48 protein-coding genes (1 of these 48 running past the window's edge) are annotated in these 56,777 nt (G+C 65.4%); 25 read left to right on the top strand and 23 right to left on the bottom strand.

Translation table 11 applies throughout. The annotated features are described in order from the left end of the window. Positions 1-112: 112 nt before the first annotated feature. The 3 genes from AAFF19_RS13550 to AAFF19_RS13560 form a co-directional block, all read right to left on the bottom strand. Positions 113-964, bottom strand: coding sequence for an endonuclease/exonuclease/phosphatase family protein (locus tag AAFF19_RS13550; protein ID WP_342720351.1), 852 nt, complete (start codon positions 962-964; stop codon positions 113-115). Between the two features lie 311 nt (positions 965-1,275). Then, complete coding sequence (locus AAFF19_RS13555) at positions 1,276-1,866, bottom strand: lysophospholipid acyltransferase family protein (protein ID WP_342720352.1); 591 nt, start codon at positions 1,864-1,866, stop codon at positions 1,276-1,278. Positions 1,867-2,017: 151 nt separating this feature from the next. After that, entirely contained in the window at positions 2,018-3,931 is a 1,914-nt protein-coding gene (locus tag AAFF19_RS13560) for a propionate--CoA ligase (protein WP_182120076.1), read from the bottom strand. A gap of 155 nt (positions 3,932-4,086) precedes the next feature. Here AAFF19_RS13560 and AAFF19_RS13565 point away from each other — a divergent pair, with 155 nt between their 5' ends. From AAFF19_RS13565 to AAFF19_RS13575, 3 genes are read left to right on the top strand one after another with little or no spacing between them, the layout of a single operon-like run. Continuing rightward, positions 4,087-5,037, top strand: coding sequence for a chromate resistance protein ChrB domain-containing protein (locus AAFF19_RS13565; protein WP_008906891.1), 951 nt, complete (start codon positions 4,087-4,089; stop codon positions 5,035-5,037). Further along, entirely contained in the window at positions 5,034-6,398 is a 1,365-nt protein-coding gene (gene chrA / locus AAFF19_RS13570; protein WP_008906892.1) for a chromate efflux transporter, read from the top strand. The genes AAFF19_RS13565 and chrA overlap by 4 nt, the downstream gene beginning before the upstream one ends. 31 nt (positions 6,399-6,429) lie before the next feature. Beyond that, positions 6,430-7,068, top strand: a complete 639-nt coding sequence (locus AAFF19_RS13575) for a rhodanese-like domain-containing protein (protein WP_160165358.1) — start codon at positions 6,430-6,432, stop codon at positions 7,066-7,068. Positions 7,069-7,138: 70 nt separating this feature from the next. On the opposite strand, the gene AAFF19_RS13580 is transcribed toward AAFF19_RS13575, so the two are convergent. The 4 genes from AAFF19_RS13580 to AAFF19_RS13595 all read right to left on the bottom strand — a co-directional run bounded on the left by AAFF19_RS13580 (position 7,139) and on the right by AAFF19_RS13595 (position 11,712). After that, the gene (locus tag AAFF19_RS13580) at positions 7,139-7,744 is read right to left on the bottom strand and encodes an isochorismatase family protein (RefSeq protein WP_008906894.1); all 606 of its coding nucleotides are present in this window, start codon (positions 7,742-7,744) and stop codon (positions 7,139-7,141) included. Between the two features lie 472 nt (positions 7,745-8,216). Further along, a complete protein-coding gene (locus AAFF19_RS13585) occupies positions 8,217-9,143 on the bottom strand; it encodes a glutaminase (protein WP_008906895.1) in 927 nt (308 codons plus the stop codon). Between the two features lie 3 nt (positions 9,144-9,146). Then, positions 9,147-10,334: a M20 aminoacylase family protein gene (locus tag AAFF19_RS13590; protein WP_342720354.1), complete on the bottom strand. Its 1,188-nt coding sequence runs from the start codon at positions 10,332-10,334 to the stop codon at positions 9,147-9,149. 37 nt (positions 10,335-10,371) lie between these two features. Further along, positions 10,372-11,712, bottom strand: coding sequence for an MFS transporter (locus AAFF19_RS13595; RefSeq protein ID WP_342720355.1), 1,341 nt, complete (start codon positions 11,710-11,712; stop codon positions 10,372-10,374). Between the two features lie 126 nt (positions 11,713-11,838). On the opposite strand from AAFF19_RS13595, the gene AAFF19_RS13600 reads away from it, so the two are divergent. Beyond that, complete coding sequence (locus tag AAFF19_RS13600) at positions 11,839-12,741, top strand: LysR family transcriptional regulator (RefSeq protein WP_342720356.1); 903 nt, start codon at positions 11,839-11,841, stop codon at positions 12,739-12,741. 368 nt (positions 12,742-13,109) lie between these two features. Here the strand turns inward: AAFF19_RS13600 and AAFF19_RS13605 are convergent, their stop codons facing one another. The 3 genes from AAFF19_RS13605 to AAFF19_RS13615 form a co-directional block, all read right to left on the bottom strand. Beyond that, positions 13,110-14,045 carry a ribose-phosphate diphosphokinase gene (locus AAFF19_RS13605; RefSeq protein ID WP_342720357.1) on the bottom strand — a complete coding sequence of 312 codons (936 nt, stop codon included), beginning with the start codon at positions 14,043-14,045 and terminating at the stop codon, positions 13,110-13,112. A gap of 2 nt (positions 14,046-14,047) precedes the next feature. After that, a complete protein-coding gene (locus AAFF19_RS13610; RefSeq protein WP_342720358.1) occupies positions 14,048-15,664 on the bottom strand; it encodes a thymidine phosphorylase family protein in 1,617 nt (538 codons plus the stop codon). Positions 15,665-15,799: 135 nt separating this feature from the next. Continuing rightward, positions 15,800-16,966 carry a PQQ-dependent sugar dehydrogenase gene (locus AAFF19_RS13615; protein ID WP_342720359.1) on the bottom strand — a complete coding sequence of 389 codons (1,167 nt, stop codon included), beginning with the start codon at positions 16,964-16,966 and terminating at the stop codon, positions 15,800-15,802. 193 nt (positions 16,967-17,159) lie between these two features. On the opposite strand from AAFF19_RS13615, the gene AAFF19_RS13620 reads away from it, so the two are divergent. After that, on the top strand, positions 17,160-17,735 hold the full coding sequence (locus AAFF19_RS13620; protein ID WP_182120081.1) for a C40 family peptidase: 576 nt from the start codon (positions 17,160-17,162) through the stop codon (positions 17,733-17,735). A gap of 40 nt (positions 17,736-17,775) precedes the next feature. Here the strand turns inward: AAFF19_RS13620 and AAFF19_RS13625 are convergent, their stop codons facing one another. After that, entirely contained in the window at positions 17,776-18,159 is a 384-nt protein-coding gene (locus AAFF19_RS13625; RefSeq protein ID WP_342720360.1) for a hypothetical protein, read from the bottom strand. A gap of 118 nt (positions 18,160-18,277) precedes the next feature. On the opposite strand from AAFF19_RS13625, the gene AAFF19_RS13630 reads away from it, so the two are divergent. From AAFF19_RS13630 to AAFF19_RS13640, 3 genes are all read left to right on the top strand, one after another. Next, entirely contained in the window at positions 18,278-18,952 is a 675-nt protein-coding gene (locus AAFF19_RS13630; protein ID WP_008906903.1) for an adenylate/guanylate cyclase domain-containing protein, read from the top strand. Between the two features lie 103 nt (positions 18,953-19,055). Next, positions 19,056-19,307, top strand: a complete 252-nt coding sequence (locus AAFF19_RS13635) for a GlsB/YeaQ/YmgE family stress response membrane protein (protein ID WP_008906904.1) — start codon at positions 19,056-19,058, stop codon at positions 19,305-19,307. Positions 19,308-19,318: 11 nt separating this feature from the next. Continuing rightward, on the top strand, positions 19,319-19,819 hold the full coding sequence (locus AAFF19_RS13640; protein WP_182120084.1) for a hypothetical protein: 501 nt from the start codon (positions 19,319-19,321) through the stop codon (positions 19,817-19,819). Positions 19,820-19,864: 45 nt separating this feature from the next. Here the strand turns inward: AAFF19_RS13640 and AAFF19_RS13645 are convergent, their stop codons facing one another. Beyond that, positions 19,865-20,905 (bottom strand): tripartite tricarboxylate transporter substrate binding protein, encoded by a 1,041-nt coding sequence (locus tag AAFF19_RS13645; protein ID WP_246330981.1) that lies wholly within the window; start codon positions 20,903-20,905, stop codon positions 19,865-19,867. Between the two features lie 72 nt (positions 20,906-20,977). Next, positions 20,978-21,454, bottom strand: a complete 477-nt coding sequence (locus AAFF19_RS13650; RefSeq protein WP_008906907.1) for a DUF3237 domain-containing protein — start codon at positions 21,452-21,454, stop codon at positions 20,978-20,980. Between the two features lie 124 nt (positions 21,455-21,578). Here AAFF19_RS13650 and AAFF19_RS13655 point away from each other — a divergent pair, with 124 nt between their 5' ends. Both AAFF19_RS13655 and AAFF19_RS13660 read left to right on the top strand, forming a co-directional pair. Then, the gene (locus AAFF19_RS13655; protein WP_246330983.1) at positions 21,579-22,439 is read left to right on the top strand and encodes a LuxR family transcriptional regulator; all 861 of its coding nucleotides are present in this window, start codon (positions 21,579-21,581) and stop codon (positions 22,437-22,439) included. 35 nt (positions 22,440-22,474) lie between these two features. Then, positions 22,475-25,273 carry a DEAD/DEAH box helicase gene (locus AAFF19_RS13660; protein WP_342720362.1) on the top strand — a complete coding sequence of 933 codons (2,799 nt, stop codon included), beginning with the start codon at positions 22,475-22,477 and terminating at the stop codon, positions 25,271-25,273. A gap of 41 nt (positions 25,274-25,314) precedes the next feature. On the opposite strand, the gene AAFF19_RS13665 is transcribed toward AAFF19_RS13660, so the two are convergent. Continuing rightward, positions 25,315-25,887 (bottom strand): DUF3592 domain-containing protein, encoded by a 573-nt coding sequence (locus AAFF19_RS13665; protein ID WP_182120086.1) that lies wholly within the window; start codon positions 25,885-25,887, stop codon positions 25,315-25,317. Positions 25,888-26,425: 538 nt separating this feature from the next. Here AAFF19_RS13665 and ada point away from each other — a divergent pair. From ada to alkB, 3 genes are read left to right on the top strand one after another with little or no spacing between them, the layout of a single operon-like run. Beyond that, positions 26,426-27,559, top strand: coding sequence for a bifunctional DNA-binding transcriptional regulator/O6-methylguanine-DNA methyltransferase Ada (ada, locus tag AAFF19_RS13670; protein ID WP_342721853.1), 1,134 nt, complete (start codon positions 26,426-26,428; stop codon positions 27,557-27,559). Beyond that, the gene (locus AAFF19_RS13675; RefSeq protein ID WP_342720363.1) at positions 27,556-28,311 is read left to right on the top strand and encodes a 2OG-Fe(II) oxygenase; all 756 of its coding nucleotides are present in this window, start codon (positions 27,556-27,558) and stop codon (positions 28,309-28,311) included. Before ada ends, AAFF19_RS13675 begins: the two co-directional genes overlap by 4 nt. 24 nt (positions 28,312-28,335) lie before the next feature. Next, the gene (gene alkB, locus AAFF19_RS13680; protein ID WP_342720364.1) at positions 28,336-28,989 is read left to right on the top strand and encodes a DNA oxidative demethylase AlkB; all 654 of its coding nucleotides are present in this window, start codon (positions 28,336-28,338) and stop codon (positions 28,987-28,989) included. A 12-nt stretch (positions 28,990-29,001) separates the two neighbouring features. Here alkB and AAFF19_RS13685 read toward each other — a convergent pair whose 3' ends face one another. Next, positions 29,002-30,822: a DUF3592 domain-containing protein gene (locus AAFF19_RS13685; RefSeq protein WP_182120089.1), complete on the bottom strand. Its 1,821-nt coding sequence runs from the start codon at positions 30,820-30,822 to the stop codon at positions 29,002-29,004. 274 nt (positions 30,823-31,096) lie between these two features. On the opposite strand from AAFF19_RS13685, the gene AAFF19_RS13690 reads away from it, so the two are divergent. Continuing rightward, positions 31,097-31,591 carry an EVE domain-containing protein gene (locus AAFF19_RS13690; RefSeq protein WP_182120090.1) on the top strand — a complete coding sequence of 165 codons (495 nt, stop codon included), beginning with the start codon at positions 31,097-31,099 and terminating at the stop codon, positions 31,589-31,591. 123 nt (positions 31,592-31,714) lie between these two features. Then, positions 31,715-32,509, top strand: a complete 795-nt coding sequence (locus AAFF19_RS13695; protein WP_182120091.1) for a hypothetical protein — start codon at positions 31,715-31,717, stop codon at positions 32,507-32,509. 470 nt (positions 32,510-32,979) lie between these two features. Here the strand turns inward: AAFF19_RS13695 and AAFF19_RS13700 are convergent, their stop codons facing one another. Continuing rightward, a complete protein-coding gene (locus tag AAFF19_RS13700; protein WP_182120092.1) occupies positions 32,980-33,660 on the bottom strand; it encodes an FCD domain-containing protein in 681 nt (226 codons plus the stop codon). Between the two features lie 111 nt (positions 33,661-33,771). Here AAFF19_RS13700 and AAFF19_RS13705 point away from each other — a divergent pair, with 111 nt between their 5' ends. The 5 genes from AAFF19_RS13705 to AAFF19_RS13725 all read left to right on the top strand — a co-directional run bounded on the left by AAFF19_RS13705 (position 33,772) and on the right by AAFF19_RS13725 (position 39,072). After that, positions 33,772-34,686, top strand: a complete 915-nt coding sequence (locus tag AAFF19_RS13705; protein WP_342720365.1) for a fumarylacetoacetate hydrolase family protein — start codon at positions 33,772-33,774, stop codon at positions 34,684-34,686. Beyond that, on the top strand, positions 34,683-35,714 hold the full coding sequence (locus AAFF19_RS13710) for a TRAP transporter substrate-binding protein (protein ID WP_342720366.1): 1,032 nt from the start codon (positions 34,683-34,685) through the stop codon (positions 35,712-35,714). The genes AAFF19_RS13705 and AAFF19_RS13710 overlap by 4 nt, the downstream gene beginning before the upstream one ends. A gap of 87 nt (positions 35,715-35,801) precedes the next feature. Continuing rightward, a complete protein-coding gene (locus AAFF19_RS13715) occupies positions 35,802-37,232 on the top strand; it encodes an FAD-linked oxidase C-terminal domain-containing protein (RefSeq protein WP_342720367.1) in 1,431 nt (476 codons plus the stop codon). Between the two features lie 53 nt (positions 37,233-37,285). Beyond that, a complete protein-coding gene (locus AAFF19_RS13720) occupies positions 37,286-37,795 on the top strand; it encodes a TRAP transporter small permease (protein WP_342720368.1) in 510 nt (169 codons plus the stop codon). Then, positions 37,792-39,072 (top strand): TRAP transporter large permease subunit, encoded by a 1,281-nt coding sequence (locus AAFF19_RS13725; RefSeq protein WP_342720369.1) that lies wholly within the window; start codon positions 37,792-37,794, stop codon positions 39,070-39,072. Before AAFF19_RS13720 ends, AAFF19_RS13725 begins: the two co-directional genes overlap by 4 nt. A gap of 3 nt (positions 39,073-39,075) precedes the next feature. On the opposite strand, the gene AAFF19_RS13730 is transcribed toward AAFF19_RS13725, so the two are convergent. The 7 genes from AAFF19_RS13730 to aceE all read right to left on the bottom strand — a co-directional run bounded on the left by AAFF19_RS13730 (position 39,076) and on the right by aceE (position 50,085). Then, the gene (locus AAFF19_RS13730; protein ID WP_342720370.1) at positions 39,076-40,053 is read right to left on the bottom strand and encodes a class I SAM-dependent methyltransferase; all 978 of its coding nucleotides are present in this window, start codon (positions 40,051-40,053) and stop codon (positions 39,076-39,078) included. Positions 40,054-40,178: 125 nt separating this feature from the next. Then, a complete protein-coding gene (locus tag AAFF19_RS13735) occupies positions 40,179-41,597 on the bottom strand; it encodes a GntP family permease (RefSeq protein WP_182120129.1) in 1,419 nt (472 codons plus the stop codon). 227 nt (positions 41,598-41,824) lie between these two features. After that, positions 41,825-43,246 (bottom strand): aspartate kinase, encoded by a 1,422-nt coding sequence (locus AAFF19_RS13740; RefSeq protein ID WP_008906928.1) that lies wholly within the window; start codon positions 43,244-43,246, stop codon positions 41,825-41,827. Positions 43,247-43,513: 267 nt separating this feature from the next. Then, a complete protein-coding gene (locus tag AAFF19_RS13745; RefSeq protein ID WP_342720371.1) occupies positions 43,514-43,744 on the bottom strand; it encodes a DUF3079 domain-containing protein in 231 nt (76 codons plus the stop codon). A gap of 45 nt (positions 43,745-43,789) precedes the next feature. Further along, on the bottom strand, positions 43,790-45,646 hold the full coding sequence (gene lpdA / locus AAFF19_RS13750; protein WP_342720372.1) for a dihydrolipoyl dehydrogenase: 1,857 nt from the start codon (positions 45,644-45,646) through the stop codon (positions 43,790-43,792). A gap of 22 nt (positions 45,647-45,668) precedes the next feature. Continuing rightward, a complete protein-coding gene (gene aceF / locus AAFF19_RS13755; RefSeq protein ID WP_182120101.1) occupies positions 45,669-47,333 on the bottom strand; it encodes a dihydrolipoyllysine-residue acetyltransferase in 1,665 nt (554 codons plus the stop codon). A 19-nt stretch (positions 47,334-47,352) separates the two neighbouring features. Further along, positions 47,353-50,085, bottom strand: a complete 2,733-nt coding sequence (gene aceE, locus AAFF19_RS13760) for a pyruvate dehydrogenase (acetyl-transferring), homodimeric type (RefSeq protein ID WP_008906932.1) — start codon at positions 50,083-50,085, stop codon at positions 47,353-47,355. Between the two features lie 175 nt (positions 50,086-50,260). Here aceE and AAFF19_RS13765 point away from each other — a divergent pair, with 175 nt between their 5' ends. From AAFF19_RS13765 to AAFF19_RS13785, 5 genes are all read left to right on the top strand, one after another. Further along, positions 50,261-52,822 carry a PAS domain S-box protein gene (locus AAFF19_RS13765; RefSeq protein WP_008906933.1) on the top strand — a complete coding sequence of 854 codons (2,562 nt, stop codon included), beginning with the start codon at positions 50,261-50,263 and terminating at the stop codon, positions 52,820-52,822. After that, complete coding sequence (locus AAFF19_RS13770; RefSeq protein WP_007848524.1) at positions 52,819-53,445, top strand: response regulator transcription factor; 627 nt, start codon at positions 52,819-52,821, stop codon at positions 53,443-53,445. Before AAFF19_RS13765 ends, AAFF19_RS13770 begins: the two co-directional genes overlap by 4 nt. A gap of 72 nt (positions 53,446-53,517) precedes the next feature. Then, entirely contained in the window at positions 53,518-54,372 is an 855-nt protein-coding gene (gene folD, locus AAFF19_RS13775; RefSeq protein WP_182120102.1) for a bifunctional methylenetetrahydrofolate dehydrogenase/methenyltetrahydrofolate cyclohydrolase FolD, read from the top strand. Positions 54,373-54,444: 72 nt separating this feature from the next. After that, positions 54,445-56,514, top strand: a complete 2,070-nt coding sequence (locus tag AAFF19_RS13780) for a M3 family metallopeptidase (RefSeq protein WP_182120103.1) — start codon at positions 54,445-54,447, stop codon at positions 56,512-56,514. Between the two features lie 70 nt (positions 56,515-56,584). Then, on the top strand, positions 56,585-56,777 hold the 5' end (the start) of the coding sequence (locus tag AAFF19_RS13785) for a glutaredoxin family protein (RefSeq protein WP_182120104.1). Its footprint extends 467 nt past the window's final position; the window shows 193 of its 660 coding nt (coding positions 1-193); the start codon lies at positions 56,585-56,587; its stop codon lies beyond the right edge, outside the window.

Here is a 56,777-nt window from a genome sequence, read left to right on the forward strand (position 1 = left end):
AGCGTGGGGGCTTGAGCCTCAAGAAACTCCTTTTTTGATAGCTGCCAGCGCTTGCTGCATAAGCGCTAGAGGCCAAAAATCCTTGAAACCGATGGAGTACGTCAAGCGGGCGCTATCGCGCCACCAACCGTACGACCACAGGGCGATGGTCTGAGCCCAAATCTGGCCCATGGCCAGAGTCCACAAGCTGCCACCCCCTGGATGCCAGAACATGGTCGAGCGGCAGAACTGACAACCAGCCAAACGCGTTGGGCCAGCTCCGTGCCAAACCATTGGCGCGCCTGAGCTGCGAATCAATGGCAAACAAGCCTTTGGCCCAGGGCGTAGTGTTGAAATCCCCCGCCATCAAGGCCAGCCCGCCCGATTGCGACAAATGGTGCGTTTCCTCGACGAAGGCCTGGTCCCGGCGTTGCGCGTAGGTTGCATTCAGAGGCGGCATGGGGTGAATCGCACTGAGTCGAACGGGGCCACCTGCCCAAGTCACCGTGGCCCGCAGCCGCAGGGTGTCTTGCATGTCTGCAGGCTCCACCTTCTGCACCTCTGACAACGGGTAGCGCGACAGAATGGCCAGCCCAAACTGGTCGGGTTGCGGTGCCTCCACGCGATGCGGGTACCGTTGGGCAACTTCTGGCGATTGAAGGGCTTGCTGTGCCTGCCCCGTGAACTCCTGCAGAAACACCACATCCGGCGCCTCACCAGACACCAGCCAGCCCACCAAGCCACTGAAATCCGTGGTGTCAAAGTTCAGATTGGCGGTGGCCACCTGCAGCACAGGCCTGGCCCCCACAGGCTCGGTGCTGCGGTCCAGCGTGCCGGATTGCACAAAGAACGTAGCGGCCAGAACAAGGGAAGGTATGAGCGGCCACCAGGCGCGCTTTGCAACCACCAGCACCGCGAGACAAGTGATCCCCGCCACCAGATACACCCACTGCCAATGGGAGATCAGCTCCAGCGCCCATTGCACATCTTCAAATTCATGGAGGGGGATGATTCGGAGAATGGGTGCGCTCAGGCTGAAAATTGTGCACAGCCAAATGATCCACTGTGTTCTGGAAACAATGAAGCGTGCTATAGGAAAGTGAGGCATGAATCGGGTAACCCGCCGGAGGTGGGTCAGCTTGACTGATGATTAGACCGTTGCTAGTCGTTCGCCCGCTTGGGAAGCACTATTACATTGTTGCGTTTCTGCGCCCTGAAGTACTTCACTATTTATAGCTTCCCGTGCTTTCTGGATAAGCGCCAGCGGCCTATTTGATTCAGATTTTCCCAACCCCTTCAGGCCTCGAACTGCCCCGGGTTCTTGCCCTTGATGGGTGCATAGAACGCCTTGATGGCGGCCATGTCGGCCTCCACGTCGCCCGTAAGTTCGAACAGCGGCCCCAGGCCGCCGACCTTGCGCTCGTAGTCCACAAAGGCCAGCACGATGGGTACGCCCGCCTGCTGGGCGATGAAGTAAAAGCCCGTCTTCCAGTGCCGTGTCTTGCCGCGCGTGCCCTCGGGCGGCACGATGAGTTGCATGGGGCCGTCGGCGTCGCGCATGGCCTGGGCCGACAGGGCCACCAGGTTGCTGGCCTGGCCCCGGTTGACCGGAATGCCGCCCAGCCAGCGCATCAGGCCACCGAAGGGCCAGCGGAAGATGCTCTGCTTGCCCATCCAGTACACGCGCAGGCGCAGCACGAAGGCGAGCATCAGGGTGTAGGGCAGGTCCCAGTTGCTGGTGTGGGGTGCGGCAATCAGCACGCTCTTGGCAGCGTGCTGCGGTAGCTGGCCCTCCACCTTCCAGCCCGTGGCCTTGAGGATGGCGACGGACAGCCCGCGCAGCAGGGTGTTGATGACGGGTGTATCGAAAATGGTGTGATGGTGCATGGGAGGCGCGGCAGCCGAGGGCACCAAAGACTTCGGATACTTCTTGCTACAAAAAAACCGGGGCCAGTGTACCAAGCGAGCCACTGGCCCCGCTTTTCGCTGTCGAGGCTCCCAAACCGTCAGTTACCTGGTACACGCGCCGGGGTATTTTTTACCCCACCAACTCCTTGACCTGCTGCAGCGCGGCAGGGTCTTCCATCGTCGTCAAGTCGCCCGGGTCGCGCCGCTCGGCCACGGCCTGCAGGGCGCGTCGCAGCAGCTTGCCGCTGCGGGTCTTGGGCAGCACGGTCACAAAGTACACGCGCGATGGACGCGCTACGGCGCCGAGCTGGTTGTCCACCTGCTTCATCACCTCGCCTTCGAGCTTGAGGCGGGCGGCGTCGTCCGTCAGGCCCGAGGCATCACGTGGCACTGCAAACGCCATGGCCACCTGGCCCTTGAGGCTGTCGGCCACGCCCACCACGGCCACCTCGGCAATGTTGGGGTGCGACGAGATGGATTCCTCGATCTCGCGCGTGCCCAGGCGGTGGCCAGCCACGTTGATCACGTCATCCGTGCGGCCCAGGATGAAGTGGTAGCCGTCGGCATCGCGGATGCCCCAGTCAAACGTGCTGTAGATCAGCCGGCCGGGGATGCTCTTCCAGTAGGTGTTCACAAAGCGCTCATCGTCGCGCCACACGGTCTGCATGCAGCCGGGGGGCAGCGGCCCTTCGATGGCGACCACGCCCTTCTGGTTGGCGCCGGTCAGCTCTTCGCCATTGGTCTCGTCAATGAGCTTGACGTGGTAGCCATACATGGCCTTGCCCGGGCTGCCAAAGCGGGTGGTCTGCTGCTCCACGCCGTTGGCCAGGGTCAGGATGGGCCAGCCGGTTTCGGTCTGCCAGTAGTTGTCGATGATGGGCACGGCCAGTGCGCCGCTGATCCACTGGGCCGTGGGTTCGTCCAGCGGCTCGCCCGCCAGCCACAGGGCCTTGAGACTTTTCACGTTGTACTTGGCCAGATAGGCCGGGTCCTGCTTCTTCAGCACCCGCACCGCCGTGGGGGCCGAGAACATGTGGGTGACCTGGTACTTCTCCACAATGCTCCACCACACACCGGCATCGGGCCGCGTGGGCAGGCCCTCGTACATAATGGTCGTCATGCCCGCGATCAACGGGCCGTAGACGATGTAGCTGTGCCCCACCACCCAGCCGATGTCACTCGTGGCGAAGTACACGTCGCCCGCCTTGGCATCAAAGATGTGCTTCATGCTCGCAGCCAGCGCCACGGTGTAGCCACCCGTGTCGCGCTGCACGCCCTTGGGCTTGCCCGTGGTGCCGCTGGTGTACAGCGTGTAGCTGGGGTGGGTGGATTCCACCCATTCGCAGGGCACCACGGTGTTCAGATGCTGCTCGCGCAGGGCGGCCCAGTCGTGGTCGCGGCCGGCACGCATGGCGGCCGGGGCCAGGCCGCGGTCCACCATCAGCACGGCGGCGGGCTTGTGTCTGGACAGCGCAATGGCTTCGTCCAGCAGCGGCTTGTAGGGCACCACCTTGCCACCGCGCGAGCCTGCATCGGCGCTGACCACGGCCACCGGCTCCGCATCTTCAATGCGTGAAGCGAGCGAGCCCGAAGCGAAGCCGCCAAACACCACCGAATGCAGCGCGCCAATGCGCACGCAGGCCAGCATGGCAAACGCTGCCTCGGCAATCATCGGCATGTAGATGAGCACGCGGTCGCCCTTCTGCACGCCCAGGCTTTTCAGCACGGCTGCCATGCGCTGCACCTCGGCATGCAGCTCGGCAAAGCTGTAGCTGCGCTCGGTGTTGGTTTCGGTGGAGATTGCCACCAGCGCCGCCTGGCTGGCGCGTGTGGCCAGATGCCGGTCTACCGCGTTGTGGCACAGGTTGGTGGTGCCGCCCACAAACCATTTGGCAAACGGCGGCTTGCTGTAGTCACAGACCTGCTGCGGCGGCGTCTGCCAGTCGATGAGGCGGGCCTGCTCGGCCCAGAAGGCGTCAGGCTGCGCCAGGGACTGGCGGTAAAAGTCGGCGTAGGCGGTCATGGCGGCTTGTCTCCTCGGCATCTCTTCGGGTCCGTCGGGGTGGCGGGTTCTGAATTCATAATTATTCATAACGGACTTGCGGCAAGCTGACGAGGGGTGCCTTCACTCAATAGAGTGTTTTGTGGCGTAGATTTAAGAAATATATATTTCTATAATCAACGCATATACTTCACACAATGTGGTCCACCCTCATCATGACCTTGCCCACACAGCCCAATGCGGTGCGGCTGCGCATCTGGCGCCATCTCAAAACGCTGGGCTGCGCGGCCCTGCGCGATGGTGCCTATCTGCTGCCCCGGGAACACGCGGGCCTGCTGGCCCCCGTGGCCGAGCAGGTTCGCGAGCACGGCGGCACGGCCATGGTGTTGAGCATGGCGGCCACCGATGACGCCCAGCGCGCCGCCATTGAAGCGCTGTTTGACCGCACCGAAGCCTTCACCCAGTGGCGCGACACCGCCACCGCCCTGCAGGCCGACCTGGCGCAGCTCAGCGAAACCGATGCCCGCCGCCGCCTGCGCAGCATTGCCGACGCGCTGCAGGCGCTGCACCGCACCGACTACTACCCCGGCAGCGCAGCCACCCAGGCCGATGCCGACCTGGCCACACTGCGCCAGGCGGTGGATGCCTGCTTCTCCAAAGGCGAACCGGCGGCCCAGCCTGCGCATGGCATTGCGCGCCTGGACCGCACGAAGTTCCAGAACCGGCGCTGGACCACGCGCGCCCGGCCCTGGGTGGACCGCCTGGCCTGCGCCTGGCTGATCCGCCGCTTCATCGATCCGGGCGCGGTCTTTGTCTGGCTGCAGGACCCGGCCCAGGCGCCGCGCGGCGCACTGGGCTTTGACTTTGACGGTGCCCGCTTCACCCATGTGGGCGCGCGTGTGAGCTTTGAGGTGCTGGCCGCCAGCTTTGACCTGGATCGTGCCGACGCCCGGCTGCAGCGCCTGGCCCGGGTCGTGCATTACCTGGATGTGGGCGGCATCCCCGTGCCCGAGGCTGCGGGCCTGGAAGCCGTGCTGGCCGGGCTGCGCGAGGTACATGCCGATGACGACCAGCTGACCCAGGCCGCCGCCGCCGTGTTCGACGCGCTGTATGCCGCGCCCCTCCCCTCAAACCCCCTCGCCGCATGACAACATCCGCCAACGCCCCCACCCTGGAGCGCCCCGCCGCCGTCGGCTTTGGCGAGGCCCTGCGCTTCTGGCTCAAGCTCGGCTTCATCAGCTTCGGCGGTCCGGCCGGGCAGATCGCCATCATGCACACCGAGCTGGTCGAGCGGCGCCGCTGGATCAGCGAGACGCGCTTTCTGCACGCCCTCAACTACTGCATGCTGCTGCCCGGCCCCGAGGCGCAGCAACTGGCCACCTACATCGGCTGGCTGCTGCACCGCACCTGGGGCGGCATCGTGGCGGGCGCCTTGTTTGTACTGCCCTCGCTGTTCATCCTGATCGCGCTGTCCTGGGTGTATCTGCGCTTTGGCGATGTGCCGGTGGTGGCGGGCATCTTCTACGGCATCAAGCCCGCCGTCACAGCGCTGGTGTTGCACGCCGCGCACCGCATCGGCACGCGCGCGCTCAAGAACGGCTGGATGTGGGGCATCGCCGCCGCGTCCTTCGTGGCCATCTTTGCATTCCACACGCCCTTCCCGGCCATCGTGCTGGCGGCCGGGCTCATCGGCTACTTCGGTGCAAAGCGCTGGCCCGCCGTATTCGCACTCGGTGGCGGACATGGCAATACCCACAAGGGCTACGGCCCGGCGCTGATCGACGACGACACGCCCACGCCTGCCCACGCCCGCTTCTCGCGCAGCCACTTGGCGAAGGTGCTGGCGGCGGGCCTGCTGCTGTGGCTGGCAGCCATGGGCGTGCTGGTGGCCACGCAGGGCTGGCAAGGCACGCTCACGCAGATGGGCTGGTTCTTCACCAAAGCCGCGCTGCTGACCTTTGGCGGCGCCTACGCCGTGCTGCCTTACGTGTATCAGGGCGCGGTGGAACACTACCAGTGGCTCAGCGGCCCGCAGATGATCGACGGTCTGGCCCTGGGCGAGACCACGCCCGGCCCGTTGATCATGGTGGTGGCCTTTGTGGGCTTTGTCGGCGCCTGGCTGCAGCAGGTGTGGGGGCCGGACGCGCTGTTTGCCGGTGCCGCCACGGGCGCCGTGGTGGTCACCTTCGTCACTTTTCTGCCCTCGTTCATCTTCATTCTGGCCGGCGGTCCGGTGGTGGAGGCCACGCACGGCAAGCTCGGCTTCACCGCGCCGCTGTCGGCCATCACCGCCGCCGTGGTGGGCGTGATCCTGAACCTGGCGCTGTTCTTTGCCTGGCACCTGCTGTGGCCGCAAGGCTTTGGCGCGGCAATGGATGCGGTGTCGGCCGTGATCGCGCTCGCAGCCGGTGTGGCGCTGTTCCGCTTCAAGACCGGCGTGCTGAGCCTGCTGGCGGCGTGCGCGGTGGTCGGGCTGGCGGTGACGTTGTTCAGGCCCTGGCTCGCCTGAATCCAACCCCATGACGCTTCGAGGACATCCCATGCAAGCACTCTCTGGCACCTCCTCCCTTCCACCCGGCATGGCCCTGGCGTTGGCCGCCAGCTTTGGCAGCCTGGAACACTGGCATGCGCAGCTCGTGGCGGCAGCACGCGATGGCGGTACTGGCGCGCTGCAATTGGCGTTTCAGGACGATAGCGGGATGCTGGTGAACGAGCGTGCCTCGGTCAGCGGCACGCCGCTGCTCACGCTGGATGAGTCCGGGCATGACCCACTGGAGGCAGCGGCCGCTGTCGAAACCCTCCTCGCCACCATCGACTGGGCTGCTGTCTATAGCCGCTACCAGCTTGCGGTGACTGCTGCCAGTGACAGGCTGCAGGCGTCGGCGCAGGAGGCGCAGCAGGCCGCGCACCTCATCGACGTGCGCCGGGCGGGCGCCTACGCCGGGGCCGCCACCACCCTTCCCGGCGCCCGTTGGCGCGATCCGGCCGCCATTGGAACCTGGTTGCAGGAAATTCCTGTGGGTGCGCAAGTGGTCGTGTACTGTGTCCATGGCCACGACGTAAGCCGGGCCGCCGCGCTGCGCCTGCGTGCTGCGGGCATCAAGGCGCGCTTTCTGCAGGGCGGACTGGAGGGCTGGGCGGCATCGGGCCACGCCCTGCAGCCCAAAGACGCGGCTTGAAAACTATAGTTTTGATAGCTGCCAGCGCTTACTGGATAAGCGCTGGAGGTCAAAAACACTGAAGATTTAATTACTTCACCAGCGCCAGCACATCCTTGAACGCCGGGTGCTCGCAACTGCCCAGCCATTCAAATGCGACCATTTCAGTGGTCACCAGCTCGGCGCCTGCGCCGGCCAGCCGGTCGAAGGCGGCGTCGCGGTTGCGCTCGGTGCGCGAGCCGCAGGCGTCGGTCACCACCCACACTTCAAACTCGTCGTCGATCAGGTCCAGCGCGGTCTGCAACAGGCAGACATGGGCTTCGCACCCTGCAATGACGATGGTGCCGCGTTCGGGCGCTTGCTGCGCGGGCTTTTGCAGGTGCTTGGGCAGGCTGCGCGCGTTGCCGCCCTGCTGCGGCTTGGCGGGGGGGCGCAGCCATTCGCCCAGGCCTTCCTCGGCGGCGCTGAAATGCATCTTGGCCAGGGTGTTCTGGCACAGGGCGCGCAGAGCGGGGTCGTTAGCGCCCAGGCGCGAGGGGTTTTGCTCGGTGCCCCACACGGGTACGTCCAGCATGCGGGCAATCTCGGCCAGGCGGCGGGCATTGGCCAGCACGGCGGGGCCTTCAAAGATGGCGGGCATCAGGCGTTCCTGGTAATCAACCAGGACGAGTTGGGATTCGGTGGCGTCAAGCAGCATGGGGGGGTCTTTCTCTCGTGTGGGTGCAAGGGCCGGATTGTCGCAGCCGTAGCGCAGCGCCGGGGGCTTTGCACCTGCCGGCGTATCTTGAACTTTGCGGGCAGGCCCCAGCGCGCTTGGCTGGCAGGAGCATGGGAGGTAGCTTCATGCAACCCTTGGCTCTGAACAATGCTTTTACCCGCTGGAATCCGGGCCGGCGGTCGTCATGACCACCCGGGATGACGCAAAGGACAACAACATGGGCCGGTCTTGCCGGGCCTCCCTTGATTCAGGAGTGTCTTGCCAAGCTGGAGTGAAAAGTCATCGCAGAGTCGCTGGGATTGCCTCGCTCAGGCTGGCCGACCATGCCGGCGCTCCAAGCAGTCTGGCGGCAATCGGCCGGCGAGGCAGTCTCACCGACCTCCATTCAAACCAGCCAGCCTGCTCAAAATCCGGGTCTGTTCATGTCGGGGCAAACGATAAAGTCTGCACATCAGAACACCGACCAGCCGGTGAACTCTGACAACTCTTGCAGCGCGCGCGTGCCGAGCAGTGAATTGCCAAACGCATTCAGGCCAGGAGACCAGACCGCGATCGATGCATGTCCCGGAACGACGGCAAGAATGCCGCCTCCGACGCCACTCTTGCCGGGGAAGCCGACCGAATAGGCAAAGTCGCCTGAACCATCATAGTGCCCCGCGACCAGCATCAAGGCGTTGATGCTGCGTGCCTGAGCTGGGTTCAGCAGGTGGGCTGCGGAGTCGAAGCCGGCCAGGAACCGGCCGACGCTGGCCAATTGCTGGCAGTTCATCGCGATCGCGCATTGGCGACAGTAAATCTGCAGCAGCCGTTCGCATTCGGTGTGCAGATTACCGCACGAGCGTAGAAAGTACGCCAGGGAGAAGTTGCGGTAGGCCGTGCGGTATTCCGAGGCGGCAACCTGTTCATCAATCGAGATCCGGTCATCTCCCGCCGCCGTGCGAACGAAATCCATCAGTTCGTCGAGTCCGCCGCCCGCGTCAGGCGCATCAAGCATGGCGTCGGTGGTGACCAGTGCACCCGCATTGACGAAAGGATTGCGCGGTTTGCCGCCTTCCTGCTCAAGCTCAATGACCGAGTTGAAGGTGTAGTTAGATGGTTCCTTGCCCACCCGCTTCCAGAGCCGGTCGCCGTGACGGCCCAATGCGATCGCCAGCGAGAAGACCTTTGAGATGCTCTGGATCGAAAACGGCGTCGCAGCGTCGCCCGCGCTCAGCTGCTCACCACTGGCCAGGCACACACTGATCCCGAACTGATGCACATCAACGCTGGCCAGTTGCGGAATGTAGTGCGCCACCCGGCCGCGTTTGTGTGCGCGCTTCATGCGCGCGTCGAGCCCTACCAGAAAGCTCTGGAGCGTTTCCAAAGCGGCGCGGTCCATCGTTCAAACCAGATAACGCCGCGCCAGCAGCGCCCAGTATGCAGCGCCAATGGCCAGGTTGGCGTCGTTGAAGTCGTAACCCGGGTTGTGCACCATGCAGGCGCCCAGCTTGTCGCCATCCCCGTTTCCAATCAACAGGTAGCTGCCGGGGCACTTCTCCAGCATGAAAGCGAAGTCTTCGCTGCCGGTGAGTGGCGGGGCCTGCGGCACGACGCGCTCGGCACCAACCAATTCGCTGCCAATCTGGCGGGCGAAGTCGGTTTCGTCCTTGCTGTTGACCAGTGCCGCGTAGCCGCGCCGATAGTCGATTTCAGCCTTGACGCCAAAGCTCTGCGCCTGAGCGTGGGCGATTTCGGTAATGCGCTGCTGCAGCAGGCTGCGCACCTCAGAATCGAGCGCGCGCACGCTCAGCTCGAGATATGCGCTGTCGGGGATGACGTTATTGGCGCGGCCGGATTGCAGCACCCCCACAGTTACCACCGCTGTTTGCAGTGGATCGACGTTGCGCGAGACGACGGTCTGCAACGCCATCACCAGGCTGGCTGCCGCCACCACCGGATCGGCTGCCTTGTGCGGCACAGCACCGTGACCACCGTGACCTACCAGCGTGATGTAGACCTTGTCAGAGGAGGCCATCATTGGGCCTTCGCGAAAGATCAAGTGCCCCTGTGGCCAGCCGGGCATGTTGTGCATGCTGAAGATAGCGTCACATGGGTATTTGTCGAACAGGCCGTCGTTGATCATGCGTACGGCGCCACAGTCGCTGGTGCCGTACTCCTCCGCAGGCTGGAAAATCAGGTTGAGTGTCCCTGAGAAGTCACCCTGCTCTGCCAGCACCTTGGCTGCCGCCAGCAGCATGGCCGTATGTCCGTCGTGGCCGCAGGCATGCATGACGCCCTGGTTGCGACTTGCGTACTGCAGCCCCGTGGCTTCCTGGATCGGCAGTGCATCCATGTCCGCGCGCAGGCCCAGCGTGCGCTTGCCGTCGCCACGCTTGAGTTGCCCGACCACACCGGTGCCGCCCAGGCCGCGCTCAACGTGGTAACCCCAGTCCCGCAGGCGCGCAGCCACCAAATCACTGGTGCGCAGCTCTTCGAATGGCAGCTCGGGGTGCTGATGGATATCACGGCGCAAAGCGATGAATTCGTCTTCGTGTGCGCGTACCGCCTGCAAGGTGTCTTGAACAGTCATGCTATGAACTCACAGTCCGGAAAAATTCGCCTGGTGATCATTTCTGTAGTTCCTTGTCACCGCCGGTTTCGCGCATGAGCAGAATGCCGACGATGGCGATCAAGCTGGTGATAAGTACGTAGAGCGCTGGCGCCGCCGGGTTGTTGGTCACCTTGATGAGCCAGGTGATCACCAGTTGCGCGGTGCCGCCAAACAGCGCCACACCAAAGGCATAGGCAATCGACAGCCCGAGCGCGCGTACATGACCAGGGAACAGCTCCGGGATGGCCACCAGCGTTGGCGCGCCACCAATGCCCGTGAGCAATGCCAGCAGCGCAGTCGCCAGTGCCAAAGTGGCAACGCTGGTGTGCTCGATGAGTAGCATGTAAGCCGGATAGACCAGAACAAACAACGCCACGCGAGCCCAGAGCATCACAGGTTTGCGCCCATACAGATCTGACAGCCAGCCCCCAAGCAGCGCACCCGCCCAGGTCGCCACGCCGAATACGATGGTCGCCGACATGGCGATCGTCGCGGAGAGCTTGAGCGTGGTCACGGCATAAGTGGTCATGTAGATCGCCGCATAGGTCGAGATCGTCACACCCAGGATTACCATGAGCGCCAGCATGATCGGTCGCAGATGGTGCCGGATATCGGCCAGCGGGCTCTTGATGGGTCCGCTATGCGTGGGATGCTCGAGGCTCTCAGGCATGTGGCGGCGCAGAAAGAAAGCAATGGGGATCAATGCCAGACCGAGCAAAAAAGGGATACGCCAACCCCACGCCAGCATCTGCTCCTTGCTTAGCGCCAGCGTGAGCACAATGCCGACGACGCCAGCCGCAAGCGAGGCTATGCCCTGGCTGGCAAGCTGCCAGCTGCCATACAGGCCGCGCCGGCCCTGGGGTGCGATCTCGATCAGATACGTCGTAGACGGCCCGACCTCGCCGCCCAGGGCCAGCCCCTGCACCAGCCGACAGGCAATGACGATGATGGGTGCCGCCAACCCGATGCTTGCGTACGAGGGGGTGAGCGCCATGCCGATCGTGCCGATCGTGATGAGCGCAATGGTCAACAGCATGGCCGGCTTGCGTCCGACACGATCAGCAAAAGAGCCGATCAGCAGCCCGCCCAAAGGGCGCGTGATGAAGCCAACGCCAAAGACCGCTACCGACAGCATCACTGTGACCAGCGGCTCGTCAGCAGGAAAGAAGGTCTGGCCGATATACACCGCGAAGAACGCGTAGGTGGTGAAATCAAAGAACTCCAGCGCGTTACCCGCCACTGTTGCAGCCACGACGCGGGGCTGCACCTTGCTCTTCGCGGCAGTTGAATTGTTCGATACGCGCTGGGATGTGGGCGGCAACGCGACGTCGCCCATACTGGAATTTTGAACGCCCATGAATTTGTCTCCGGATGATTGCTGCTGCCCTGGACGACAGCGTGCGAAATCATATGAATCATGATCAAATGCGTCTAATGCATAATTTATTCGGAATGCATTCAAAAATCTCATGCGACAAACGAAATGAACCTGCGCCATCTGGAGTACCTGCTGGCTGTGGCGGACACCGGTTCGTTCAGCCGCGCCGCGGAGCGGTGCCACATCACCCAGTCCGCCCTGAGTCGCAGCATCCAGACCCTCGAAGACGACCTCGGAGCACGTCTGATAGACCGAATGGGCAAGCGCAACGAGTTGACGCCGTTCGGCCAGACCGTTGCAAGCCGGGCGCGCCGCATGGTGCTGGATGCCGTTGAGCTAAAACGCAGCGCACAGCTATTGCAAGAGGGCTACTTGGGGGTCATCCGCATTGGGCTCGGCGCGGGGCCTACTGCACTGCTGATGCAGCCCTTTCTGCGTTACATGGCCTGCATGCATCCAAGAGTGCAGGTCAGCCTCGAATCAGGCCCCCCCGAGTTGCAGACCAACCGCTTGCGCGAACGTGGATTCGACGCACTGGTTGTGGATCTACGCAGCGTCACGCCAGCTGATGACCTGTTGATCGAAGATTTGGGTCAAATGCGCGGTGGTTTCATCTGTCGCGCGGGTCACCCCCTTACCAAGCTCAACACCCCCATTACATTTGCACACCTCCAACGCTATCCGTTAGGGTCGACTTCACTCAATCCGGAGTTGGCACGTCTTCTGATCACCCGCTATGGACCCGCAGCGGATCCCCAGGTCGCGGTGACCCTGCGCTGCAACGATGTCAACAGTTTGCTACACGCGGTACACGGCAGTGACGCGGTGTTCCTCGGCCTAATCAGCCCTGCGCGTGAAGCCATCGCCAACGGTAGCTTGGTGGAGTTGCCCATCACTCCGGCGTTGAACGAGGGCGCACACTTTGCGTTCGTTACCCTGGCCGACCGTACTGAAGCGCCTGCCATGGGAATTTTTCGCCAGTTTGTAGCCGAGCATCTGCATGACTGAGAGCCCCTTGTGGGCCACGCTAAATCTTCCAAGAGCCTTGGTTCAAAGTCTTTTTGGAGTTGCACGAGTCCTTTGCTGGGTTGGGATGCAAGGCACGGGGCGCTTCGTACAGCTCGGCTATCCACAAGCGCCGTAACGCCGCAGACCGCCCGGCAAGGCAATTGCCCAAAGGGTTGGGTGAAATCGGGCCGATGAATTTGGAGTTTTGGCACCCCCCGATGCTTGCCCAAGCGGTCGCTCGCCAAAAATTGACCAGCAGTTGGAACGAGTCGGCTGCTGCAAACCGTCGTGTCACACAAGCCAGCCACCAGAAAACCGGCTGCTGGACCATGGCCGACAGTGCTACATATCCAGTCGGGCAAACACATTCAACCGGGAATATCAGCCCCAAAGCCCCACAACTGCCCCACCCCCCGCGCCAGCTCCACCGCCATCGCCACCGCGTTCGTAGGGTGCGCCACGCAATCCGTGCTCCAGAACTCTCCTACCCCTGCCGCGTGCAGCGCGGCCAGGGCCTCTGCGTCGATCAGCGCGTGCGTCACCGCCACGTCCACCGAGGCAGCGCCCGCCTGCAGCAGCAGCCGCGCCGCCTGGGCCAGGGTGTGGCCGGTGCTGGCCATGTCGTCGAGCAGCACCACCGCCCTGCCCTGCACGGCCACGGGTGGCAGGTGGATGGTGACGCTGCGGTCGCCGTGGCGCTCCTTGGTGCAGACGGCGTGCTCCAGGCCGTGGCGCGCGGCGGCCTGGGCCACCCATTGGGCGGATTCGCCGTCGGGGCCCACCAGAAGCGCGCCGGGGCGCTGCTGCACGATCCAGTCGGCCAGCAGCGGCGCGCCGCTCAGGGCCACGGTGCGCGCGGCGGGCACGGCATCGTCAAGCGTGGCGACCCGGTGCAGGTGCGGGTCCACGGTGACCACGGCGTCGAACAGGCTGGCGAGAAAGGGGCCGACGATTCGCTGGCTCACGGCCTCGCCAGGGTTGAAGGCGATGTCCTGGCGCATATAAGCCAGGTAGGGCGCCACCAGCGTGAGCTGGCGCACGCCCAGGCTGCGCGCACCCCGCGCGGCGAGCAGCAGCTCGATGAGTTTTTCGTTGGGCTGGTCCAGGCTGCGCAGCAGCACGGCGCGTGCGGGCAGTTGGCCCGCGGCGTCCACGGGCAGGGTGAGCTTGAGCTCGCCATCTGGGAAGCGGTGGCGCGCGATCTCCAGAGCGGGAAGGCCGCAGGCGGCGGCCAGGCGGGCGGCGGCGGCGCGTTCGCCGTCGAAGTGCAGCAGGCAGGCCGCGGGGGCGTCGGGCGCGGCCACGCTCAGAACTCCACGAACACGTGGGGCACCTCGTCGGCGCTGCCGATGCGGTAGCCGCTGGCGCGATGGCTGGCCTGGCGGGCAAACTCCAGGTCGGCCGGGAAGCCCGCATGCACGCGGTACATGGGCTGGCCTGGGGTCACGGCGTCGCCGAGCTTGCACAGCAGGTCCACGCCCGCGCCCTGCACCTTGGGTGCGCCGGCCAGGCGGGCGATGCGGGCGATCTGCTGGTTGTCTATGCCCGCCACCACGCCGGCGGCGGGTGCGCAGATCTCGAATTGCAGCGCGCCAAGGTTGGGGCTGTTGTGGTCGAACTCCTTGGCGCCCTGCGCGGCGATGATGTCGCGCATGCGCGCCAGCGCCCGGCCCGAGTCGAGGATGTCACGCGCAATTGCATAGCCGTCGCCGCCCCGCACATCGGGGTCGCATTCAATCAGGCGCCCGGCCAGGCGCAAGGACTTTTGCCGCAGGTCGTCAGGTGCGCGCGGGTCGTTTTGCAGCACCCGCATCACGTCGCGCGCCTCCAGCACCGGGCCCACGCCGTTGCCCACGGGCTGGCGGCCGTCGGTGATGACCACGTCCAGCGACAGGCCCATGCGCCGCGCCACGTATTCAAACAGGCGGCGCAGGCGCTGCGCCTCGGGCATGGAGCGCACCTTGGCCGTGGGGCCGATGGGAATGTCGAGCACCAGGTGCGTGGCACCGGCCGCCACCTTTTTCGACAGGATGGATGCCACCATCTGCCCGGCCGAGTCGATGGACAGCGGCCGCTCCACCGAGATCAGCACATCATCTGCGGGCGACAGGTTGGCCGTGCCGCCCCAGGCCAGGCAGCCCCGGTAGTCGCGCACGATGTCGGCCAGCTGGTCGAACGGCAGCTCCACCTTGGCCAGTACCTCCATGGTGTCGGCCGTGCCGGCGGGCGACGTGATGGCGCGTGACGAAGTCTTGGGGCACAGCATGCCGTGCGCCGCGACGATGGGCACCACGAGCATGGTGGTACGGTTGCCGGGAATGCCGCCGATGCAGTGTTTGTCGACCACCAGCGGTTCGTGCCAGTCCAGGCGCCGGCCGCTGGCCACCATGGCGTCGGTCAGGAAGAACACTTCCTCACGGTCCAGCTCGCTCTGGTGGCAGGCCACCACAAAGGCGGTGAGTTCGATCTTGGAATAGCGGTGGTTGGCAATGTCGCGCACGATGGCGCCAAAGTCCTCGCGCGTGAGGCGCTCGCTGGCGATCTTGCGGAACAGCGCGCCCATGGATTCAGGGGGTTCGGCCTGCGCCACCGATACGGTGTGGCCGTTGTCCACACCCAACTGGGCGAAGGCGTCTTCCGACAGGCCCAGCTCATGGCAGCCCACGATGGCGGCATCGTCCACCACGTTCACCGTGGCCAGGATGCGCCGGCCGTTGGCGCGCACCTCGATCTTGGACAGGGCCTGAAAGCCCTCGGCCCGGTACACCGCACAGTCGCGGTGCAGGTAAGCCACGTTTTCGCGCCAGGTGTCGATGGCCACTCGGCGCAGGGCCAGCTGGGAGCGCGGCAGCGCATCATCGGTCGACGCAGCGGGCAACGCAGCAGCAGGTGTAGAGGAAGAAAAAGAAGTCTCGGAATGCATCACGCCAGCCTAACGCCAAAGTGCCCGGTCAGCCCCCGGGAGCATCCCGCCCTGCCGCGATTGCGCGGGATATCTTCCAGTTCACATGACCTGCATCAAGATTTTTGCCCTGCCCGGCCCCGACAACAGGGCGGCTCACTGGGGCAACAAGCGCAGCAACCGGCCCTGCGGACTGTCGGTCACCATATAGAGAAAGCCGTCGGGGCCCTGCCGCACGTCGCGAATGCGCTCGCCATTGCCTTGCAGCAGCTTTTCCTCGCGCTGCACCTTGCCGCCCGCCACCTCCAGCCGGTGCAGGGTGCCAAATTTGAGCGACCCGACAAACAGGCTGCCCTGCCATGCTGCGCCGTAGCGCGCGCTGGTGAGAAACGCCATGCCGGATGGCGCAATGGAGGGCACCCAGTAGTGCAGCGGCTGCTCTGTGCCCGCCTTGGCCGTGCCCTCGCCCATCTTGCCGCCACCGTAGTTTTCGCCGTAAGTCACCACCGGCCAGCCGTAGTTGCGGCCGGGCTGGGGCAGGTTGATCTCATCGCCCCCCTGCGGGCCATGCTCGTGCATCCACAGCGTGCCATCGGGGGCCAGCGTGGCGCCCTGCGGGTTGCGGTGGCCGTAACTCCAAATCTCTGGCAAGGCGCCGCTCTGGCTGACAAACGGATTGCCGGGCGGCACAGCACCTTCGGGCGTGATGCGGATGATCTTGCCGTGGTGGTTGTCGAGCTTTTGCGCATCGTCCTTGCGCTGGTAGCGCTCGCCCAGCGCCAGGAACAGGTTGCCGTCCGCCGCCTGCACGATGCGGCAGCCATAGTGCAGGCTGCTTTCCACCTTGGGCTGCTGGCTGAAGATCACCTTCACGTCCTGCAGGCTGCGCGCATCCGGCGACAGCGTCGCCCGCCCAAGGGCCGTGCTGTTGCCCCGTGCGCCAGGGGCTGCAGGCTCGGAAAAACAGAAGAAGATGCGGCGGTTGGCCTCAAACGCCGTGTCGGTCACCACATCCAGCAGGCCACCCTGCCCGCCCGTGGCGATGGCCGGAAGCCCCGCAACCGGTGCACTCACCTGCCCGGTGGCGCTCACCACGCGCATCTGCCCCGACCGCTCGGTGACAAGGAACTGCCCCTGGGGCAAAAAGGCCACCGCCCACGGGTTCTTCAGCCCCTGGGCCACCGCCACCAGCGCCACCGCAGGCGACGCAGTTTGTGCAGCCGTGGATGTGGCCGTTGCGATGGAAGCGCCGAACGCTACCAAAACAATAGCTACTCGCGCTTTACCAGTAAGCGCCGGTGGCGTTTTTTGTTTGAATTTCATGGACTTGAACTCCGTTTTTATCCGTGGAACCGGGGCTTGCCAGCAGTGAGGGCGCCCAAGCGCCCGTGCGCGTCCGCCGGCCCCCCGGTGGCATCCGGAAAAACCCGAACCTTCGATTTAGTTGAACAAAATCAAGGACTTGCAAAAGGGCGCCGGTTTGGCATGTAAGGATACCGTGGTACCCTTCGCCCCCATGTTCCGATGGCTTTGCATCTTCCTCCTGGCTTGTACCCCCCTTGCGTATGCGGCCCCTCAGGCCGGCACCCCTGACGAGGTGGAGCGCTTCATCACCGACAAAAGCCTGCTCAACCGCCTGGAAGACGCGGGCCACAAGGTGGCTGACAAGGCCCACACCGTGGCCGACCAAGCGTCTACGCTGGTCGGAAACGCCATGGGCTTCCTGGGGATTCCCTACAAGCGCGGCGGCAACAGCGCCGACACGGGCTTTGACTGCAGTGGTTTTGTGCGCGCCGTGTATGAACAGACCGTGGGCCTGCTGCTGCCCCGCCGGGCCGACCAGCAGGCTGCCGCCACGCAAGTGATCGACAAGAAAGAGCTGCAACCGGGCGATCTGGTGTTCTTCAATACCATGCGCCGCCAGTTCAGCCACGTGGGCATCTATGTGGGCGACAACAAGTTCATCCACTCTCCGCGCAGCGGCGCCCAGATCCGCGTGGAAGACATGGGCGTGGCGTACTGGGCCCGCCGCTTCAACGGCGCCCGCCGTGTGGCCGCGTCCGCCGGCGAAGACATCGCCAAAGCCCCTTGAGCCGTTAAAGAGCGGCTGCCTCGCCCACCGGTAGCAGCGCTTATTTGATTTCGTAGGTGGTTTCGGTGCTCCGGATGGGCCCGCCCACCACATTCGCTGGTCGCACGGACGGATCGCGCAGCATGGCCTTCGCGGTGGCCATATCAGCCTGGTAGCGGCTTCGGGCCTGCGCCTCGCATGCCTTGCGCTCCGGGCTGCCCATGGCGCGGCATTCCTCCAGACTCACTTTCAAGCCGCCTCCCGCCTCGCGGATGGCGGTCTGGTAACGCTGCTGGGGCGTTGTGTCCGGCACCGCGCCGCGCGCCAGCGACGCTTCGTCGTTCGTCTGCGCAGTAGCGCGTCCCGGATACACGGCCAAAATACCCACGGTGAGCGCCGCCGCAAACACCAGAGGAAAAGCGCGCAGGGTAAAAGCTTGTGTCATGGGATCCTTTGCCGGGAATAAGTGGAACGTGTTTGACTGTAGGCCGCGCGGCGCGTTGACACCGCCAGCATCTGGCGCACTACCATGTCGGACATCGCCCACACATCCTTTGAATTTCATGACCGCCTTGGAGCCCACGACCTCCCCGCTGGACGCACCGCATGACAAGGAGAGCCTGCGCCGGCTGCTGTCGCGCCGCATCCAGCAGCCCTCCCAGGCCGCCGCCATTGACGCGGCCATCGAACGGGCGTTTGTGCGGGATGTGGCCATCCTGGTGCTGGACATGTGCGGCTTCTCGCGCATCACTGCGCGCCACGGCATCATTCACTTTCTGGCCATGGTGCACCAGATGGAGCAAGCGGCGCGGCCCGCCATCGTCGGCAACGGCGGCGAAGTCATCAAGCAGGAGGCCGACAACCTCTTTGCGGTGTTCACCACGGCCGAACAGGCGCTGGAGGCCGCGCTGGACACGCTGCGGGCACTGGACGCCATGAACGCCGTGCTCCCGCCGGAGCGGGCGCTGCTGGTCAGCGCTGGCATCGGCTTCGGCCCCACGCTCGTGATTGCCGATGAAGATCTCTTCGGGCCCGAAATGAACGGCGCATGCAAGCTGGGCGAAGACATTGCAGCTGCCGGGCAGATCCTGCTCACCCAGGCGGCGCATGCAGCCCTGCCGCCCGGGCGCTACGCCTGCTCTGCCGAGCTGCATGAAATATCCGGCCTGGTGCTGCCATCGCACCGGTTCGGGCAGTGCCTTTTCGAGCGGCCATTGCGGCAGCCGCCTGAAGGTTGAGCCTTGTACCGCCACAGGGCGCCTTGTCTGACACCCACCACAGCCGCCGTTGCCTACAGTACCGGCATCGCACGCACAACTGACTACCCAACGGGGAAAGAACATGATGTCTTTGATAGGAACACTGCTGATCGGTCTGATCGTGGGCTTTCTGGCCCGTGCACTCAAGCCGGGGAACGACAAGCTCGGATGGATCATGACAGCCTTGCTGGGTGTGGCAGGCTCGTTTCTGGCCACGTATCTGGGCGTGGCCATGGGGTGGTACCAGCAAGGCGAGGCCGCAGGCTGGATCGCCTCGGTGGTCGGCGCCATGGTGCTGCTCGTGATTTACGCCCTGGTCAAGGGCAAGCACTGAAAACGGTGGCCATGCCTACAGCATCACAGATGGCGGCCGGTAACCCGGCCCTGGAGGCCGCAGTACGGCGCGCGCGCAGTTTGCTGCACCGGCGCGCCCTGGTGGCCGCGGCCGCCAGCGCGGTGCCGGTGCCCGGCCTTGACTGGGCGGTGGATGCAGCGCTGCTGTCGCGCCTGCTGCCCCGTATCAACACCGAGTTCGGCTTGTCGCCAGCGCAGATCGACCAGTTGGATCCCACCCAGCGTGAGCAGGTGCAAAAGGCCGTGGCGCTGGTGGGCTCGGTGCTGATTGGCAAGCTGATCACGCGGGAGCTCGTCATACGCGCTACCCAGACGGTGGGCCTGCGCTTGACGACCAAACAGGCCGCCAAATACGTCCCGCTGGCGGGCCAGGCGGTGGCCGCCACCATTGGCTACGCCACCCTGCGGTACTTGGGAGAGCAGCACCTCAGGGACTGTGTTCGCGTGGTCCGGCAGGCCCAGCTGCAGTTGCCTGCACCTCCCGCACGCTAGGCCATCCACACACGCAGTGGCTGTGCGCCCACCGGGCGCGCAGGCTCAGTCAGCCTTGAAGCCTGTGGCCGCCACCGCCTTGCCCCACGTCACCGTGTCGGCCGCAATGGTGCGGGCAAATTCCTGCGGGCTGGTGCCCGTGACCCGAAAACCCGCCTCTTCCATCTTGGCCTTGCCCTCGGGTGACTGCACGGCCTTCACGATATCGGCATGCAGCCTGGCAACGATCTCGGGCGGTGTGCGGGCCGGTGCCACGATGCCGAACCACGACGAGAACTCCAGGTTGGCGTAGCCCTGCTCCTTGATGGTGGGCACATCGGGCAGCATGGGCGAACGGGTGGCTCCGGTGGTGCCCAGCGCGGCCAGCTTGCCGGCCTTGACCTGGGGTGCGCCCAGCCCTACGGTGGCAAACACGCCTTGCACATCGCCGCTGAAGAGGCCGCCCAGTGCGTCCGAGGTGTTCTTGTAGTGCACCGGCTCGGGCTTGAGCTTGACCGCATCGCCAAACATGAACGCGCCAAAGTGCCCGGGCGTCCCCGCGCCAAAGGTGGCCAGAAACAGGCCCTTTTGCTGCTGGGTCCACGTCACAAAATCTTTCACGTTGCGCGATGGCACTTTCTGCGGGTTGACCAGCAACACGAAGTCTGCCGTCACCACCTGGCTCACGGCCACGAAATCCTTGGCCGGGTCGTAGGGCAGCTTGTTGTAGCTGCTGGGCGCAATGCTGAGCTGCCCGGTTTCACCCAGCATCAGGGTGTAGCCATCTGGCGCAGCCCGGGCTGCCTCGCCAGCGGCAATCAGCCCGCCCGCGCCGGGCTTGTTGTCCACAATCACGCCCTGGTTGCCCCAGCCCTCCGAGAGCCTTTGCGCCAGCAGCCGCGCCACGATGTCCGGGCCCGTGCCCGCCGGAAACCCCACGATGATGCGCACGGGCTTGTTGGGGTAGTCCGTCGCCTGCGCGAGGGCGCCGGTGAAAGGCACGAGGCCCGCCACCACCACGGCCGCGGCGGCCGCCGCGCTGCGCAGGGCATGGCGGCGGGAGAACGGGCGGGGCAGGCTGCGGGTGGGCGTGGAAAAAGAGGTCATGACAGAGTCTCCAGGGTGTTGTTGTGTGCAGTCAGTGAACGAAGGGGAACAAACAAAATACGATGGACGCGGCTACATCAGCTCCCAGAACCGCATGACCACTGCGTCAGGAAAACGCGCCCCGGTTCCTGTGAACATGCGCTCGCTGATCCACCGCAGCGCGGGCGAAGCGGTCTCAAAGCGCGGGCTGCAGCGAAAGTAGATTTGCGCGGGGTCCACCTCTTCGCCGCGCAGAATCCGGGCCATGAGTTCGGGCGGGCCGGATCGCACCGCGCGGTTGTGTACGTAGACCAGGTCGCCAGCGTCCGTCTGCAGTGTGTAGCGGGCGTCCAGCTCGGCCAGGGTGCTGCTCACGATCAGCTGAAAATCCGCCCCACCCTGCAGCACCCTCGCCTGCCAGCCGTCGCCCACGGCCCGCCCGCCGGTGATGGGTATCAGCCGGCGCAAACCATGCACGGTGCTGCCGACTTCCTGCGGCGTGCCGACCTCCACGCGCAGATCGGCAAAAAATCGCAGACGGGGTTCCATCAAAGGCACGTTTTCGCTCATGGCTCCAGCTTTCGGGTGACAAGAAAGGTTCAGCGGGCTTAGCGTAAGTCCCGTGGCGCTTGACCCGTGTCATCCCTGAAGATGACAGCATGACAACGCCTGCCTGGCACCCCACCCACCACCCATGAGGCACTGGCTTCCAGCAAGTACAGCCGACAACCGCGTGGCGCCTGCACCCAACCTCACGGGCTCAGCGCTGGGCGCGATGGTGCACCGGCTCGGTGATGACGGGTTTGCCCGCAGCATGCTGCAAGAGCTGGCGCCCGTGCTGCCCGCCGCCTCGTGGTCGGTGTACCGCACGGGGCGCCAGTGCCGGCCCACGCTGTTCATGTCGGCCAGCCACGGCATTCCGGACACCACGCAGGACTGCTGGTGGGCGTATCTGTCGGGCCCCTACCGGACCGACCGTACCTGGGGTGAGGCGTCGGTCACCGCCCCCGGCACCCGGTTGTGCCATCTCACCGCCAGCGAAGTGGGTGGCGAACACCAGGCCCGCGTGTACGAAGCCCATGGCATGGCTGAGCGCGTGTCCATCGTCAAACATGAAGCTGACGGCTCGGTGTTCGCCGTCAACTTCTACCGCCACCAGCACCAAAAGCCCTTTCAGGACCGGGAGATCAGCGACTTCGAGGGCATGGCCCCGGTGCTGCTCGCGCTGACCCGCAAACACATTGCCCTGGCCCAGCGCCCCGGCGCGCTGACGCAAGGTGTTGAAATGACGGCTGCTTCGGCCCCGCCATCGCTGTCCCACAGCCTGCCCGCCCTGCGCGAACGCCTGCTGCGCGCCCACGCCGGGCTGACCGGGCGCGAGCTGGACGTGTGCGCCCGCCTGCTGCAAGGCATGACGCAAGAGGGCATCGCCTGCGACCTGGGCCTGAGCCTGCCCACCGTCAAAACCTACCGCAATCGCGCATTCAGCCGCCTGGGCATCCACTTTCGCAACGAGCTGTTTGCGCTGGCGCTGGGCACCCAACGCGGCGCTTAGCCCCCGCCAACCACGCATGGGCACAATGCCTGCCCATGCCCAGCCTGCCGCCGTCGCCCGCTCCACCCACGCCCCCCGCAGGCCGTGCCCATGTGGTCGCGCAATGGGCCCAGGCCCTGCGCAACCGGGCCAACAGCGCCGCCCTGCAAGCGCTGCCCCCGCTGACCGATGCCGAAGCCGCACAGGTGATGGCGCAATTGCGGGGCGAGGGAAGCCACCGAACTGCGTCAGCCCCACCCGATGGTGTTGCTAAGGGCCACTTCCGCCCGCGCATCACCCTCATGACCCTGGGCCGGGGCGACGGCCTGCTGGGCATGGCGCCCCAGGGCAAGCTGGGGCCGCGCGGCGACAGCGTGACGCTGGTGCAGATTGACTGGACCTACCGCACTGACGATGGCGCCCACTGGCAGACGCCTGCCCCCACGTCCATCCTCAACGCCCGCCCCGCCCCCGTGCAAGACCTGTTCGACACCGGCGGTCCGGTGGTGCGCATGCAGCGCAACCTGGGTGCCGAGGCCGACGCCATGGACCGCGTGTGGGACCTGGGACTGATCCCCGTGGACGCGAGCAAGCTGCAATGGCGCCACCGCGCCACAGCCGCCACGCTGGGCCCCGTGTGGACGCTGGCGCAGGAGGCCCACTTTGGCGACTTCTGGGCCGAACAGATCCCCCAACTGCGCGCCGAGGGCTGGAGCGTGGTGGTGCAGCCCGGCTTTGCACACGAAAGCGTGCCCGTGTTGCGCTGGAAGCTGCTGATCGCCCCCGACACCGGTGAGCTACTGGGCAAGGAAGTGGACGGCCCGCTGGCCCTGCGCGAACGCCCGGTGCAAAAGCTGCAACTGCCCGAGCGCGAAGGCGCCTGGCTGCTGAGCCTGGGCATAGAAATCGACGGCGAAACGCTGGACCTGGCCCCCATGCTGGCCGACCTGCTGCGGCGCGACGCCCGTTGGCTCAACGCCCGGCAGATGGCCGCCATTGACGACATCGACATGATTTCGCTGCGCGCACCGGGCGGCAAACGCATCGACGCGCCGGCCGGGCCGCTCAAGGCCATCGTGGGCGCGATGGTGGACCTGCTGACCGACCCCACACGCAACCAGCGCAAGGACGGCGACCCGCTGCACCTGGGCGCGTGGGAAGCGCGCCGCATCGAAGCCCTGCGTGCCGGCCTGGTGTTGGCCCACCGCGTGGGCACGGTCAATGGCTGGAACAACGACTGGCAGCTGCAGGGCGACGTGGGCCTGGCCCAGCTCGCCCAGCGCCTGCGCGCCATCGGCACCCCGCAGCCGGTGGCCGCGCCGCAGGGACTTCAGGTGCAACTGCGCCCCTATCAACTGGAGGGCCTGGCCTGGCTGCAGTACCTGCGCGCGCAGGGCCTGGGCGGCATATTGGCCGACGACATGGGGCTGGGCAAAACCGCACAGGCCCTGGCCCATGTGCTGGCCGAGAAAGAGGCAGGACGTCTCACCCGCCCCGCCCTCATCGTGCTGCCCACTTCGCTGCTCTTCAACTGGCATGCCGAGGCCGCCCGCATGGCCCCGGGTCTGCGCGTGCTGGCGCTGCACGGTGCGAGCCGTGGCCAGCGCTACCTGCAGATTGCCGACCACGACCTGGTGCTGACCACCTACCCGCTGCTCTGGCGCGATGTGGAGGCGCTGGCCGCACAGCCATTCCACCTGCTGATCCTGGACGAAGCGCAGATGGTGAAGAACGCGGGCAGCCGCAGCGCCCGCGCCCTGCGCAAGCTGCAGGCTCCACACCTGCTGTGCCTGACGGGCACGCCGCTGGAGAACCACCTGGGCGAGCTGTGGGCGCAGTTCGACTTCTTGATGCCCGGCTTTCTGGGCGATGTGCGCAGCTTCAACGCCCGCTGGCGCAAGCCCATCGAGGAGAACGGCGAAACCCTGCGCGCCCAGTTGCTGGCCCAGCGCGTGCGCCCTTTCATCCTGCGCCGCCGCAAGCAGGATGTAGCCACCGAGCTGCCGCCGCGCACCGAGGTCATCCAGCGCGTGCAGCTGCAGGGCAAACAACGCGAGCTGTACGAGGCCGTGCGCACCACAGCCGACAAACAGGTGCGCCGCGCGCTGGAGCGCCAGAGCTTTGATGGTGCGCAGATCACCATCCTCGATGCGCTACTGAAATTGCGCCAGGTCTGCTGCGACCCCAGGTTGGTGAAGGGCACCACGAAGACGGCGCACACCATGGAGCGCGCCAAGCTGGAGCTGCTGGCCGACATGCTGCCCGCCCTGGTCGACGAAGGCCGCCGCGTGCTGGTGTTCTCGCAGTTCACCGAAATGCTGGGCCTGGCGGCCGAGCTGCTCGACACCCTGGCCCTGCCCTACCTCACCCTCACCGGCCAGACGCCACCCCGCCAGCGCGGCGCGGTGGTGCGGCAGTTCCAGGCACAGGACGAGACCAGCGCCCCCATCCTGCTGGTGAGCCTCAAGGCCGGTGGCCTGGGCCTGAACCTCACCGCCGCCGACACCGTGATCCACCTCGACCCCTGGTGGAACCCCGCCGTCGAAGAGCAGGCCACCGCGCGCGCCCACCGCATCGGGCAGAACCAGCCCGTGTTTGTCTACAAGCTGGTGGTGGAAGGCAGCATCGAAGAACGCATGCTGGAGCTGCAAGCCCGCAAGGCCGCGCTGGCCCAGGGCGTGCTGGGCCACGACGCCGAGGGTGCGGTCAAATTCAGCGAGGCCGACCTGCACGCCCTGCTGGCGCCTTTGAGTGAACCCGCCAACAATCCGCTGGGCATACCCGGCGCAGACGCGCTGCGCTGGGGCGGCACGGGCAAGCGCCGGCCCAGGCCGCTGCAGCCGCCAGAAGTTTGAGTGTTTTTGGCCTCTAGCGCTTATCCAGAAAGCGCTAGATGCTATGAATTGTGTAGCAAACCATCTGCCCTGCGCCGCGTTTTTCTGCCCCGCCGCTCCTGCCGAATAGCGCCCACCACCATGACCAACCCCACCAGGCCTGCACCGGCGGTGAAGCAGGCGATCACCAGGTTCCAGACCAGCGGGCCGGCGCGCAGGCTGCGGTCCACCACGGACTCCGCGGGGTTCTGTGGATTGACCCACACCTGCACCGGCACGCCCCTGCGCTGTGCGTTGTGCAGCCGGTCCGCCAGCTCCTGGTGAAAGCTGCGAAAGCTGTCGCCCGAGCCATCCACGGCGGCGCGTGCGCCGGTGTGTTGCGTGCCTTGTGCCACGTAGCGATAGCGCACCACGGCCGCGTAATACATGCCGCCACGTGCCATGGCACCCTGGTGCAGCCGGGCAGACTCCACCTGCGCAGGCACCGGCTGCCAATGGCGCATGCGCGCCCAGTCGGCCACCGTGGGCACCACGCTGAAGGCGAGCAGGGCCAGGCCAGTGGCCAGCAGCACCACAGCCACCAGCCCAAGAAGCCACTGCCACAGGATGCCGGTGCCGACGGAGGCAGCGGCCAAACGCCCTGCCCCCTGCCGCCGCAGCCGCTTGCGTGCGCTGGCCTTGCCCATCAGCGCACAGCCGCCTGAACGGGTTCCAGCGCCAGAACGCCCGCGCGCAGGTCCGCGCCGGGTTGGGCCCGTGCCAATGGCAAAGGCTCGCAGGTCGCTGTGCAGCAAGGCATGGGTGCGATTTCCTCCCGAAAAAAAGTACTGTGGGTTCGCCCACCGGTCCATCCGCAGCGCTTGGGCGCACGAACAAGGCGGTAGAGGGGGTGCAGTCTAGAAGATCGCTTCGGGCCAGGGGGACGGCAAAGTGACTTCATCGAAGGAAGTTTGAGGTACTTTTCGGCTTCAACGCTTATCCATCAAGCGCCATAAGCCATCACATCGATAGCAATCACAAGCCTTTCTACGCCACTAACAGCCAGCGCACACTGGCGCAGAATTCGAAAGCAAGCTTCGGAGTGCACCACGCGGGCTGCCTGCCTAGAGTGGCAGGCATCGCAAACTCCCATTCCGAGCTGCCATGATGTTCACCGACCACCCTTGCGTCACCATGCCCCGCCATACCCCCAGCACGAAGGCCCAGCTTGCCGCCACCGCCACTCAGGCCGACCCGCGCTGGGCGGCAGTGGCGGCGCGCAGCGCGGCGGCGGACGGCAGCTTCTGGTATTCGGTGTTGACCACGGGCGTGTACTGCCGCCCCAGTTGTGCTGCGCGTGCACCCCGGCCGGAGAACGTGCGGTTTCATGACAGCTGCGCGGATGCAGAAGCCGCAGGCTTTCGCCCCTGCCAACGCTGCAAGCCCCGGCAGCCCACGGCGTTGTCGCACCACGCCGCGCTGGTCACCGAGGCCTGCCGCATCATCGAAGGCGCTGCCGCCGGTGAAGCGCCCACGCTGGATGCGTTGGCCGCCCAGATGGGCCTGAGCCCGTCGCACCTGCACCGCATCTTCAAGCAGTCCACGGGCCTCACGCCCAAGGCGTATGCCGCCGCCCAGCGTGCGCAGCGCCTGCGCAGTGCGCTCGACAACGCACACACGGCCTCGGTGACGGACGCGATCTACAGCGCGGGCTACCAGTCCAGCAGCCGCTTTTACGAACAGTCGGTCCAGGTCCTGGGCATGACGCCCAGCCACTACCGTGCAGGCGGTGCGGCGCAGGACATCCGCTTTGCCATCGGCCAGTGCTCGCTGGGTGCCATCTTGGTGGCGCAAAGCGACCGGGGCATCTGCGCCATCTTGCTGGGGGACGATGCCGACACCCTGGCGCGCGACCTGCAGGACCGGTTTGCGCACGCCCACCTGATCGGCGGGGATGCCGCGTTTGAAGCCCTGGTGGCGCAGGTGGTGGCGTTTGTCGAGGCCCCGGGCCTGGGGCTGAACCTGCCGCTGGACGTGCGCGGCACGGCGTTTCAGCAGCGCGTGTGGCAGGCCCTGCAGGCCATCCCCGCCGGGCAGACTGCAAGCTATGCCGAGGTGGCCCAGCGCATAGGCGCCCCCACCGCCGTGCGCGCCGTGGCGCAGGCCTGCGCGGCCAATGCGCTGGCGGTGGCCATACCCTGCCACCGGGTGGTGAAAAGTGATGGCGCGTTGTCGGGCTACCGGTGGGGCGTGGAACGCAAACGTGCGCTGCTGGCGCGTGAAGCCGCGCCAGAGCCCGCACAACCGCTGGCGGAGAAGGTGGCATGAACGCTGTCCCGCTGCCTCACCACCCCGATCCGCAGAACGACGACTGGGCGCAGCGTGCGGCCTCCATCGATTGGTACACAACCACCGAGGCCCTGCACCAGCAAGGCAATGCGGTACTGCCGCAACTGCTCAGTGCCCCCGAATGCGCCGCGCTGGCCCGCCTGTATGGCGACGCAAATGAAAACACCTTCCGCAGCCGCGTGGTGATGCAGCGCCACGGCTTTGGCCAGGGCGAATACCGGTACTTCAGCTACCCGCTGCCCGGTGTGGTGGCCGGGCTGCGCGAGGCGCTGTACCCGCACCTGGCGCCCATTGCCAACCAGTGGAACGCCGCCATGGGCCTAGCCGTGCGCTACCCCGCGCAGCATGCCGACTTCATCGCCCGCTGCCACGCCGCTGGCCAAGTGCGCCCCACCCCGCTGCTGCTGCAATACGGCGCTGGCGACTACAACTGCCTGCACCAGGACCTGTATGGCGAGCATGTGTTTCCGCTGCAGGTCGCGGTGCTGCTGTCAGAGCCCGGGCGCGACTTCACGGGCGGCGAACTCGTGTTGACCGAGCAGCGCCCGCGCATGCAGTCGCGGGCCGAGGTGGTGCCGCTTTTGCGCGGCGACGCCGTGGTGTTTGCCGTGCACCACCGCCCCGTGCAGGGCACGCGCGGGCCGTACCGGGTGCAGATGCGCCACGGGGTGAGCCGTTTGCGCAGCGGGCGGCGGCACACACTGGGCATCATTTTTCATGATGCTGAATGACTGCCCCCAGGGATTGACCGCGTGATGACCCCCAGCCTTTTCGACGACCCGCCCCAGCCTGCCCAGCCGCCCGAGGTGCTGGAGCCCAGCGCCATGGTGCTGCGCGGCTTTGCGCTGGAAAAGGCCGCAGACCTGCTGCAAGCGGTGCAGCAGATCACGGCCCAGGCGCCCTTCAGGCACCTCATCACCCCCGGCGGCCTGCGCATGTCGGTGGCGATGACCAACTGTGGAAAGCTGGGCTGGGTGAGCGACCGCAGCGGCTACCGCTACGACCCCATCGACCCCGACGGCGGCAAACCCTGGCCTGCGATGCCGCCGCTGTTCCGTCAGCTGGCGCTCGAAGCGGCTGCAACTGCCGGCTTCCCCGGCTTTGCGCCCGATGCCTGCCTCATCAACCGCTACGCGCCCGGCACGCGGCTGTCGCTGCACCAGGACAGGGACGAGGGCAACTACGCGCATCCCATCGTGTCGGTGTCACTGGGCATTCCGGCCGTGTTTCTGTGGGGCGGAGCCCAGCGGGCCGGCAACGCGCGGCGAATTGCGCTGATGCATGGCGACGTGGTGGTGTGGGGCGGCCCGGCGCGGCTGCGGTTTCATGGGGTGTTGCCGCTGCCGGAGGGCACGCACCCACTGACGGGCGCCCACCGCATCAACCTCACGTTTCGCAAGGCGGGCTGATCCGCACCCCGTTCACCGGGGATAGCCGGTGGCCTGGGCCACCCTGGCCAGCATCTGCTCTGCCACGGGGCGGCCGCGCAGGCTGTCGGCAATGGTCACGCTCTCGCCATTGCGCAGGCTCACCTGCACGCGGAAAAAGGTAGTGTGCTGGTGGCCGCTTTGCTGGGTGTAGCTTTCCTTGATGTGCAAGCGGGCAATGTCTTTTGCGGGCACGCGCTGCCAGGCCAGCATCAGGCCCAGCAGGCGGCGTTCGGTGCGCAGACCCTGCCGGTCCAACTGCACAGTCAGGCTGTTGCACAGCGCGTAAAAGCCCCACGCCAGCATGGCACCACCCACACCGCCAAACGCCACCGGAAACAACGCGGGTGCACCGCTGTATCCCGCCCACATCCCCATGCCAAAGAAAGCGCCGCCCATCACCAGCCACAGCAGGTTCTGCCGCCACAGGCGGCCATAGGGCTGGTACAGCCGCAAGCCGCCTTCCACCGGCTCGATATCGCTCACTGCGTCCAGCTCGGCATCGCGCCGGGCCTGCGCGTGCGGGTGCTTGGCGGCGTCGTGTGCGAGCCAGGTGGATTCGGTACCCGTGGCATACACGGGCACTTCAAACCGACGCGAGAACTTCAGCGCGGGATCGGTGCTTTCCAGCAGCACCGTCCAGTGGTGTTCGCTGTCGCCCGCGGGCTGCTCGGACTCGGGCAGGCCCTTGGGCACATTCAGCCGGAACGCGACGCGGCTGCCCGGACCCTGCGGCTGCACCTGCGCCGCGCCCTCGCCCTGCCACACCACCTGTTCGCGCGACTCGGTGCTGCGCTCGCTGCCTCCCGTGCGGGTCTGGTAGTGGTAGGCGCAGCGCAGCGTGACCGCAAAGCGCAACTCAGGCCGGTAAGGCACCGTGGGCAAATCCATCGTGGCGCCCACATGCCCGCCAATGGAGCCGGGGAAAGGGTCCATCACCAGGACCACCTCGCCATGGCGCCGCGCATCCAGCGTGGCGCGCACGGCCCACACCAGCAGGCCCAGTCCCACGGCCACCAGCAGGCCCAGAACCCCCAGCACCAGGAAGTTGTCGTTGCGCCACGCCCGGGGCATGGCCGACAGCGCGGCCGGGTACGCAATGGCGCCCCACACCACGGCAAAGCCCCACGCCACCCACACCTCCCAGCGCTTGCCAGAGCGTATGTGGTTGCCGGCCCAGGCCGGGTGGGCGAGCCACGGCGGGTTGCCCACGGTCTGCAGCCGCTGCGCCTTGCGTTCACCACTGCGCCGCAGGTGCAGCGCCCACACCAGCATGCCGAGGCCAAAGCCGCCAAATACCACCACAAAGATCATCCGAAAACCCAGCAAACCCAGGCGCAGACTGCGGTCGGCCACGGACTGCGCGGGCGCCGACGGGTTGAACCACACGGGTACCGGCACTGCGCTGTGCTGCGCAGCCACCAGGCGCCGCCCCAGGTCTTGCTGAAAGCTGCCCACGTTGTCTGCCGAGGTGTTGATGGCCGCTCGGTGGCCGTCGTAGGTCGTACCGCCCACCTGGTAGCGGTAGTGCACCGAAACGCTGTACGTGCTGGCCGACTTGCTCCCCCGGTGCGTGTTCAGCGAAGCCGACACCACGGTGGCAGAAACCGGCTCCCAGAACTGCAAGCGCGACCAGTCATACAGCGTGGGCAGCACGCCCAGCAGCAGCGTGCCAATGCCGACGGCCGTAAACGGCAGTGCGAACAGCATCAGGAACCAGGTGCCGCTTTTGTTGCCTGGGTTCTTGCCTTGGTTCTTGCCCGCAGATGCCTGCGGGGCCGCGCCGCCATTGCGCCGCCGTGCCGGGTTGGCCATTCACCCTCCCTCCCTGTGCGTGCCCCCATGCCGGGGGCTTTGTTCTTCCGGAAACCGGGCGGCGCTGATTCTGCGGCCTGCCGCCGCCGCAGGCCAGCGCGTTTTGCCACCGGGGTGCACCCTGCGGGCGAATTCACACGGAAATATGAATCAAAATAACCTCCGGCGCTTATCCATAAAGCGCGAGCAGCTATAAAAACAGAAGCGAACCCACCATGGCGTGCCCTGGCCTGCCGTGTATGCACACCACCACACCTTTGCCAAAATGGCGCGCATGACTGCCTCCTCCACGCCGCGCCCTGCGCACTACTGGCTCATGAAATCCGAGCCCGACGAGTGCTCCATTGACGACGCCCTGGCCGCCCCCGGCGCCACCGTGCCCTGGACGGGCGTGCGCAACTACCAGGCGCGCAACTTCATGCGCGATGCGATGCAGGTGGGCGACGGCGTGCTGTTCTACCACTCCAGCTGCCCCGAACCCGGCATTGCCGGCCTTGCGCGGGTGGCCAGCACCACCCGGCCCGATCCCACGCAGTTCGACCCCGCCTCGCCTTATTACGACCCCAAATCCCCGCCCGATGCACCCCGCTGGCTGTTGCTGGATGTGCAGGCTGTGCGCAAGACCCGGCTGATGCCCCTGGCCGAGCTGCGCGAGCGCCCGGAGCTGGCCGACATGCGCGTGCTGCAAAAAGGCAGCCGCCTTTCCATCACCCCGGTGGATGCCGCGCACTGGGATCGCATCGTGGCACTGCTGGACGGTGGCGGCTGACCGAGCGCCCCCTGCAGCTGCTGCACCTCTTGCGCACGCGGTGTGCGCCTACCGCCGGGCGCTCTGGCCGCACCTATGATGGCCCGCTGACCCCAACGCCCCGGCTGCACCGCCCTTTCTGCCATGCGCAATCTCTTTGACTTCAGCTCCTGGTCCGCCACGCTCTCCACGCTGTTCGGGCTGCTGCTCGCCACCCTGGTGATGGTGGGTATCCGGCTGGTGTTCATGCAGACCCTGCAGCGCCGGCGCGAGCGCGAGAACCGCCAGATCAACGAGCGCCTCAAGACGCTGATTGCGGCGTACAAAACGCTGGGCGGCTCGTTCACCGGGCAATTGCAGGTGAGCCCCACCCATCTGCGCGACCTGCACCGCCCGCCCGTGGGCATGTCACGTTCATCCCACACCGCCCCGGGCGCGGAGTCCGGAGACTCCGCCACGCTGGTGGACAGCAGCAGCAACAAGGACAACGACGACGCTCCCATTGACGCCCTGCTTTCCGGCAGCACCGAACGCCAGCGCCGCACCCGCGATGCCGTGGAGGCGGCCCTGTCCGACGTCATCCTGCTGGGCACCGAAGAACAGGTGCGGCTGGCCACGCAGGCCGCGCAGGACATGGTGGCCGGGCGCAGCGTGGAGGTGGCGCCACTGGTGGTCTCGCTGCGCCAGTTCATCCGTACCGCACTGGACCTGGAGCCCATCCCCTCCACCCTTGCCATCCCGCAGCAGGGCCCGTTGCGGCCCGGGGGTGCGGGCACGGCAGGCCGTCGCGCCAGCCCCGGCGACCGGAGCGCCGGTGCCGCCGGGGGACGCACAGGTGGAGGCGGCGGTGGTGCGGGCGGTGGCGGCATGGGCGCCATGGCCATGGGTGCGGGCGCGCACCGTGCCGTGGACGACCTCTCCGGCAGCGGCCCGGCCTGACCGCCCACGCTGTCGCTGCAAAAAATCTCAGGTGTTTTTGGCCGCCGGCGCTTTATGGGAAAGCGCAGCGCGCTATCAAATTCATATCACCATGGAGCCGTGCGACAGCTTGCATCGGCCGCACCATCGTTGCTCTATGTGCCGCTGTCCACCATGCGGCTGCGGCCCAGGTGCTTGGCGCTGTACAGGCGCCGGTCCACCTACTGCACAAACCGCACCGGGTCGTCGTGCGCACCCGGGATGATGGTGCCCACCCCCGAGGCCGCGCGCGGAATCTGCGCCTTGAAAACCGCCTTGCGGCACCGCTCTGCCAGGGGATCGCGCGGGTGGATTTCAGCATGGTGCGGTAGAGCGCGCCGTAGGAGTCTGGCGAAGTCATGGCAACGGCGGGGGTGAACGCGATGGGCGGAGCATAGCGCCGACCGCTGGATGTGCACCATGGGGCAGCCCCTGCAGCCGCCGCCTGCTGCTCACTGGGACTGAAGCAAGGGCGATCGCAGAATGATCTGGGCTGTGGCCAGCAGGTGCTGCTCCACGGCCTGAAAGGCTTTTTGCGGGTCGCGGGCGAGGGCCGCTTCCATGATCTGGCGGTGTTCATGGCGCACATCGCGCTGGTCGGTACTCAGCGGCACCGAGAGGCGGCGGTAACGCTCGCTCTGCTCGTACAGCATGTGGCGCATGCGCAGCAGCCACTGGTTGGGACATGCGCTGACCAGCGCTTCGTGGAACTCGCCATGGGCGTCGTTCCAGGGCTTGGTGGACCGTGCTTCGATGTCCGATGTCTGCGACTGCAGCCGCTCCATGCGGTGCGCTGCGGCCACGATCCGGGTTTCCCACTCCACATCGCCGTGCCGCATGGCCTGGCCCAGGCACAGGCATTCCATTTCGACCCGCGCGCGCGTGAGGTCCAGCAGCTCATCCTTGCTGACCGGGCTCACACGGTAGCCCCGCTGCGATTCCGCAATCACCATGCCCTGGGCGGCCAGGCGTGAGAGCGCCTCGCGCACTGCGCCCAGGCTCAGCTCAAACCGTTCTTCCAGCGCCTTGATGTTGAGCTTGGCTCCTGGAGGCAGCCGCCCGTCCAGTATTTCTGAGCGGATGAGCTCGCAGGCGGTTTCGGCCTGTGTGGGCTTGGTCAAGGTGGTCTGCATGGCGGACGGATTGTATGCGGGAATGTACCAACACGCGAATAATAGATTATTTGATTAAATATCTATCAGCGCGATTCAACACCCCCACACGCGCTCCCACCAGGAGAACAAATGAAGTTGGTTCGTTTTCAATCGCGCGGCGTCCCCGGCTGGGCCGTGCAGAGCCCCGCCACTGGCAAGTGGCATGGCGCCACGGAGGGCCAGCCCGGTTACCCCGGAGATGTGGACACCCTGATCCGGCGTGGCCGCACTGCACTCGATGCGGCTGCACTCGTCATGGCGCAGCACCCCGCTGTCGACATGGACACTGTGCAGTACCTGCCCCCCGTTGCGCACCCGCGCAAGATCATCTGCGTGGGGCTGAACTACCGTGACCACACGGCAGAAAGCGGATTTGTGCAACCGCCCTACCCCACGCTGTTCGCGCGCTTCAATTCCAGCGTGACGGCACACAACGCGCCGCTGCTGCACTCTGAGCTGTCAGACACGCTGGACTTCGAGGGCGAACTGGCCGTGGTGATCGGAACCGGCGGCTACCGCATCCAGCGCGCCGACGCGCTCTCGCACGTGCTGGGTTACTCGGTGTTCAACGACGGCAGCGTGCGCGAATACCAGTTCAAGACCCCGCAGTGGACCATGGGCAAGAACTTTGATGGCACCGGCGCCTTTGGCCCCTGCATGGTGACTGCCGACGAGCTGCCGCCCGGCGCCCGCGGCTTGCTGCTCGAAACACGCCTGAACGGCCAGACCGTGCAGTCCGCCAACACCAGCGACATGGTGTTCGACGTTGAATCCCTCATCGTCACCATCAGCGAGGCCATCACGCTCGAAGCCGGCGACCTGATCGTGGCGGGCACCCCCGCAGGCATCGGCCACGCCCGCGAGCCGCGCCTGTACATGAAACCTGGCGACATCTGCGAGGTGGAAATTGAACGCATCGGCCTGCTGCGCAACCGGGTGCAAAGCGCCGCCACAGTCCCCCAAACCCTGGCCCCCGCCCAACCCCTAGAGGAGACAACATCATGAAGATGAAGACCACGCGACTGCACCGCTTTCTTTGCGCCGCCGTACTGGGCGCAGCTGCCACGCTGGCAGCCACCACTGCCCACGCGCAGGACGTCAAGGCGCGCACTGCCCGCTTCGGCCATGGCCTGGCAGACGCCCACCCCGCGGGCCAGGCAGCCAAGCAATTCGCGGCCGACATGGAGCAGGCCACCGGCGGCAAGATGAAGATCGCCGTTATCGCCAACCAGGCCCTGGGCCCCGACCCGCAGATGCTGGGCGCACTGCAAGGCGGTGTACAGGAGTTCTATACCGGCAGCGCGTTGGCCTTGCTGGGCCAGGTCAAAGAGCTGGGGTTTCAGGACGTGCCCTTCCTGTTCAACACCGAGGCCGAGGCGCATGCGGTGTTTGACGGCCCTGTGGGGCAGTACCTCAACAACAAGCTCAACGGCGTGGGCATCCACGTGCTGGGCTGGTGGGAGAACGGGTTTCGCCACATCACAAACTCGCGCCGCCCGGTCAACAAGATCGACGACCTCAAGGGCCTGAAGCTGCGCACGCAGCCCAACCCGCTCACGCTGGATGCCTTCAAGGCCATTGGCGCCAACGCATCGCCCCTGCCGTGGTCCGAGCTGTTTGTGGCGCTGGAGACCAAGGCGTTTGACGGGCAGGAGAACCCGGTGGTGCTGATGTACACCCAGCGCTTTTATGAAGTGCAAAAGTACATGACGCTGTCGGGTCACGTGTATTCGCCGCTGATCTTTGCGGTGTCCAAAAAGTTCTGGGACAGCCTCACGCCCGATGAACAAAAGATGATGAACACCGCCGCCCGCAAGGCCACGGAGTTCCAGCGCAAGTCCACCGCTGCCGAGGCGGGCACCGCCCTGCAGGGCATGAAGGACAAGGGCGTGCAGGTCACCCAGTTCTCTGAAGCCGATCTGCAGGCCATCCGCGACCGCGTGCCCCCAGCGATTGCGCCCCACCTCGAAAAAATCGGGCCCGAGTTCATGACCCTGGTGCGCACCGAAATCGCCAAGGCCCGCGCCAGGTAGGTCAAAGGCGCGCTCTTCGCCAATGGCCCGCGCTCGGGGCGCCCTGATCCCGAGCGCGGTCTGCCTTTTCGACATTCAACGACTGCCATGAACGCCCGCCTGCCCCTGCCTTTGCCCCCCGCCCTTCTGGAATCGCTTGGCCAGCTGCTGGGCGAGCGCCTGTCCACCAGCGCGTCGGTGTGTGCACACCACGGGCGCGACGAGTCCATCTTTGCCGCCATGCCACCCGACGCCGTCGCCTACGCCCGCAGCACCGACGACGTGGTGGCCATCGTGCGGCTGTGCAAACAGCACCGCGTGCCGCTGGTGCCCTACGGGGCAGGCTCGTCACTCGAAGGCCACACCCTGGCCACCCAGGGCGGCCTCACGCTGAACCTGCAGCAGATGGACCAGGTCATTGCCATCCACGCCGACGACCAGTGCGCCACCGTGCAGCCAGGGGTCACCCGCAAGGCGCTCAATGCCGCGCTGCGCGACCAAGGGCTGTTCTTCCCCATCGACCCGGGGGCAGACGCCACCATTGGCGGCATGTGCGCCACCCGCGCCAGCGGCACCAACGCCGTGCGCTACGGCACCATGCGCGAAAACGTGCTGAATCTCACGGTGGTGACAGCCGATGGCGAAGTCATCACCACCGCACGCCGCGCCAAGAAGTCCGCCGCAGGCTACGACCTGACGCGGCTGTTCATCGGCTCCGAAGGCACGCTGGGCGTGATCGTGCAAGCCACCGTGCGCCTGTACCCGCTGCCCGAAAGCGTGATGGCGGCGGTGTGCGCGTTTCCAGACATCCATTCGGCCGTCGAGGTGGTGGCCCAGACCATTCAACTCGGCGTGCCCATTGCCCGTTGCGAGTTTGTAGATACCGTTGCCATCCGCGCACTCAACCTGTACAGCAAGACCGGGCTGCCAGAGCAACCCCACCTGTTTTTTGAATTCCACGGCAGTGAATCGGGCGTGCGCGAACAGGTGGCCGTGGTGCAGGCCCTGGCGCAGGACGGCGGTGGCGCGCAGTTCCAGTGGTCTGGCACGCCCGAAGAGCGCACGCGGCTCTGGGAGGCGCGCCACAACGTCTACTTTGCGGCGCTGCAGCTGCGCCCCGGGTGCCGCTCCGTCGTCACCGATGTGTGTGTGCCCATGTCCCGCCTGGCAGACTGCGTGACCGAGACCGCGCAGGACCTGGCGCAGTCGGGCATCCTCGCGCCCATGGTGGGGCATGTGGGCGACGGCAACTTTCATGTGCAGATGCTGGTGGACGCCAGCGTGCCTGCCGAGGTGGAAGGTGCCGAAGCGCTGAACGCGCGCCTGGTGCAGCGCGCCCTGGCCATGGACGGCACCTGCACCGGCGAACATGGTGTGGGCCTGCACAAGCAAGGCTTCCTGGTCGATGAACTGGGCCCGGCCACCGTGGCGGTGATGCGCCAGATCAAGCAGGCCATGGACCCCCACAACCTGCTGAACCCGGGCAAGATCTTCACGTTTGGCGGCCCCGCCAGCCAGCCCACGGCCGTTGGCCACTGATGAGCACTCAAAAGCAGTCATAAGCACCCATGAAGCACATGCCCCCATCTGGTTTGAAACGACTCTTCCACTGGTACTTCAAGGCGCTGGAGGTCATCCTCGTGCTGTGCCTGGGCGCGATGTGCGTCATGGTGTTTGGCAACGTGGTGCTGCGCCACGTGTTTGATTCGGGCATCAACATCTCTGAAGAGCTGTCGCGCTTCCTGTTCATCTGGCTCACCTTTCTGGGCGCCATCGTTGCCATGCGCGAGGGCGGGCACCTGGGCATGGACATGCTGGTGCACCGCCTGCGCGGCAAGGCCCTGTTTGCCGCCGTGCTGCTGGCCCAGTGCCTGGTGCTGGCCTGCTGCGCCGTATTTTTGTGGGGCATGCTGCGCCAGCATGCGCTGAACGTGGCCAACATCGGCCTCGTCACGGGCATATCGCTGGGGGTGGTGTATTCGGTGGCGTACCTGTGCGCTGCCTCCATCGGGGTGATGGCCGTGGTCAACATCGTGCGGCTGCTCGCGGGCCGCATCACGGCCGCTTCGCTGGTGTCATCACACGAAGAAAGCGCCGCATGATCGTCGCCATATTCGTGGTGTCGCTGCTGGCGGCCATGGCACTGGGCGTGCCGATTGCGTTTGCGCTGCTCACCTGCAGCATGGCCATGATGGCCTACATGGGCATCTTTGATGCGCAGATCATGGCGCAAAACCTGCTATCGGGCGCCGACAGCTTTCCGCTCATGGCCATCCCGTTTTTTGTGCTGGCGGGCGAGCTGATGAACGCAGGCGGCATCTCGCGGCGCATCGTCAACGTGGCGGGCGCCTGGGTGGGCCACTTCAAGGGCGGCCTGGGGTATGTCGCCATCTTTGCGTGCGTGATCATGGCGTCGCTGTCGGGCTCGGCCATTGCCGACACCGCCGCCGTGGCCGCCCTGCTGATCCCCATGATGCGCAAGGCTGGCTACAACATTCCGCGCGCGTCGGGCCTCATCGCGTCGGGCGGCATCATCGCGCCCATCATTCCGCCGTCCATCGGGTTTGTGATGCTGGGCGTGGTGGGCAACATCTCCATCACCAAGCTGTTCATGGCCGGCATCGTGCCCGGGCTGCTGATGGCGCTGGCCCTGGTTGCCACCTGGGCGTATCAGGCCAGGCGCGACCACATGCCCCGCGGCGACAAGACGCCCATGCGCGCGCGCCTGTCGGCCACGGTGGCGGGGTTTTGGGCGCTGATGCTGCCGCTGCTCATCGTGGGCGGGCTCAAGGCCGGGTACTTCACGCCCACCGAGGCAGCCGTGGTGGCCGTGTTCTACGCGCTGTTCATCGGGTTTGTGGTGTACCGCGAGCTGCGCGTGTCCATGCTGTACGGCCTGCTGCTGGCTGCGGCCAAAACGTCGGCGGTGGTCATGTTCCTCGTCGCCGCCGCGCAGGTATCGGCCTGGCTGATTGCCGCTGCCAATATCCCCATGGTGGTGGCCGACATGCTGCAGCCCCTGGCCAGCAACCCGGTGCTGCTGATGGCCGCCATCATGGTCATCGTGTTTGTGGTGGGCACCGCTCTGGACTTTGCGCCCACCATCCTCATCCTGGTGCCCGTGCTGATGCCCGTGGTGCGCATGGCGGGCATCGACCCGGTGTACTTTGGCGTGCTGTTCATCATGAACAACGCCATCGGCCTCATCACCCCGCCCGTGGGGACGGTGCTGAATGTGGTGTGCGGCGTGGCCAAAGAGCGGATGGAGCCGGTGATCCGCGCCGTGCTGCCCTACCTGGCGGCGCAGATGACGGTGCTGCTGCTGCTCATCCTGTTCCCGCAGCTCGTGCTGGCGCCGCTGGCTTTCTTTACCCGCTGATCTTCATCCGATGAGTACCGCGGGCTCGTCCAGCAAAGGCGCGCGGTACACCAGCACCTTCAGTGCCCGCTCTTCGTCCACATCGGCAAACACCGCCGGGTTGGCCACGCGCTCTACAAACTGCAGCTCCGGCGCCAGTTCGCGCATCTGGTCCTGCAAAAACGCCAGGCCCAGCTCGGGCGCGTTCAGGCACAGCAGTGCATGGCCACCGGGGGCCAGCAGGTCGGGCAGGCGGCGCATCAGGCGGGCGTAGTCCTTGGTGGCTACAAAGCTGCCCTTCTGGTAGCTGGGCGGGTCGACGATGACCAGGCCATAGGGGCCGCTGCGGTTGATCTTGCCCCAGCTGCTGAAGATGTCGTGCGGCAAGAAGGTGGCGCCCGCGGTGATGCCGTTGAGCTGGTGGTTTTGCTGCCCCACGCCGATGGCGCCGTGGCTCATGTCCACGTTGACCACCTGCCGGGCCCCCGCCTGCAGCGCCACCACCGAAAACGCGCAGGTGTAGGCAAACAGGTTGAGCACTTTGAGGCCGTAGCGATCACCACGGCGTGCCTCTGCAAAATCCCGCACCCAGCGGCGCCCCTCGGCCATGTCCAGAAACAGGCCGTGGTTCTGGCCGCGCAGCACATGCACGCGGTAGCGCGCACCCGCCTCGGTGACCACGTGCGGGTCGGGCACGGCGCCGGCCATCAGGCGCGTTTCGCTGCGGCCCTCGATGCGCAATGCTTCGCCGCGGTGCTGGAACACCCAGTTCAGCGGCTCGCCCGCCGGAGCAATCTGCGCCCATCGCGCCTCCAGCGCGGCGCCGATGGTGGCCAGTTGCTCGTCGGTGGCCGGGGCAAAGCTGGTGACGACGAAGACGGGCGGGTAGGTATCCAGCACCCACTGTTCATCGCCCGGGTGTTTACCACCCCGGCCGTGAAAGATTCGCGTGGCATCGGTGGGCAGGGGCATGCTGGCAATGGTGTCGAGCAGGGTTTGCATCGATTTGATTTTTTAGTGTTTTTGGCCTCTAGCGCTTATCCATAAAGCGCGAGCAGCTATCAAAATTGAAGTAACGCACGGCACCCGTGCCGTGCACCCGGGCGCTGCCAGCGGGCAGGCTGCCGTCAAAAGCTCCCGAACACCGTGCCCAGTGTGATGACCAGCACCAGGGCGGGCAGCGGGAACAGGATGGTCACGGCGGCAATGTCGGCATACGACTGGCGGTGGTTGAGCTTGCAGATGGCCAGCAGGGTGATGATGGCGCCGCAATGCGGCAGCGTGTCCATGCCGCCAGCGGCCATCACCGCCACGCGGTGCAGCAGCTCGGGGCTGATGGACGCAGCCTCGGCCATGCGCAGGTAGTCTTCGCCCAGCGTCTGCAGCGCAATGCTCAGTCCGCCAGAGGACGAGCCGGTGATGCCGGCTAGCACGTTCATGGCAATGGCCTCCGAAACCAGCGGGTTGTCCGACACACGCAGCACCGCGTCGCGGATCAGCGCAAAACCCGCCAACGAGGCAATCACCGCGCCATAACCCACCTCGGATGCCGTGTTGAACAGCGGCAGCATGAAGCCGAACACGCCCTGGTTGATGGTGTGCTTGAGGTCGTGCCAGTGGCCCAGACGCGTCAGTACCAGCGTGGTGCAGGCCACCACCAGCGCAATCAGCAGGGCCCACAGGCCGGTCAGTCGGGCCGGGTCGAGCGATGGGAAGCGCTCGGCCATGAACGCCAGGTCGAGCGCCGGGAACACCAGGTAGGTGAACAGCGCGTTGACGCCCACCACCAGCACCAGCGGGAGAAATGCGAGTGGTAACGGCACCTCGGCATGGCGCGCGGCCTCGGCGGCGGCCTGGGCTGGCGTGAGCGCCGCGCCCGTGGCGCCTTCGTCTTCTTCGTGCTGGCCGTAGCCTTCACCGCGCGCACGCGCTGCCGCTGCGCGGTGCAGCAGCCAGGTCAGGCCGCCGCCAAGCATGATGGCGGCCGCCAGCACGCCCAGGCCGGGCGCAGCAAAGCCGTTGGTGCCGAAATACGGGATCGGAATGGCGTTTTGAATGGCAGGCGAGCCCGGCAGCGCCGTCATGGTGAAGGTAAAGGCGCCCAGCGCGATGGTGGCGGGCACCAGCCGCTTGGGGATGTTGGCCGCCTCGAACAGGTTGCGCGCAATGGGGTAGATGGCAAACGCCACCACAAACAGCGACACCCCGCCATAGGTCAGCAGCGCGCAGGCCAGCACTACCGTGAGGATGGCACGCCGCTCGCCCAGTGTGCGCACGATCCAGCGGGCCAGCGTGCTCGCCGCGCCCGAATCGGCCATCAGCCGCCCGAACAGCGCCCCCAGCAAAAACAGCGGCAGATACTGCAGCACATAGCCGCCCAGCGCGCTCATGAAAGTGTCGGTGTACAGCGGCAGCAGCCAGCGCCCGTCGCCGGACATCAGCACCGCCAGGGCCCCCATCAGCGGCGCAAGGAGCAGCACCGTGACGCCGCGGTAGGCGAAGAACATCAGAAGGGCCAGAGAGACGACCACAGCGAGGATGCTCAGCATGCTGCGCCTTCCCTACAAACTGCGGCCTGCCGCTGATTCATGCACGCTGGTGGTTTCAAAACGTCAACCTTTCAACAGTTCCGTCCCGAAGTCTGAGCGCGAACTCGCAACCACGGGAAGTAAAAAATGCATGCCCCACCTGTGGGAACCACGCAAGAAAAAGCCCGCACAGGGCGGGCTTGAGAGAAGGCCTCACACCTGCAAAGCGGCCGCCATCCCGGGCATTACACCTTCGGAACCGGCGCGACCGAGTTCACGCACAGCGCCATGTTCAGCGCCTTGACGGCGGTCTTGTAGTCCTCACGTTCGATCACGAACTGCATGTTCACCTGACGCAGCGTTTGCGACACGCAGTTCACGTTGACCTGGGCATCGGCCAGCGCTTGCGCCGCCTTGGCCAGCACGCCAGGGATGCTGATGTTGGATCCGATGGCGCACACGATGGCGCTGGGCTTGATCGTGACCACCTGGTAGGCCTCCTCCAGCTCGGCCACCAGGGCCTGCGTGGCCTGGTTGTCCCACACCAGATGGGCGATGGAGTTGGCGTTGGTGGCCTTGAGGATGTAGCTCACGCCGTGGCGGCAGAACACCTCCATGAGGCCCGCATCGAAGCCCACGGTGCCCACCATGCTCGGGTCGTGGATTTCGATCAGCGTGACCTTGTCGGTTCCGGTGACGATCTCCACACGCGCGCGCTCGCCCACAAAGTCCTTGGTGATCAGCGTGCCGGGGTGGTCGGGCTCGAACGTGTTCTTCAGGCGGATCGGAATGCCCGCCAGCTCCATCGGCTTGGCGGCCTTGGGGTGGATGGCTTCCATGCCCACGTCGGCCAGCTGGTCGGCCACGTCGTAGTTGGTGGCTCCCACCACGATGGCGTTTTCCAGGCCCACCAGGTTGGGGTCGGCAGAAGACAGGTGGAATTCCTTGTGGATCACGGCCTCGGCGGGGCGCACCTCGACGGCGATCTTGCTGAAGGTGACTTCGGAATAACCGCGGTCAAACTCGCGCATGATGCCTTCGGTGCCCTTGGTGTAGCCGGTGGCCACCACCACCTTGTCGGCCAGGTCCAGGCCCTTGAAGCTCTGCGCAATGCGCTCGTCAATGGTCCAGGCCTCGTTGTCATCAAACCCGGCCAGGTCCATCAGCACGGCGTTCACACCATTGGCCTTGAGGATTTCAACCGAGTTGAACGCGCTGTGCGATTCGCCGATCGAGGCCAGCACCTCGCGCGCCGCCAGCAGCACATCTTTGCGGCTCAGGTAGCCGCTGGCCAGCACATGTTGCATGGCGCCCAGGTACTCACGCGCCTGGCCAATGCGGTGGTCGATGAAGGCATCGGCCACGGAAAGCGGCAGGCCCAGGTCGGCGTAACCGGCGTTGATCTTTTTCAGGCTGGTGGCCAGCTGGTTCAGCGCATCCTGGTAACCCTTGCTCTCGGCAAACAAGGCATAGATGCCGCGCTCACCCGTCTTCTTGTGCTCCAGCAACTGGTTCGTCACGCCCGAGTACGCCGACACCACGTAGATGCGGCCATTGATGCGCTGGGGGTCGTGCAGCACGATATGGCGCAGCACATCGCCAAAGGCGGTCATGGAAGTGCCGCCGATTTTCTCGACCGAGATCTTGGAGTTTTGAACGTCTTGCATGGACAGGCTCAAGAGAGCAAACAAATGGGATTTGCGGGGGCGAAATTGCTGCCACAGTTTGCGCAGCAGCCAACCCGGTATTTTCCATCACTTTTGTGTGGGCTCCCTGACCGGGCCTGAAGGCTCCAGTGCGGCGTGCACGAGCTTGACGGGGATCGCATGCAGTGCCGATCCCAACCGTTGAGCAGACGTGGCAATTTCAAAAAACCTTCAGTCTTCCGGCACCGAAGGTTCCGCACGCTCGACGTGCACCCAGCGCATACCTGGTCAGCCCCGTGGTCTGGCGCCGTCTGCGCTCCCAGGCATTGGCGATTTGGCCTGCGTCTCAGCATCCAGCCCCCACTGGTCCCAATCCTCGCCAAACAGCTCCGCGGGATGCTGGGTGCGGTCGGAGCCATTGCCACAGCGCATGTCTTTGGCGGGGCAGTAGAGGTTGCAACCCCAGCACACCCGCTCGGGGTGGGCGGGTGTTTTGGGAAACTTCTTGACGGCTGCCATGGCGCTTCTCCAGACGGTGCGGCCGGGCTCCGGTCGATGGGCGCGTTATTTGCGCTGCGGCGGCACGTCGGTGCAACTGCCGTGCGCAATCTCCGCCGCCATGCCGATGCTTTCGCCCAGCGTGGGGTGCGGGTGGATGGTCTTGCCGATGTCCACCGCGTCGGCGCCCATTTCGATCGCCAGGGCGATCTCGCCGATCATGTCGCCGGCGTGGGTGCCCACGATGCCGCCGCCCAGGATCTTGCCGTGGCCATGGGCCTCGGGCGAATCGTCGAACAGCAGCTTGGTGTAGCCCTCGTCGCGGCCGTTGGCGATGGCGCGGCCGGAGGCCGTCCAGGGGAACAGGCCCTTCTTGACCTTGACGCCCTGGGCCTTGGCCTGGTCTTCGGTCAGGCCCACCCAGGCCACTTCGGGGTCGGTGTAGGCCACGCTTGGGATCACACGGGCGTTGAACGCGGCGGCTGCCAGCTCCTTGTTGCCTTGCAGTTCGCCAGCGATGACTTCGGCCGCCACGTGTGCCTCATGCACCGCCTTGTGCGCCAGCATGGGCTGGCCGACGATGTCGCCGATGGCGAAGATGTGCGGCACGTTGGTGCGCATCTGGATGTCGACGTTGATGAAGCCACGGTCGGTGACGGCCACGCCTGCATTTTCAGCGGTGATCTTCTTGCCATTGGGGGTGCGGCCGACGGCCTGCAGCACCAGGTCGTACACCTGCGGCTCGGGGGCGGTACCGCCCTCTTCCGCTGGCGCAAACGTAACCTTGATGCCTTCGGGCGTAGCCTCGGCGCCCACGGTTTTCGTCTTCAACATGATGTTGTCGAAGCGCTTGGCGTTCATCTTTTGCCAGATCTTGACGAGGTCTCGGTCAGCGCCCTGCATCAGGCCGTCCATCATCTCGACCACATCGAGGCGGGCGCCCAGCGTGCTATACACCGTGCCCATTTCCAGGCCGATGATGCCGCCGCCCAAAATCAGCATGCGCTTGGGGACTTCCTTGAGCGCCAGGGCGCCGGTGGAGTCGACCACGCGCGGGTCGTCGGGCATGAAGGGAAGGCGCACGGCCTGGCTGCCGGCGGCGATGATGGCTTTCTTGAAGGCCACCACCTTCTTGGTGCCCGTCTTCTCCTGGCCGGTGCCGGTGGTTTCTTCCACTTCGAGGTGGTTGGGGCCGACAAAGGCGCCGTAGCCGCGCACGGTGGTCACCTTGCGCATCTTGGCCATGGCGGCGAGACCACCAGTGAGCTTGCCGATGACTTTCTCTTTGTGGCCGCGCAGCTTGTCGATGTTCAGCACGGGCGCACCAAAGTCCACGCCCAGGTCGGCCATGTGGCTGACCTCGTCCATCACGGCCGCCACGTGCAGCAGGGCCTTGGACGGGATGCAGCCCACGTTCAGGCACACGCCGCCCAATTGGGCATAACGCTCGACCAGCACCACCTTCAGGCCCAGGTCGGCCGCGCGGAAGGCGGCACTGTAGCCGCCAGGGCCGCCGCCGAGCACGAGCACGTCGCAGTCCATATCGGCAGTGCCGGCAAAGCTGGATGCTACTGAATTGATAGCTGTTCGCGCTTGTACAGCGGGCGCCAGAGCCTGTTTTTGTTCAGAAACTGCGGGCGCTGGGGTGGCGGCAGGTGCTGGAGCGGCTGCGGCTGCGGCTGCGCCCTGCACCTCCAGGGTCAGCACCACCGAGCCTTCAGCGATCTTGTCGCCCAGCTTGACCTTGAGCTCCTTGACCACACCAGCGTGGCTGGACGGGATCTCCATGGAGGCCTTGTCGGACTCCACGGTAATCAGGCTTTGCTCGGCCTTGATGGTGTCGCCGGGTTGGACCAGCACTTCGATGATGGCCACTTCGGCGAAGTCGCCGATGTCGGGCACCTTGATGTCGATGATTGCCATGGTGTGTCTTGCCCTTTCGTCGTTACATCACGATGCGGCGGAAGTCCGCCAGCAGCGAGGCAAAGTACACGTTGAAGCGCGCTGCGCTGGCGCCGTCGATCACGCGGTGGTCCCAGCTGAGCGACAGCGGCAGCATGAGGCGCGGCGCGAACTGTTGGCCGTCCCACTTGGGCTCCAGGCTGCTCTTGCACACGCCCATGATGGCGACTTCGGGGGCGTTGATGATGGGCGTGAAGTACCGGCCACCAATACCGCCCAGCGAGCTGATGGAAAAGCACCCGCCCTGCATGTCCGCCGGGGCCAGCTTGCCTTCGCGCGCCTTGGCGGCGAGTTCACCCATTTCCTTGCTGATCTGCACGATGCCCTTCTGATCGGCATCCTTGATAACGGGCACCACCAGACCGTTGGGCGTGTCGGCCGCAAAGCCGATGTGGAAGTAGTTCTTCATCACCAGCTGGTCGCCGTCGAGCGAGCTGTTGAACTCGGGGAACTTCTTGAGCGCGGCCACGGCGGCCTTGATCATGAAGGCGAGCATGGTGACCTTGACGCCACTCTTCTCGTTTTCCTTGTTGAACTGCACGCGGAAGGCTTCGAGATCGGTGATGTCCGCGTCGTCGTGGTTGGTGACGTGCGGGATGACGACCCAGTTGCGGTGCAGGTTGGCGCCGCTGATCTTCTTGATGCGCGAGAGGTCCTTGCGCTCCACCGGGCCGAACTTGGTGAAGTCCACCTTGGGCCAGGGCAGCAGGTCCAGGCCCACGCCGGAGCCGCCACCACCTGCGGGCGCCTTGGCCACCTGGGCCTTGGTCTGCAATGCGCCTGCCATCACCTGCCTGGTGAAGGCGGCCACGTCGTCTTGCGTGATGCGGCCCTTGGGGCCAGTGCCCTTGACTTCGTCGATGGGCACGCCGAGTTCGCGGGCGAACTTGCGCACCGAAGGCGATGCGTGGGGCAGGCCTGCGCTGGGGGTACCGGGCTGGTGGGCGGGGACAGGCACGGACGTCACGGCACCAGCGGGCGCTGCTGCGGCAACCGCTGGTGCCGCGGAAGCCACAGGTGCTGCAGCGGGTGCAGGCGCTGCCACGGGAGCAGGTGCTGCCGCTGCGGCGGAGCCTTCCAGTACAGCCACCAGATCACCGATGTTGACCGTGTCGCCAATCTTGACCTTGAGTTCCTTGAGCACACCAGCAGCGGGCGACGGGATCTCCATGGAGGCCTTGTCGGATTCCACCGTGAACAGCGACTGTTCGAGCTTGATGGTGTCGCCGACCTTGACCAGCATCTCGATGACGGCCACGTCCTTGAAGTCACCGATGTCGGGCACGCGCACTTCGACCGGGCTTGCGGCCGCAGGGGCAGCAACAGGTGCGGCCGGTGCCGTTGCAGCGACCGGAGCGGCCGCCGACACAGGGGCAGGAGCTGCTGCGGGGGCTGCCACAGCGCCCGGGTCAGCAGAGTCCACCACGGCAATCACCGAGCCCTGCTTGACCTTGTCACCCAGCGCAATCTTGAGTTCCTTGACCACGCCAGCGTGGCTGGACGGGATTTCCATCGATGCCTTGTCGGATTCGACCGTGATGAGCGACTGCTCTGCCTTCACGGTGTCGCCCACCTTGACCAGCAACTCGATCACGCCCACTTCGTCAAAGTCCCCGATGTCCGGGACTTGAATGTTGACCAATGCCATTGTTCTGTCTCCGTTCGGTTTAAGCGTAGAGCGGGTTGATCTTGTCAGCCTGGATGTTGTACCTGGCAATGGCCTCCGCCACCTTGGTGGCAGGCAACACGCCGTCTTCGCTCAACGCCTTGAGGGCGGCCACAACGATGTAGTGGCGGTTGATCTCGAAGTGCTCGCGCAGCTTGCTGCGGAAGTCGCTGCGGCCAAAGCCGTCGGTGCCCAGCACCTTGTAGTTGCGGCCCTTGGGGATGAAGGGGCGGATCTGCTCGGCATAGGCCTTCATGTAGTCGGTGGATGCGACCACGGGGCCGGTGCTGCTGCCCAGTTGCTGCGCCACGAACGGCACGCGCGGTGTCTCCAGCGGGTGCAGCAGGTTCCAGCGGTCGGCGTCCTGGCCTTCGCGGGTGAGTTCGTTGAAGCTGGGGCAGCTCCACACATCGGCCTGTACACCCCAGTCGGCGGCCAGCAGGGTCTGTGCGGCCAGCGACTCACGCAGGATGGTGCCCGATCCCAGCAGCTGCACGCGCTTGTCACTGGCATCGGAAGTGCCCTGCGGTGGCACGGCACCAGGCTTGCACAGATACATGCCTTTGATGATCTGCTCTTCCGTGCCTGCCGTGAGGCCGGGCATGGCGTAGTTCTCGTTGAGCAGCGTGATGTAGTAGAAGACGTTTTCTTGCTGCTCGACCATGCGCTTGAGACCACGGTGCATGATCACCGCCACTTCGTGGGCAAAGGTGGGGTCGTAGCTGATGCAGTTCGGAATGGTGCCCGCCAGGATGTGGCTGTGGCCATCTTCGTGCTGCAGGCCTTCGCCATTGAGCGTGGTGCGGCCCGAGGTGCCGCCCAGCAGGAAGCCACGCGCCTGCATGTCGCCGGCAGCCCAGGCCAGATCGCCAATGCGCTGAAAGCCGAACATCGAGTAGTACACGTAGAACGGCACCATGATGCGGTTGTTGGTGCTGTAGCTGGTGGCCGCTGCAATCCAGCTGGCCATGCCGCCAGCTTCGTTGATGCCTTCCTGCAGGATCTGACCGGCCTTGTCCTCGCGGTAATACATCACCTGGTCGCGATCGACCGGGGTGTAGAGCTGGCCCTTGGGGTTGTAGATACCGATCTGGCGGAACAGGCCTTCCATGCCGAAGGTACGGGCCTCGTCCACCAGGATGGGTACTACGCGCGGGCCCAGGGCCTGGTCGCGCAGCAACTGTGTGATGAAGCGCACGTAGGCCTGGGTGGTGCTGATCTCGCGGCCTTCGGCCGTGGGCTCCAGGATGGCCTTGAAGGTGTCAATGGCAGGCACGGTGAAGTGCTCGTCCGCCTTGGGACGGCGCTTGGGCAGGTAGCCGCCCAGGGCCTTGCGCCGCTCGTGCAGGTACCTGATTTCTGGCGTGTCATCCGCGGGCTTGTAGTACGGGAGCTTGTGCAGCTCGCTGTCCGGGATGGGGATGTTGAAGCGGTCGCGGATGTACTTGATGTCTTCGTCCGACAGCTTCTTGGTCTGGTGCACGGTGTTTTTGCCTTCACCCGCTTTGCCCATGCCATAGCCTTTGACGGTCTTGACCAGCAGCACGGTGGGCTGGCCCTTGTGCGAATTGGCGGCGTGGAACGCGGCGTATACCTTGGTGGGCTCATGGCCACCACGGCGCAACTCGAACACCTCTTCGTCGGTCATGTGCTCGACCAGCTTGAGCGTCTCGGGGTACTTGCCAAAGAAGTTCTTGCGAACAAATGCGCCGTCGTTGGCCTTCATGGCCTGGTAATCGCCGTCCAGCGTCTCCATCATCAGCTGCCTGAGCTTGCCGGTCTTGTCGCGGGCCAGCAGTGCATCCCAGCCAGCACCCCACAGCAGCTTGATCACGTTCCAGCCGCTGCCGCGGAATTCGCTTTCCAGCTCCTGCACGATCTTGCCGTTGCCGCGCACCGGGCCGTCCAGGCGCTGCAGGTTGCAGTTGACGACAAAGACCAGGTTGTCGAGGTTCTCCCGTGCCGCCAGGCCGATGGCGCCCAGCGATTCGGGTTCGTCCATCTCGCCATCGCCACAGAACACCCAGACCTTGCGGTTCTCGGTGTTGGCAATGCCGCGGGCGTGCAGATATTTGAGGAAACGGGCCTGGTAAATGGCCATCAGCGGACCCAGGCCCATCGACACCGTGGGGAACTGCCAGAACTCGGGCATGAGCTTGGGGTGCGGGTAGCTCGACAGGCCCTTGCCATCGACTTCCTGGCGGAAGCTGTCGAGCTGCTCTTCCGTCAGGCGGCCTTCGAGGTAAGCGCGGGCGTAGATGCCAGGCGAGCTGTGGCCCTGGATGTACAACAGGTCGCCACCGTGGTTCTCGCTTTCGGCGTGCCAGAAGTGGTTGAAGCCGGCGCCAAACATGCTGGCCACCGACGCAAAGGAGCCAATGTGGCCACCGAGATCACCACCGTCGGCGGGGTCCAGCCGATTGGCGCGCACCACCATCGCCATGGCGTTCCAGCGCATGTAGGCGCGCAGGCGTTTTTCGATCTGGATGTTGCCCGGACAGTGGGCCTCCTGGTCGGGCTCGATGGTATTCACGTAGCCGGTATTGGCGGAGAACGGCATGTCGATGCTGTTCTGGCGCGCGTGCTCCAGCAGCTGTTCCAGCAGGAAGTGGGCGCGCTCAGGGCCTTCCTTGTCAATCACGGCGGACAGCGCGTCCATCCATTCACGGGTTTCTTGCTGGTCGGTGTCGGAACCGATGCCGAAACCGGCCTGTGGGTCGGGCTGAGCTGACATGCTTTGTCTCCTGTAGGTGTGGCAGCAATTTAGTACGTTAGCTCTAGTTTCGCATAATTTTCATGCGATTTCGAATGGTGCTTTTTCATTTCATAATGTAATATTTTGCTGCAGTTGCACATTTGGTCATGGGGAGCCACTGGGCTGCCTGTCGAGCCTCACCTACACTTGGCGGATGGATCCCCAGCCTCTTGAGCCCTCGCCCGCAGCCACTGTGGTGGCTGCCCCCGCCCGCTGGTGGCGCAAGTGGTGGCGCGGGTTGTCGCCCACCCGGCAAGACCGCTTTGCCGCGCTGGCCCCCCTTGCAGCCGTGCTGATGTTTCTGGCCGCCATCGTGGCGGCCTTCTGGTATCTGCGAGCCGAAGAGGCCGAACGCGAGCAAGAAGCCCTACGCCGCGACGTGGAATACGCACAGCAACGGGTGCGCTTGCGCCTGCTGGAGCGGCAGGAACAGCTGATGCGCATTGCGCGCGACCTGTCCAACCAGGAACTGGAACGTGCCGAGTTCGTGAGCCGGGCCGAAACCCTGATCAGCCAGTACCCTGAACTGCAGGCGGTGACCTGGATCGACGAACGCCGCCGAATCCGCGCCAGCCACGCTGCGCCCACCCTGGCCAGCAACGAGCTGCGCATTGCAGGAGAAGTGCTCAAACCCGGGGACACAGCCGATACCTTCGGGTTGGCACGCGATCTGCAGCAGCCCGTGTACGCCCAGCCTGCGGCCACCTCGGGAGATGCGGCGCCACTGCTCCAGCTGCAGGTGCCCCTGACGCACCAGGGCAAGTTCAGCGGCGTGGTGCTGGGCGAATACTCCATCGACAGCCTGCTGCGTTACGGTACGCCCACCGAAGTACTGGCCCGCTATGCCGTCACATTGCTCGACGGAAAGAACCAGGTGCTGGCTGGTACACCGCTGGGCCCGCGCAACGCGGCCACCGAGCTGCTGCCGTGGACGCGTCACGCCAACGAATACGAAGTGCCTGTATCCCCGGTGGGCAACGGGCTGGTGCTCAAGGCGCAGGCTTACCGCACGTCGCTGGGTGTGGTGGGCAGCGGGCTGTTCTGGCTGGTGGGCACGCTGAGCGCCATGACGGCCTGGATGCTGATCGCCACCTGGCGCCACACGCGCAGGCGCATGCAGGCGCAGCAGGCGCTGGTCGCCGAGACCAATTTCCGCCGTGCGATGGAAAACTCCATCCTGACTGGCATGCGGGCGCTGGACCTGGAAGGCCGCATCACCTATGTGAATGCCGCGTTCTGCCAGATGACCGGCTGGAGCGAATCTGAACTGGTGGGCCTCAAGGCGCCTTTCCCCTACTGGCCGGAGTCTGACCATGAAGCGCTGCACGCCAAGTTACGCGACGAGATCAGCGGTAAAACCATCGTGGGCGGCTTTCAGGTGCGGGTGCGACGCAAAAGCGGCACGCTTTTTGATGCGCGGCTGTATGTCTCGCCCCTGATCGATGCGCATGGGCAGCAGACCGGGTGGATGACCTCGATGACCGACATCACCGAGCCCAACCGGATCCGTGAACAGCTCACAGCCTCGCACGAGCGGTTCACGGTGGTGCTGGAGTCGCTGGACGCGTCGGTGTCAGTGGCGCCCCTGGGCAGCCAGGAGTTGCTGTTCGCCAACAAGCTTTACCGCCAGTGGTTCGGCTCGCAGACCGACGGCCATCTGCAACTGGTAGCACAGGCCGGCGTGGTGCCTGTGGCGGGGTCTGACCACACTGGCATGGACGACGAAGACGGCCTGATGGGCTTACCCACCGACCCCCTCACCAGCGCCCGCACCGAAAACGCCGAGATCTACCTGCCTGACCTGGGCAAATGGCTCGAAGTACGCTCGCGCTACCTCAACTGGGTGGACGGGCGCCTGGCCCAGATGGTGATTGCCACCGACATCACCCCCCGCCGCCAGGCCGAGGAACAGGCGGCGCGCCAGGCCGAGCGTGCCCAGTCGGTCAGCCGCCTGATCACCATGGGCGAGATGGCCTCGAGCGTGGCGCACGAACTCAACCAGCCGCTCACGGCCATCAACAATTACTGCAGCGGCATGGTCTCGCGCATCCAGAGTGGCCAGCTGACCGAGGAAGCACTGCTCACGGCACTGCAAAAGACCGCCCACCAGGCCCAGCGCGCGGGCCAGATCATCCAGCGCATCCGGGCCTTTGTGAAAAAGAGCGAGCCCAACCGCACCCTGGCCGACGTGCATTCGATGGTCAATGAAGCCGTGGAGCTGGCCGACATCGAACTGCGCCGCCACAATGTGCGGCTCACACATTACGTGGCGGCGCGCCTGCCACCCGTAATGGCCGACACCATCCTGATCGAGCAGGTGCTGGTCAACCTGATGAAGAACGGCGCCGAAGCCATCCAGCATGCTGACCGCCCGCCGTCGGGCCGCAGCGTGGAACTTCGGGTGGTGCCCAAACACATTGACGACCGCGAAGTGGTGGAATTTTCGGTGCAGGACACCGGCAAAGGCCTGGCCCCCGAAGTGCTGGAGCGCCTTTTTGAAGCCTTCTTCTCCACCAAGGAAGAAGGCATGGGCATGGGCCTCAATCTGTGCCGCAGCATCGTCGAGTCGCACCAGGGCAGGATGCAGGCGGAGAACCTCTACAATGGAACCGAGGTCACGGGCTGCAGGTTCTCCTTCTGGCTGCCGCTTGCCAAGCCTGCTGATGCCACTACAAATTCTGTAGCAAATACTCAAAAACCAAGGACAATTGCATGAGCTTGATTCCGAAAAAAGGCACTGTCTACGTTGTGGATGATGACGAGGCAGTTCGCGATTCCCTGCAGTGGCTGCTGGAAGGCAAGGACTACCGGGTGCGTTGCTTTGATTCGGCCGAGACGTTTCTCTCACGCTATGACCCGCGCGAAGTCGCCTGCCTGATCGTGGACATCCGCATGGGTGGCATGACGGGCCTGGAGCTGCAAGACCGCCTGATCGAGCGCAAGTCCCCCCTGCCCATCGTGTTCATCACCGGTCACGGCGACGTGCCCATGGCTGTGAACACAATGAAAAAGGGCGCGCTCGATTTCATCCAGAAGCCCTTTGACGAAGAAGAACTGGTGGGCCTCGTCGAGCGCATGCTCGACCACGCCCGCGAAGCCTTCGCCGGCTACCAGCAGGCCGCGAGCCGCGATGCCCTGCTGTCCAAGCTCACCAGCCGCGAAGCCCAGGTGCTCGAACGCATCGTCGCCGGCCGCCTGAACAAGCAGATTGCGGACGACCTGGGCATCAGCATCAAGACGGTGGAGGCGCACCGCGCCAACATCATGGAAAAGCTCAACGCCAACACCGTGGCCGACCTGCTCAAGATCGCCCTCGGCCAGAATGCGCCCAAGGGCTGATACTCATATTTTGATAGCTGCTCGCGCTTGCTGATAAAGCGCTAGAGCCTAATTTGACTGATATTTTCTGCTATGACAGCCCAACTCATCGACGGCAACGCCCTTTCCCGCCAACTGCGCGCCGATGTGGCGCAACGCGCCGCCGCCCTGGCAGCACGGGGCGTCAAGCCCGGCTTGGCCGTCGTCCTGGTGGGCGACAACCCGGCGAGCCAGGTGTATGTGCGCAACAAGGTCAAGGCCTGCGAAGACAGCGGCCTGTACTCCGTGCTTGAAAAGTACGAGGCCGACATGACCGAAGCCGCATTGCTCGCCCGCGTGGAGGCCCTCAACAACGACCCGGCCATCCACGGCATCCTGGTGCAGCTGCCGCTGCCCAAACACATCGACGCGCAGAAGGTGATCGAAGCCATCTCGCCCGCCAAGGACGTGGATGGCTTTCACATCGCCAGCGCCGGAGCCCTGATGACCGGCATGCCCGGCTTCTGGCCCTGCACGCCCTATGGCTGCATGAAGATGCTGGAGAGCATCGGCTACGACCTCAAGGGCAAACACGCCGTGGTCATCGGCCGCAGCAACATCGTGGGCAAGCCCATGGCGCTGATGCTGCTGGGCCAGAACGCCACTGTCACCGTCTGCCACAGCGCCACCCAGAACCTGAAGGCACAAACCCTGCAGGCCGACGTGATCGTGGCGGCAGTCGGCAAACGCAATGTGCTGACGGCCGACATGGTCAAGCCCGGCGCCGTGGTGATCGACGTGGGCATGAACCGCAACGACGAAGGCAAGCTGTGCGGCGACGTCGACTTTGACGGCGTCAAGGAAGTGGCCGGCTGGATCACCCCCGTGCCTGGCGGGGTTGGGCCCATGACCATTACCATGCTGCTGGTGAACACCATCGAAGCCGCCGAGCGCACTGCAGGGCACTGACCTGGGTCAGTGCTGTCGATGTCGGCGGCTTTGCAACTTGAACCTGCGCCATCTGGCGCCATCTGATTTCGCATGAGCAACGCCCTTCTCGACTTCTCGGACCTCCCCCATTTCGACCGCATCACACCGCAGGACGTGGCGCCTGCCGTGGATGTTCTGCTGGAGCGCGCCAATGCAGCGCTGGAGACCGTCACCGCACCCGACTTTCCAGCCCGCTGGGACGCGATTGCGAAAGTGCTGGATGTGGCCACCGAACGGCTGGGCACCGCCTGGGGCAGCATCAGCCACCTCAACAGCGTGGCCGACACCCCTGAACTGCGCGCAGCCTACAACGCCGCCTTGCCCAAGGTCACCGAGTTCTGGACGCGCCTGGGTGCCGATGAACGCCTGTACGCAAAATACAAGGCCATCGACCCCGCCACCCTGACTGCAGAGCAGCGGCAGGCACACCTGAACGCGGTGCGCAACTTTGTGTTGAGTGGCGCGGAGCTGACCGGTGCCGCCAAGGAGCGTTTTGCACAGATCCAGGAACGCCAGGCCGAGCTGAGCCAGAAGTTCAGTGAAAACGCCCTCGATGCCACCGACGCCTACGCCTACTACGCCACGGCTGAAGAACTGGATGGCATTCCAGACGATGTCCAACAGGCCGCGCTGGCCGCAGCGCAGGCAGACGGCAAGGAGGGCTACAAGCTCACCCTGAAGATGCCCTGCTACCTGCCGGTCATGCAGTTTGCCGCGCGCAGCGACCTGCGCGAGAAGCTCTACCGTGCCTATGTGACCCGTGCCTCCGACCAGGCTGAGGGCGATGCACGCAAGTTCGACAACACTGCGCTGATCAGCGAAATCCTGGCCCTGCGCCGCGAAGAGGCCCAACTGCTGGGCTACGCCAATTTTGGCGAAGTGTCCGTGGTGCCCAAGATGGCCCAATCTCCGGCGCAGGTGATCACCTTCCTGCGGGATCTGGCCCGACGCGCCCGCCCATACGCCGAGAAGGACATCGCCGACCTGCGCGCGTTTGCAGCAGAACACCTGGGCCTGGCCAATCCGCAGGCCTGGGACTGGCCCTACATTTCCGAAAAGCTCAAGGAAGCGCGCTACGCCTTCAGCGAGCAGGAGGTCAAGAAGTACTTCACGGCGCCCAAGGTGCTGGCGGGCCTGTTCAAGATCATCGAAACCCTGTTCGAAGTGAGCATCCGGCGCGACACGGCCGCCATCTGGCACCCAGCCGTCGAGTTCTACCGCATTGAGCGCACGCACCCGGAGGGCGCCCATAAGGGCACCCAGCTGGTGGGCCAGTTCTACCTCGACCAGCCCTCGCGCACCGGCAAACGCGGCGGCGCATGGATGGACGATGTGCGCACGCGCTGGCTGCGCCCCGACACGGGCGTGCTGCAAACCCCGGTGGCGCACCTCGTGTGCAACTTCGCCAGCGGCGTGGACGGCAAGCCACCGCTGCTCACTCACGACGACGTGATCACCCTTTTCCACGAATTCGGACACGGACTACACCACATGCTCACCCAGGTGAACGAGCGCGACGTCTCGGGCATTGGAGGCGTGGAGTGGGATGCGGTGGAGCTGCCCAGCCAGTTCATGGAGAACTTCTGCTGGGAATGGGATGTGCTCAAGCACATGACGGCCCATGTGGACACGGGCGAGCCCCTGCCCCGCGCGCTGTTCGACAAGATGATTGCCGCCAAGAACTACCAAAGTGGCATGCAGACGCTGCGACAAATCGAGTTCTCGCTGTTCGACATGCTGCTGCACACCGAGCACGACCCGGCCCAGGACATCATGCCTCTGCTGGATCAGGTGCGCCGCGAAGTGGCCGTGCTGCAGCCCCCGGCATTCAGCCGCACGGCACACACCTTCAGCCATATCTTTGCGGGCGGGTATGCCGCTGGCTACTACAGCTACAAATGGGCCGAGGTACTGAGTGCAGACGCCTATGCGGCCTTCGAGGAAACCGCTGGAAGCGACGGTCTGCCGAGTATTGAAACGGGTCGCCGCTACCGCCAGGCCATCCTGGAAGCCGGTGGCAGCCGCCCTGCGATGGAATCGTTCAAGGCCTTCCGGGGCCGCGAGCCCAGCCTGGATGCCCTGCTGCGCCACCAAGGCATGGCGGAAGAATCGACTGCCTGAGCGAACCCAACCCACGGCCTGAAATGCACACGTTGCACCCAGGCCTGACGACAAAGAAGGAGCAAGGAGAATGAACATGCACAAGCCACTAAGCGCCCCCCTGTTGGCGACTTTGCTGATGACACTGGCCTGCGCCAGCGTGCAGGCGCAAGGCGTCTACCGCATTGTCGGCCCGGATGGCAAAGTGACATTTTCCGACCGGCCTCCCCCAGACGCCAATGCGCAGCCCGCCCGTATTGCCAATGAGGCTCCTGCAGCCGCCA

Source organism: Acidovorax sp. FHTAMBA (assembly GCF_038958875.1).
GTDB lineage: Bacteria > Pseudomonadota > Gammaproteobacteria > Burkholderiales > Burkholderiaceae_C > Acidovorax.

Excerpts from the sequence above, each read along its gene's own strand:
- AAFF19_RS13705 (WP_342720365.1), top strand. The coding sequence starts at position 33,772 with ATGAAGTTGGTTCGTTTTCAATCGCGCGGCGTCCCCGGCTGGGCCGTG.
- AAFF19_RS13675 (WP_342720363.1), top strand. The coding sequence starts at position 27,556 with ATGAACGCTGTCCCGCTGCCTCACCACCCCGATCCGCAGAACGACGAC.
- AAFF19_RS13565 (WP_008906891.1), top strand. The coding sequence starts at position 4,087 with ATGTGGTCCACCCTCATCATGACCTTGCCCACACAGCCCAATGCGGTG.
- aceE (WP_008906932.1), bottom strand. The coding sequence starts at position 50,085 with ATGTCAGCTCAGCCCGACCCACAGGCCGGTTTCGGCATCGGTTCCGAC.
- AAFF19_RS13685 (WP_182120089.1), bottom strand. The coding sequence starts at position 30,822 with ATGGCCAACCCGGCACGGCGGCGCAATGGCGGCGCGGCCCCGCAGGCA.
- AAFF19_RS13645 (WP_246330981.1), bottom strand. The coding sequence starts at position 20,905 with ATGACCTCTTTTTCCACGCCCACCCGCAGCCTGCCCCGCCCGTTCTCC.
- AAFF19_RS13715 (WP_342720367.1), top strand. The coding sequence starts at position 35,802 with ATGAACGCCCGCCTGCCCCTGCCTTTGCCCCCCGCCCTTCTGGAATCG.
- AAFF19_RS13765 (WP_008906933.1), top strand. The coding sequence starts at position 50,261 with ATGGATCCCCAGCCTCTTGAGCCCTCGCCCGCAGCCACTGTGGTGGCT.
- AAFF19_RS13590 (WP_342720354.1), bottom strand. The coding sequence starts at position 10,334 with ATGACTGTTCAAGACACCTTGCAGGCGGTACGCGCACACGAAGACGAA.
- AAFF19_RS13580 (WP_008906894.1), bottom strand. The coding sequence starts at position 7,744 with ATGCTGCTTGACGCCACCGAATCCCAACTCGTCCTGGTTGATTACCAG.
- AAFF19_RS13560 (WP_182120076.1), bottom strand. The coding sequence starts at position 3,931 with ATGCCGAGGAGACAAGCCGCCATGACCGCCTACGCCGACTTTTACCGC.
- AAFF19_RS13630 (WP_008906903.1), top strand. The coding sequence starts at position 18,278 with ATGACCGCCTTGGAGCCCACGACCTCCCCGCTGGACGCACCGCATGAC.
- AAFF19_RS13575 (WP_160165358.1), top strand. The coding sequence starts at position 6,430 with ATGCAAGCACTCTCTGGCACCTCCTCCCTTCCACCCGGCATGGCCCTG.
- chrA (WP_008906892.1), top strand. The coding sequence starts at position 5,034 with ATGACAACATCCGCCAACGCCCCCACCCTGGAGCGCCCCGCCGCCGTC.
- ada (WP_342721853.1), top strand. The coding sequence starts at position 26,426 with ATGCCCCGCCATACCCCCAGCACGAAGGCCCAGCTTGCCGCCACCGCC.
- AAFF19_RS13725 (WP_342720369.1), top strand. The coding sequence starts at position 37,792 with ATGATCGTCGCCATATTCGTGGTGTCGCTGCTGGCGGCCATGGCACTG.
- AAFF19_RS13610 (WP_342720358.1), bottom strand. The coding sequence starts at position 15,664 with ATGCATTCCGAGACTTCTTTTTCTTCCTCTACACCTGCTGCTGCGTTG.
- AAFF19_RS13710 (WP_342720366.1), top strand. The coding sequence starts at position 34,683 with ATGAAGATGAAGACCACGCGACTGCACCGCTTTCTTTGCGCCGCCGTA.
- AAFF19_RS13585 (WP_008906895.1), bottom strand. The coding sequence starts at position 9,143 with ATGGACCGCGCCGCTTTGGAAACGCTCCAGAGCTTTCTGGTAGGGCTC.
- AAFF19_RS13555 (WP_342720352.1), bottom strand. The coding sequence starts at position 1,866 with ATGCACCATCACACCATTTTCGATACACCCGTCATCAACACCCTGCTG.
- AAFF19_RS13780 (WP_182120103.1), top strand. The coding sequence starts at position 54,445 with ATGAGCAACGCCCTTCTCGACTTCTCGGACCTCCCCCATTTCGACCGC.
- aceF (WP_182120101.1), bottom strand. The coding sequence starts at position 47,333 with ATGGCATTGGTCAACATTCAAGTCCCGGACATCGGGGACTTTGACGAA.
- AAFF19_RS13695 (WP_182120091.1), top strand. The coding sequence starts at position 31,715 with ATGCGCAATCTCTTTGACTTCAGCTCCTGGTCCGCCACGCTCTCCACG.
- AAFF19_RS13635 (WP_008906904.1), top strand. The coding sequence starts at position 19,056 with ATGATGTCTTTGATAGGAACACTGCTGATCGGTCTGATCGTGGGCTTT.
- AAFF19_RS13655 (WP_246330983.1), top strand. The coding sequence starts at position 21,579 with ATGAGGCACTGGCTTCCAGCAAGTACAGCCGACAACCGCGTGGCGCCT.
- AAFF19_RS13595 (WP_342720355.1), bottom strand. The coding sequence starts at position 11,712 with ATGGGCGTTCAAAATTCCAGTATGGGCGACGTCGCGTTGCCGCCCACA.
- AAFF19_RS13690 (WP_182120090.1), top strand. The coding sequence starts at position 31,097 with ATGACTGCCTCCTCCACGCCGCGCCCTGCGCACTACTGGCTCATGAAA.
- lpdA (WP_342720372.1), bottom strand. The coding sequence starts at position 45,646 with ATGGCAATCATCGACATCAAGGTGCCCGACATCGGCGACTTCGCCGAA.
- AAFF19_RS13740 (WP_008906928.1), bottom strand. The coding sequence starts at position 43,246 with ATGCAAGACGTTCAAAACTCCAAGATCTCGGTCGAGAAAATCGGCGGC.
- alkB (WP_342720364.1), top strand. The coding sequence starts at position 28,336 with ATGACCCCCAGCCTTTTCGACGACCCGCCCCAGCCTGCCCAGCCGCCC.
- AAFF19_RS13600 (WP_342720356.1), top strand. The coding sequence starts at position 11,839 with ATGAACCTGCGCCATCTGGAGTACCTGCTGGCTGTGGCGGACACCGGT.
- AAFF19_RS13770 (WP_007848524.1), top strand. The coding sequence starts at position 52,819 with ATGAGCTTGATTCCGAAAAAAGGCACTGTCTACGTTGTGGATGATGAC.
- AAFF19_RS13745 (WP_342720371.1), bottom strand. The coding sequence starts at position 43,744 with ATGGCAGCCGTCAAGAAGTTTCCCAAAACACCCGCCCACCCCGAGCGG.
- AAFF19_RS13620 (WP_182120081.1), top strand. The coding sequence starts at position 17,160 with ATGTTCCGATGGCTTTGCATCTTCCTCCTGGCTTGTACCCCCCTTGCG.
- AAFF19_RS13615 (WP_342720359.1), bottom strand. The coding sequence starts at position 16,966 with ATGAAATTCAAACAAAAAACGCCACCGGCGCTTACTGGTAAAGCGCGA.
- AAFF19_RS13650 (WP_008906907.1), bottom strand. The coding sequence starts at position 21,454 with ATGAGCGAAAACGTGCCTTTGATGGAACCCCGTCTGCGATTTTTTGCC.
- AAFF19_RS13660 (WP_342720362.1), top strand. The coding sequence starts at position 22,475 with ATGCCCAGCCTGCCGCCGTCGCCCGCTCCACCCACGCCCCCCGCAGGC.
- AAFF19_RS13625 (WP_342720360.1), bottom strand. The coding sequence starts at position 18,159 with ATGACACAAGCTTTTACCCTGCGCGCTTTTCCTCTGGTGTTTGCGGCG.
- AAFF19_RS13640 (WP_182120084.1), top strand. The coding sequence starts at position 19,319 with ATGCCTACAGCATCACAGATGGCGGCCGGTAACCCGGCCCTGGAGGCC.
- AAFF19_RS13730 (WP_342720370.1), bottom strand. The coding sequence starts at position 40,053 with ATGCAAACCCTGCTCGACACCATTGCCAGCATGCCCCTGCCCACCGAT.
- AAFF19_RS13700 (WP_182120092.1), bottom strand. The coding sequence starts at position 33,660 with ATGCAGACCACCTTGACCAAGCCCACACAGGCCGAAACCGCCTGCGAG.
- folD (WP_182120102.1), top strand. The coding sequence starts at position 53,518 with ATGACAGCCCAACTCATCGACGGCAACGCCCTTTCCCGCCAACTGCGC.